Genomic DNA, 57,671 nt, shown 5'->3' with positions numbered 1-57,671 from the left:
CATCTAAAAATCTAATCTGTTTCACCTTATAGGTGTAGCCTTTACACTCGGAAAACTGCCTGCTTATTGTACTTATTATTTTCTGGCTGCCCTCATTATCATTATAAGTGAAATTTTCACTCATAAATTTCTGAAAACTGCTTCGGTTTTTTTTCGTATCATTCGAGTCAAAATATAAAATTCCCTCATCCATTAAAATATAGAAAAGATTTGCAAGCTCAATTTTAGTATAAGAGCTTCTACATTTATTAGAACAAGAGAAAGCTTCGCTCTGAACATTACCAAATCTATTAGTTTGTACTAGGCTTTCAATATTTTTCAATCTCGTATCGAGTTTAAAAAAATTATCTATAATATCATATGTTTTAACTTTTTTCATTTTACTCGCCTATTTGAAATGAAAATATATCGTACTACGCTTTTGCTTATTTTTAGTTGGCACATAAGTTAAGTAACCGTATTCATGCAATTCTCTAATACATTTATAATAAGTCTTTGGAGAAGCTATTTTAGCTATTTTTTGAATCTCAAAACTGTACGGCTTTATAGGGTTTATGACACCACAATTTTTTCGAAATTGAACAAGTGCTACAAATATTGCAATATGAGTAGTATTGATTCGAAAATCTTTTTCAATAGCTAGAAAAAAATCTGATAAAGGTTTTGACTCATCCATCCTATTTCTCTTTGATTTCAACAAAAATCAAAGTAACAATTAAACAAATTTATCCACAAGTACAACTTTGTTGTACCCCAAGTTGTACCCTTAATTTAAATCTAAACCTAAAACTGGATTAGTACTGAAAAATATTATACAAAAAGCTTTATAATTAAGATAAGGCTTGACTTTAAGTATATATAAAATAAAAGTTTTAGAAAAAGCATGAAGCAGGTTGAGTTTCATGTGTATTTTAACGGAATTGAAAAGTTTAACTAAGCGCTAAAAATACGCATCTTTTCCAAGTCTTTTCAATCTGAAAAGTCTTTTTTAGAACTAATAATCGGATAGTTTTATTTTATTTTACTTTACGAGCTAAGATTTAATTATTCTAACTGATAAGTCACACAAACCTTTGTTTACTGCCTTATTTAATAACAAAAAATAGAATTATTTACCGATCTCATCTTTCTTTAATTCAAAGTCAAAATCAAAAAAATCTTTTGGATGAACATCTAACGCTCTAGCCAAATCAAAAATCGTCTTTAATTGAATGCTTTTTTGGCCCTTTTCAGTTTTACTTATCTGACTATGATCAACATTACACATTTGAGCAAGCTTTCTATAGCTCAGTTTTTTAGCTGTTCTAAACTTATGCAAATTGTTACCGAATGATATTAAAAATTTGCTGTTTTGCTCCTTCTCCATTTGAAATATTTAGAACATGTAATTTCAGCTATTAGAAAAAAAATATTGTAGTATTTAAACACTACTTAATATATTTTTTGTTATATTTGTTCCATTATTAATTACATTTGCGAAACTTCTTTTAAAAATATAGAAGCATTCGCTTTGAATCTCGTACTAGAAAATTGGCCTTTTCATTTACCACGAGAGAATAAGCAAGATGCTCACGTCCATTGGCGTGGGCTCACTTATTCGTGGTAAGGTATGGCCAATACCTCTAGTGCAATAAGCTGAGTTCCATGCCTTTTTTATTCTTACAACTCTCTTATTTTATTCTTAGCAATGAGTCCGTTTCGCATTTTATCAATGCTTTAACTATTGCTAATTAAAACTTATGAATAAAAACGTATCCATTTTTTTATCTTAAAAGATAAAAAGACTCTCTACCTCGTCGCCAAACTAGTATAGAGAGCCTTTAAGCTAATCAAATATCATTTAACTAACCAATCCCAATATTATGAATTATTTTTCATTTTACAAGGATGGAAGAGCTCTCTATTGCCTAATTTTCACTGGCATTTTGCTATCTTTTTCATCGTCATTCGCTAAAATTTTAGAGCATTCGCACACATCATTTTTACAGCAACATACTGTTGAAGGTATTGTAACTGACGGCACTTCTCCACTTCCCGGAGTTACAGTAGCTATAAAAAACAAAATAAACAATGTCTCCATTACGGACTTTAATGGCGAGTACTCATTTGTTGTTTCATCTAATGATACACTTGTTGTTTCTTTTATTGGTTTTAGGAAAGCACTTATTCCTGTACAGGGACGTACCAAAATCGATATCAAACTCCAATACGACACCACTACGTTACAGGAAGTCAAAATCAATGCCGGCTATTATTCTGTGAAAGAAAGCGAACGTACTGGCAGTATAGCAAAAATCACCGCAAAGGACATCGACAAACAGCCTGTTACCAATATACTTTCTGCGATGCAAGGTCGTATGGCAGGAGTTACAATTACTCAAAATACTGGAACACCGGGAGGTGGATTTGATGTACAGATAAGAGGAACTAATAGTTTACGTACTGATGGAAACCAGCCTCTTTACATAATCGACGGAGTTCCTTATGCGTCGAATTCTATATCAAATAATAATATTTCGTCAATTATAATTCCAAGTTCTAATGTCAGTCCACTAAGCACAATTAATCCTTCTGATATTGAAAGCATTGAAGTTTTAAAAGATGCAGATGCCACTGCAATTTACGGATCCCGTGGTGCTAATGGAGTTATATTAATCAACACAAAAAAAGGCAAAGAAGGAAAAACTAGATTCACAATCAATACAAACACAGCCGTAGGAAATGTAACTCGCTACATGAATTTAATGCATACGGATCAATACTTGGAAATGCGAAAAGAAGCATTTACAAATGATGGAATTGTAAAATATCCAGCAGCAGCCTATGATATAAACGGTATCTGGGATCAAAATCGCTATACTGACTGGCAGAAAGAACTTATTGGAGGAACGGCTCAAATAAATGATGGTCAGATATCAATAAATAGCGGATCTGCTCAGACGCAATTTCTTCTTAGTGGGAATTATTATAATGAAACAACCGTTTTTCCGGGTGATTATAAATATAAAAGAGGTGGAGCAAACTTTAATCTAAATCATCAATCAGCAGATAATAAGTTTAAGATAAATTTGTCTGCCTCATATTCTTCACAAAATAACAATTTACCCGCAACCGACTTTACAAGAGAGGCAAGATCGTTGTCTCCAAATGCCCCCGCCCTCTACGATAATTTTGGAAATCTCAATTGGGAAAACGGAACGTTTAATAATCCCCTACGTAATCTCGAAGCAGTATACAAAGCCAATACAGCTAATCTTATTGCAAATACAATTTTATCATACCAGATAATCCCAGAGCTAGAAATAAAAACAAACATTGGATTTAGTAATCTGCATTATGATGAAACCAGGACTTCACCATCCACAATATATAATCCTTCACTGGGCTTGGGAAGCGAATCTTCATCATTATTTGTCAATAACAGCACAAGAGAATCGTGGATTATTGAACCTCAATTGAACTGGAGTAAAAAAATTAGTAATGGCAAAATAGAACTTTTGGCTGGCGCTACTTTTCAACAGCAAAAAACTTCGCAGCTTGTACAAGAAGCAGATGGTTTTGCAAGTAACAGCTTAATTTATGATCTTGCTTCAGCCACATATCTATATGTGTTTACAAATCAGCAGACACAATATAAATATCAAGCTTTTTTTGGCAGAGTAAATTTTAATTGGAAAGATCGTTACATTGTAAATTTCACAGGACGAAGAGACGGCTCAAGTCGATTTGGTCCGGGCAATCAATTTGCCAATTTTGGTGCCGTTGGAGCAGCCTGGTTATTTTCAAGAGAACCATCGTTAGAAAATAAAATTCTAAGCTTTGGAAAATTGAGAGCCAGTTACGGAACTACTGGCAATGACCAAATCGGAGATTATAATTTCTTAGATACCTACAGCTCTGCAGGTAACAATTATCAAGGAACAGTTGGTCTGCAACCCAATCGTTTATATAATGCGAATTTTGGATGGGAAACCAACAAAAAAATGGAAATAGCTTTAGAACTAGGTTTTATTCAAGATCGCATTTTTTTAACTACTGCCTATTACCGCAATCGTTCATCCAACCAATTAGTTGGAGTTCCGCTGCCTGGAACTACAGGATTCAATTCAATATTAGCAAACCTAAATGCGACGGTTGAAAATACAGGACTTGAACTGACTATTCGAACAGTTAATATTGAGAAACAAAATTTCAAATGGACAACAAATCTTAATTTAACCGTTCCCAAAAATAATTTAATAGCGTTCCCTCAATTAGAAAACTCTACCTATGTTAATCAGTATGTAATTGGAAAATCCATCAACATTCAAAAGGTTTACAATTACATAGGCCTCAATACTCAAACGGGAATTTATCAATTTGAAGATGTCAATAAAGACGGGAAAATTTCATCCCCTGATGATAGACAAACGGTTAAAGATTTCAGTCCAAAGTTTTACGGCGGTCTGCAAAATCAGTTCAACTTAAAAAGGTGGCAGCTTGATTTTCTATTTCAATACGTCAAACAAGAAAACTGGAATTCAATAAGCATGTTAGGCTTGCCTGGTGGTATGTCTAATAAAACTACAGAAGTATTAAATCGCTGGCAGAATTCTGGAGACACTGGTCCTTATCAAATGTATAGTTCAGGAACGAATTCACTGGTAACAGCTGCAAATAACCTGTACACCAACAGTAATGCCGCTATAACCGATGCCTCATATCTTAGACTTAAAAACATTTCAATATCCTATAATTTACCTGAAAACAGTCTAAAAAATTTAAGATGCCGTATTTCTCTTCAGGGTCAGAATATACTAACCTTCACCTCATATAACGGAGCAGATCCTGAGTTTATAGTATCTGGCTTTTTACCTCCTCTTAAAATATATGCATTAGGATTACAGCTTATTTTCTAACACGAAACGATTATGAAAAATTATATACAACAAAGACAGCTAATTTTCTTTACTGGTAATAAAATAAAATTATCAATTTATTTCGCTTGGATACCGATATTTTGCTCTTTACTCTATTCCTGTGACAGTTTTGTAGATGTAGATCTTCCCACTTCTCAATTAACAGGAAATACAGTATTCGAAAATAAAAATACTGCCAATGCTGCTTTGGTAAATGTTTACGCCCAGATAAGAGACAACGGATTAATTACGGGGAAACCGACAGGAATCTCTAATCTTTTAGGAAACTACTCGGATGAATTAACGTTTTACGGAACAGACAGCAATGCTGCTAAAGATTTCTATAATAATACTATCATAGCATCAAATACTACTATCGCAGGATGGTGGAATAATACATACAAACAGATATATGCTGCAAATGCCGTAATTGAAGGAGTATCTAATAATACAAAACTTGCAGAATCGGACAAAAATCAACTACTAGGAGAAGCTCTTTTTATTAGAGCACTGCTTCATTTCTATCTGACCAATATTTATGGCAATATACCATACATTACAACCACTTCTTACCAAACAAATGCTGTCGTTTCTAAGAAACCTGTCTCTGAGATATATTCTGAGGTTATAAATGATTTACAAAAAGCAATATTGTTATTACCCTCCAATTATATTACTTCGGGTCGCGTTCGCCCAAATAAATCAGCAGCACAAGCGTTGTTGGCAAGAGTTTATTTGTATGATAGCAAATGGGAATTGGCCGAACAAACCGCTTCTCAGCTAATTAATAACACGAATCTGTACTCATGGGAAAGCAATATTGATAAAGTATTTTTAAAAGAAAGCACCTCAACTATTTGGCAGCTGATGCCCTCAACAGCTGGTAAAAATACAGATGAAGGAAATCTTTTTGTATTTACAAGTGGACCGCCACCACTTGTTGCCTTGAATAATGAACTATTTACAGCTTTTAGTTCGGATGATTTAAGAAAAACCCATTGGATAAAAGTAGTCACCAACGGTACCTCAACTTGGTATCATGCTAACAAATACAAACAAAAAAGTCCAACTGGAACCTCCGTCGAATATTCAATTGTAATGCGATTGGAAGAACAGTACCTTATTCGTGCGGAAGCAAGAGTATATCTTAACAAATTGGAAGAAGCCAAAGAAGATTTAAATAAGATCCGAAATCGTGCAGGTCTTCAAAATACAACTGCAACGACAACTGAAAATCTCCTGCAGGCTATTCTCAACGAAAGAAAGCTTGAGTTATTTACTGAGCTCGGACATCGATTTTTCGATCTTAAAAGAACAGCAAATCTGGATAATGTTCTTTCTGGAACAAAACCTGGATGGAATACTACTGACAGACTCTTTCCAATCCCTGATTCTGAGTTGAGGGTAAATCCAAATCTGCTTCCTCAAAATGACGGATATTAAAAACATTTACACATCCAATGAAAATCAATAACAAAAGACTAGTACAGGTTGAGTCATTTTTATCCCGTATTACATTTTTATTTTTTGTTTTAGTAGCCTGCCCTTTATTGGGGCAGGTAAAACAAAAAAAGATGCTTCAGGAATCCGACTATCATCTGTGGCACACACTGCAATCTGAAAATATTTCTGAAAATGGAAACTGGATAAGTTACAAGCTTGTTTATCCAAATGGCAAAGACACTCTTTTTGTTAGAAATACAAAACTGGACACACAGTATGTTTTTCCAAATGCATTTAATGGAAGTTTCAATATGGAAGAAAGCTTCGCTTGCATTACTCCAATAGCAGGACTGCAAATACTTAATCTAAAAACTGGCAAATCGCATACTTATGCCGGAATAACCCAATACAAATACACAAAAAATAAAAAATACATTATTACATACAGCAAAGCGGGAGATCCTTCTCTGGAAATAAAAAAATCCTCCGGATTAACAATAATGAAAATTGATAATGTTCGCGAATATAAAATAGCTCCACAAGAAAATGCTGTTGTGTTTTCTGATGGCCATCGCATCGGATTTATAACTTTAACTGACAAACTGGAAAAGACTATCATTGTTGAAAAATCCGAAAATTCATTTTTTAATTTAACGTGGCAAAACAACGGAAATGCTGTTGCCTTTTTACAAAAAAAAGATGATCTCGGTGAAAACAATTTATTTTTCTTTAGCCTTAAAAATAATAAGCTTTTTGAATTCGATTCTGAAAAGTTTTTAAACCCTAAAGATGATTTCATAATTAGTCCTACTGTGACGACTAAATTGACCATATCTGATGATGGACAGCGTGTTTTCTTAGGAATAAAAAAACGGGAATATAATTATTCCGTAATAGATTCAATACAAGTACAAATATGGAATGCCTCTGATAAGTTATTGTATTCGCAGCTAGAGGAAATTGGGCAATGGGATAAAATAGCCAAGCTTGCTGTTTGGTTCCCTTATGAAAATAAATTTAAACAAATAACGAGCAATCAACTTCCTAAAGTAATCCTGGCTGGGAACCAAAAGTTTGCCATCACATTTAATCCGTGGCAATATGAACCCCAATACAAACAGCAGGGAGATATCGACCTCAGCTTGACCAATCTTACATCAGGGGATTCAAGCCTAATATTAACCAAACATTCTGGAAATAAAAATCACACTATTATATCCCCAGAAGGTAATTTCATAACATATTTTAAAGGTCAGAATTGGTGGGTATATGATATATCGAAAAAGATTCACATTAACTGTTCAGCAAATATTAGCCAGCCTCTATTTGATCAAAACTATAACTCAGCAGGTGAAATTCCGGCATATGGGATTTTAGGCTGGACAAAAAATGACTCTTCATTATTAATTTATGATCAATTTGATATTTGGGAAGTTTCTCCTGAAGGAAATTCAGCAAAAAGATTAACACACGGAAGAGAAAAAAACATACAATTCAGGATAGCAAAACAACAGTATGAAAACTTTAGAACGGAAAACTACAATGGTTTCTATGCTTTAGAAATTGATCTCGATTATGCATTAATTCTTCAGGCAAAAAACAATGAAAAAAGCGGTTATTATATTTGGAATAAAACCGACGCAGAAAAGCCTCTGGTTTTTAATGAAATGAAAAATAGCTATCTGATGAAATCTTCAAAAGGAGAAAGATATGTTTTTCAGCAGCAGAGTTATGAAAAAGCTCCTTCACTCTGGTTTAAAAAAGATAAAAAAAGTAAAGCCGAGTTAATTGTTCAAAGCAACAGACAGCAGAAAGATTATTATTGGGGTAAAACTGAAAAAATTCATTATTCTAACAAAAATGGAACATCTTTAAATGGAGCGCTTTTTTATCCTGCTAATTATAATCCCTCTAACAAATACCCTTTAATCGTCAGCATCTATGAACTAAAATCTCATGAATTGTATCAATATGTTAATCCCACTCTGTATTCTGACACGGGATTTAATGTAACGAATTATACCGCTCAAGACTATTTTGTTTTATGTCCTGATATTATATACGAAATTGGGAATCCCGGCATTTCTGCACTAGATTGTGTAGTTTCGGCAACTCAGTCTGTAATCGACAAAGGTTTTATTCAAAAAGATAAGATAGGTTTGATAGGCCACTCTTTTGGAGGTTATGAAACTAATTTTATAATTACCCAAACCAATTTATTTGCAGTTGCGGTATCTGGTGCAGGTGTAGCAGATTTAACAAGCTGGTATTTAACAATGGGATGGAATACTGGTACTCCAGAGATATGGCGTTTTGAAAATCAGCAATGGCGTATGGGTAAATCACTTTTTGAAGATAAGCAGGCATACAACCGTAACTCTCCATTGGAATTCGTACAAAACATTCAAACTCCATTACTCTCGTGGACAGGCAAGCAGGATCGGCAAGTGCATTGGTATCAAAGCATAGAATTTTACTTAGCATTGCGAAGACTGCAAAAAGAGCATATTTTATTAGTGTATCCTCAGGAAAAGCATGTTGTAATGAATCCAAAAGATCAGGAAGATCTCAGCAATCATATTAAACAATGGTTTGATTATTATCTTCAAAATAAAAGCCTTCCATCTTGGGTTAGCTATAAATAAAAACAATGCAGTTCTTAATAAAAATAGAACTGCATTGTAAATGAACCTAACATTCTAGTCAGGCCCTTTAAAGATTAGTTTAATTTGTATAAAACTTTGTTACAAGTAGTACCACTGGCATTTAAACCAAAAACTTGTTGATTTGTGTTCTCAATGGTACAAATTTCACTCCCTTGATTGTTACAATCAATCGATTCAGAACATGGATTCGGATTATTGATGTATCCTTGTTCAGGCGCACTTACATTAGTTGCTTTGCCATTTGGACTTGAGGCAAAAGCACCTGCAATTGCAAGGGCAAACGCTGCCACAGGCAAAAGCTTTTTCACATTTAATGTTTTCATGATAATAAAAATTAAATTAAAAAAAAATATCTACTTTTTTTACAGGTGTTCGATTACATTCCTGATACTGAGCGCTAAGTATATGATAATCATAATTCACTTTTGTAATGCTGTAAGAGTGAATTACTAAATTGATAACAAACTATATAATTACCAATAAGGGCATAGAGGTAATTCTCATGAACAATAATGTTTCTTATTTTTTGGTCTCCGATATTATAAACATAAAAGCTCGAAACATAAGAAGCATCATTCAAATCATAAACATCAACAGTACTTGCCTGGTTCCATAAATCTTTCGACTCATATAATCCATGAACTGGCGAGTAAATAAAAAGAAGATTTTTATAGACTGCACTGGCTTTGTTAACGATAACCGGCGGTGCCGACATTTTCTTTTGATTCCTGCTTGTAATGTTGGAAATTTTAATTTGTGCCTGGCTTGTAGTATCTATAGTTTTTCCTATATATTTTAAGTCAAGAGAATCATTAGCTACGACAAATTCATTCCGATATAAATAAACATAAACAAGACGTTTTATCTTCGAACTGTAATGCAGCATGCCGTCTGTATCAAAAACTCCATCAATTTGTTTTTGCAGTAGCTTTGGATTTAATTTTACTTTTTGATTCTTTCCCAGAAAGATGGATCCAATTACATTTTCATTACTTTTTATGGCTTGTCCTCTAAAGGCCATAGTAAGAGAATCAATTGGGGTTATTAATGAGAAGAAAGCTTTTTGATTCATAAATAACGATGCTTTCCAATCTGAGATTTTTCCCCTAAATAGGCAAGGGACATTTCCATCGGCAACAAAAAAGTAGGGTGCTGAAATATTAATTTTGACGGCTTTAAATTTAAAATCACTCTTATCCAACTCTATTTTAAATGATGTTTTCTTTTGCAAAACGCTATCGAATGACACGAGATGTAACGGCGCAGTATTATTTCCTAAGTATAAATTTTCATTTACTGCTCCAGCAAAATAATACGAATTATAAAGCAGATCAACTTCACTCCTTTTCACCACCTGATGATGAGGAAATCGGCGTACAAAATTGTTCCTATGATGTATTATATTTTCAGATGAAATAAATAAAACAGTCACTAGGCCAACACTAAAAAAAATCGAAAGGGCAAAAGAACTGGCAAGAACAGCAGGTTTTGAAATAAAAGATGTCTTAGACACCCTACTGGCCGATATCAGGATACCCGCTGCTGCCAGCATTATGAAAACCAAATTAAAAAAGAAATGTTCCTTCCATCCCATTTTTTCCAAAATCCCACCACAGGAGCATGGAATAAAAGAACTGTAATTTAAAATAATATAGATGTATGATGTAAACATGACCATCAGATTAAAAGCTGCAAAAAGACTGATTAATCTCCATCTTTTTAAAACAATAAATAATGCTATAAGTAATTCAATTATCGGTATCATCCAAGCAATTGATCCGGCAAAAGCACTTAATAAAGGGGATTGTCCCAATTGAACCTGAAAATTTTCAAAATCAAGCAATTTACTTACTGCTGCGTAAACAAATAGAATCATATATGATAAACAAATCATGTCAAGAATTATACTTTTTATTGCTGCACTAAGTTTCATGATTTCTCATTTTTAGTTAATGATTTAATAATTTTTCACTTATTTGGATTTTCGCAACATTTACAATTTCCTACCTTGGCAGACATATTGGAATCCATTATCAAGAAATTTGATTATTTTTAAGTTGCATTGATTTCCAGATAAAAGCATAGGCCAAAATTACAACAGCCTAATTGAGAAAGAAACATCAAAAACACGCCAAAAAACATCAAAACCATGCCATTTTCACTTTAAAAAATTTCTTTATATACTAATAATATAAATAATGTATCATTAATACATTGGCTACAGTTAGTTTCGTTTGCATTTCTACAGATACAAATTTACCGTTGTAATTTTGAACGCTTGCTGTCAAAATCAAGCCAAAATCTTTAAAAAACAGGCTTTTTTCATAAATTAAGAAATAATTTTCTTACAATTTGTTTGTTTCTCATAAAAAAATGGTATTAAACATCTGATTTTTAATTTCTAAAGTTGTTTATTTTAAACAAAATTACACTACCCTTTTTAGTTACTTGTTATCCAAAACAGGCCAAAATTTTTCCAAAACAGGCTTTTTTAGTTAAAGTTTTAAAATGATAACCGGTCTTTTAATAAAATGAATCTTTAATCATTTTATTAACAATAAAAATTTAAATCAGAAAAAAATCAAAGCAAAATATTGGACACAGTCAGAGAAGTGCGCATAATGACTTTTTCTCGTTCCTCCAAAAAGCCACCCTTCGGGACTTATAGCACTTCAACTGTCTGATTGTCCAATTACAGACTGCTTTCTTTTTTTCCTTTTTCTTTTTTAAGTATTTATTCATTCTAACTGCCTAAAGTTATCATAGGTAAATTTTACTTATCAAAATTTCGAAGATTCTCATTAAATTAGTTCCTGGCTTTTAAAAAATCTCCAAAGATTGCCACGTTCCTGCAATCAGCAAGATGAACGGTTGTTTAACAACCGCCTATCTTGCCACATATTGCCTCGGAACTCGGCGGTGGAGAAACTTAAAAGAAAAGAGTTTGATAACAATGAAAATGAAAGATGATGAAAAGAGAAAATTCAAACAGAACACGAATCGTGGGACTGCGATTCACTCCTTTGGAGTATGCCGAACTGGAAAAAAGATTCAGAGCAAGCACCTGCCGAAAATTAAGCGACCACATCAGGAGCCACTTATTCAACAAACCCATTGTCGCCACCTACAGAAACCAGTCTTTAGACGATTTGATGGAAGAGATATCTTTGCTTACTTCCGAATTACGTGCAATCGGCAATAATATCAATCAGATTGCCAGAAAGATAAACACGCTCAAAACAGTTCCCGATTTCAAAGGACACCTTTATTTGTTCGAGATTCAAAGAAAAAGACTTTTTGATAAAATGGAAGAAGTCTCAGGTCACACCCAGAAAATAGCAGAAAAATGGTTGCAGTGATAAAAACAAGCTCGTCCATACGAGGCATTCTGAATTACAACGAAAATAAAGTTGAGATCGGAAAAGCGGCATGCATAAGTGCTGTGAATTATCCACTGGAACTAGAAAAACTGAATTTCACTTCAAAATTAAACCGCTTTCTAAAGCTGGCAGAACTCAATACCAATACGAAGCGAAATACGGTACATATCTCGCTCAACTTTGATCCTTCGGAGAATCATTCGAAAGAAAAACTGGCTGAAATCGCAGACACTTATATGGAAAAACTGGGCTTCGGCAGACAGCCTTATCTGGTGTACCAGCATCATGATGCGGGACATCCCCATTGCCATATCGTGACAAATAACATTCAGAGAGACGGAAAAAGAATCGATCTGCATTTATTGGGAATCAGAAAATCAGAACCTGCCCGAAAAGAAATTGAAGAAATGTTCGGGCTCGTAAAAGCCGAAGGAAGAAATACAAAAGAACAATTTTCTATACAACCTGTTGTTGCTGGAAGAGTTCAATATGGAAAAGCAGAGTCAAAAAAGGCTATCAATGGAGTTTTAAACAAAGTTTTATTTGATTATAAATATTCAAGCCTTCCAGAACTCAATGCGATTTTAAACCTGTATAATGTTCACGCAGATAGGGGAACTGAAGAATCCAGAGTTTTTAAAAACAATGGACTACTTTATAAAATACTCGATGGAAATTCGAAATCTGTGGGAGTACCAATTAAGGCGAGTGATTTTTACAATAAACCGACTTTAAAATTTCTTGAAGAAAGATTTAAAATTAATGCTACTAAAAAAGAGTCACATGAAAGGCATGTGAGATCCTCTATCAGAGAGACTTTCATCAATGAAACATTTAAATCTCCGGAAGAGTTAGCAGAAAAATTAAAAAAGCAAGGCATTAATACGGTTTTAAGAAAAAGCAAGGACAAACAGCTTTATGGGATTACTTTTGTGGATCATAAAACTAAATGTGTTTTTAACGGAAGTAGTCTGGGAAAGCAATACAGTGCAAAAGCAATTATTGAAAAATGTAAACAAAATTTTCCTCAGTATGAAAAACATCTTCAAAAAACAAATACAATATCTTCAAAAAACAATGAAGATCCAGAACCCGAAAATAATTTTAAAGGCAATTTAATCGCCCCATTAATGCATGTTGAGAATACAATTGAATATCTACCAAAAAACAAAAAAAGAAGAAAAAAAAGAATTCGAAGAAGTATTTAAAATAATCGATAATCATACGTAAACAATAGCATATATTTTAAACCTTAAATTTTCTTTGTCTCCAATAATTAAAATTATTATTCTTTAGCATTTTTCCCATTACTTTATGGTTTTCCCCTTTCCTCTTCCGTTTATATTCGATATTTTAGCACTCCACAAAAAAATCAGATTAACAAAACAATTATTGCTTAATGGCAGCAGAACAAAAACAAAAATTAGAACAACAACTTTGGAACATCGCAAACACTCTTCGAGGAAAAATGGATGCCGATGATTTTAGAGATTACATATTAGGTTTTATCTTCTACAAATACCTTAGTACAAAAATGGATTTGTATGCAAATACCATTTTAAAACCAGACGGTTTGACTTTTCAGGAAATTGAAAACCATCCCGAAAAAGAAGTCTTGTTAGAAGAAATAAAACAATTGTCGATTGATAAACTTGGTTTTTTTCTGGAACCATCGGAACTTTTTTCTGAATTGACAAAAAGAGGAAATGCAGGCGGAAAAAACAATTTTATTTTAGGAGATTTATCAAAAGTACTGACACATATTGAGCAAAGTACAATGGGAACCGAAAGTGAAGAAGATTTCGGAAACTTATTTTCTGACCTGGATTTAACTTCTCATAAACTAGGAAAATCAGAAAATGATAAAAACGAGCTCATTGTAAAGGTATTGGCACATTTAGATGAAATTGATTTTGATTTAGAAAACACCGATAGCGATGTTTTGGGTGATGCTTACGAGTATTTGATTGGGAAGTTTGCCAGTGGCGCGGGAAAAAAAGCAGGTGAATTTTATACGCCGCAACAAGTAAGCAGTATTTTGGCACAATTGGTTACAGTAGGAAAAGACCAACTGAAAAGTGTGTACGACCCAACTTGCGGGTCTGGTTCATTATTGCTTCGTGTATCCAAAGAAGTAAAAACGGTAAGTGAATTTTACGGACAGGAAATGAATCCTACAACGTACAATTTATGTCGCATGAACATGATTATGCACGATGTGCATTATAAACGTTTTGACATAAAAAATGAAGATACTTTAGAGCGGCCGCAACATTACGATCTTCGTTTTGAAGCTATTGTTGCCAATCCTCCTTTTTCTGCAAACTGGAGCGCGAGTCCTTTGTTTATGAATGACGATCGTTTTTCTGCTTATGGAAAACTAGCCCCAACCAGTAAAGCCGATTTTGCCTTTGTACAACACATGGTGCATCAATTGGATGATAACGGAACTATGGCAATTGTTTTACCTCATGGCGTTTTGTTTCGTGGCGCTGCCGAAGGTCATATTCGTGAATATTTGATAAAAGAGAAAAATTATCTGGATGCTGTAATTGGTTTACCAGCCAATATCTTTTATGGTACCTCAATACCAACGTGTATTTTGGTTTTGAAGAAAAAAAGACAAAATCCAAACGATATTTTGTTTATTGATGCGAGCCAGGATTTTGAGAAAGTAAAAACTCAAAATATCTTGCGTACAGAAGATATTGATAAAATTATTGATGCTTATAAAAATCGTAAAACGGAAGCGAAATATTGTCATGTTGCACTTTTAAGCGAAGTAGAAACGAATGACTACAACCTAAATATTCCTCGTTATGTAGATACTTTTGAAGAAGAAGATGCTGTAAATTTAAAAGCGATCACGATGGAATTACGGGAATTGGAATTACTAGGTAAAAATACGGACGCTACGATTGCTGATTTTTGTAGAGAATTAGGAATTGAAACACCATTTTAATGAGTACAGTTTTACATAAAGAAAAGAAAAAAAATCTTGTTCCGAGATTACGATTTCAGGAATTTGAGGGAGAATGGAAAAGTGATATATTGAGTAAATTTGCTTTTATAAATCCTAAAAATTCAATACTACCAGAGTCATTTGTATATATTGATTTGGAAAGTGTTACTGACGGCTTACTAAAGAAAGAGAGTAAAATATCAAAAAATGGAGCACCTAGTAGAGCTCAAAGAATTTTAAAAGATAAAGATATACTTTACCAAACTGTTCGACCGTACCAAAAAAATAATTTATATTTTAATAAAACAGGAGATTATGTTGCTTCAACAGGATATGCTCAAATTAGAACAAAAAATGATTCACAATTTTTGTTTCAGTTTTTGCACACAGAAAACTTTGTTAATAATGTAATGTTAAGGTGTACTGGAACAAGTTATCCGGCAATAAATTCAACTGATTTATCAAAAATTAAAATTTCATTTCCAGACATTCCAGAACAACAAAAAATAGCTTCTTTTTTAAGTACAATCGATGAAAAAACACAGCAACTTACTCGCAAAAAAGAATTACTAGAAGAATACAAAAAGGGTGTAATGCAACAATTGTTTTCTGGTAAATTGCGGTTTAAAGATGAGAACGGAGCGGATTATCCAAAATTGGAGAAGAAAAAACTTAATCATTATCTGCAAGTTTCAAAGCTTAAAAATACAGCTTTAAATTTTACTAAAAATGATGTTTTAAGTGTATCTGGTGAATTTGGTATTGTAAATCAGATTGAGTTTCAAGGAAGGTCTTTTGCGGGAGAATCGGTTCATAATTATGGCGTAGTTGAAAAGGGAGATATCGTATATACAAAGAGCCCTTTAAAAGCTAATCCTTATGGAATTATTAAGGTTAATAAAGGAAAAGATGGAATTGTCTCTACCTTATATGCTGTTTATAAATGTAAATCTAATTTAATTGGAGAATATTTAGATTATTATTTTCAATTAGATGAAAATACAAACTCATATTTGAGACCTCTTGTGCAAAAAGGTTCAAAAAATGATATGAAGATAAACAATGACAAAGTTCTTATTGACAATATTTTAATTCCGTCGATAAAAGAACAAAAAAAAATTGTCGAATTTATAAATGAATTAGATTTAAAAATAAAATTATCAAGATTAGAATTAGAACAAACGAAAAACTTTAAAAAAGGATTGTTGCAACAAATGTTTGTGTAAAGAAAAATAAAAGTATGATTTCATATTTCCATAGGAGAAAAGGTAATTTAGGTATTTGTGAAGACAGTTTAACTGCAGTAGTCTTTGATACGTTAAAATATTTGCCTACTGAAATGTTTTGGGCTATACTGAAACGTTCATTAGTCTATGATAAGTTACCAACTGCATCTGGAGATTTATTATCTATTTCATTTTGGGATAAATGGAAAGCGGACGATACTACCAATTCAAATTTTGTTGAGCCGGATGTATTTTTAAGATTTAACGATTTTGATGTGATTATTGAAGCTAAAAGATTTGACGACAAACAACAAAGTCCTGCTCAAATGAAGAATGAAATTCAAGCATATTATAATGAATACAGAGAAGACGATAAAATTTTATACTTTATTCAATTAGGAGGTTTGCATCATAGCAATGATGAATTAGATTTTGAATTTGAGGATAAAGCGATAGTTATTTGTAAAACGAACTGGACTAGATTATTAGAACAAATAGTTTCTGAAAATAATAAAATTAAAACTAGCGAATTAACAATTTTATCCAGCTATAGCCGAATTCTAGAAGATTCAATTAACGGTTTTGCTCTTCATCAATATTATAAAAAAAAATGGTTAAAAAATTTAACTATCAAATCATCTATACAATTACAATCTTTAGATAATCTATTTCCTTATGTTAGACAATCAAAATAATACATTACAAGAAGTACGAAAAGCATATCGCCTGTTATATGATTATCAAGCAAGAATATTAGATTTGATTAGTTTTATTGGCGGTTCGTTTAATTATAAGTATAACGGTGGTTATTCAAAATTCAGTAATTCTGGCCCTAAAAATGGTCAGGGAAGATTAGACCAATGGGCTTGGGATTGGCTCAATATGTATTTTTATGAATTTAACTTTGTTCCTAAAAATGGAGTTTGTTTTTCTGTATTTTTAGTTAATGATACTGGTTTTTTTCAAAACAGAAAAGAGAATAAGATATTCAAAACCAAAGTAAGTGGCTTTGATACAGTCGAAAATTCTAAAACTAAATTAATTTTTGTAGTAGGAAAAAATGTATGGGAAGGATGGGGTTTAAACTGGGATGATGATAATTTTATCTTACAAACAGAAGGCCAAAAAATTTCCGAAGACGGAGAGAAAGTAATGCTTTTCAAAAGTTATACTCTTGAAGTTTTTTTTGATCAGGAAAGCGCTATCGAAAATTTAAAAAATTTTAATAATTATTGTAATAGTTACGGAGTAGATTTTAAATATAAAGAAAGAAAAGTTTAATTAAAATAATAAAGATGAAGTATCAATCTGAAGCTGTTTTAGAGAATAATTTAATTAAACAATTAATAGATTTAGGATATACATCTGTAAAAATTCAGGATGGAGATTCTTTGGTTTCTAATCTTAAAGGACAGCTTGAATTTTTTAACGAAACCAATTTTACAGCAAAAGAATTTGATGCGATTTTAAATCATTTAGCCAAAGGAAATGTTTTTGAAAAAGCCAAAACACTTCGTGATCGTTTTCAGTTAGACAAAGAAGATGGCACTTCTTTTTATGTTCGTTTTTTTAATTCAGAAGACAGCAGCCAGAATTTATTTCAGGTTACGAACCAAATTAGTTTAGAAGGAAGTTACAAAAACCGTTTTGATGTAACAATTTTAATTAATGGTTTGCCTTTGGTTCAAATAGAATTAAAACGTTCTGGAATTGAGATAAAAGAGGCTTTTAATCAGATCAATCGGTATCAACTACATTCTTTTTGGAGCAATCATGGCTTATTTCAATACGTACAATTATTTGTAATAAGTAATGGCGGAAATACCAAATATCTGGCAAATAATAAATTACAATCTGTAAAACAAACTTTCTTTTGGGCAGATTTTAATAATAAAAACATAACCGAATTAGATGAATTTGCAGATGCGTTCTTAAATCCTAAACATTTAGGAAACATAATTTCGCATTATATTGTACTAAATGAAACCCATAAAATAATGATGGTGTTACGTCCGTATCAATATTTTGCAACAGAAGCCATAATTCATCAGGTTAAAAACTCCAGTGATAACGCTTATATCTGGCATACTACCGGTTCAGGAAAAACTTTGACTTCGTTTAAAGCAAGCCAAATCTTAATGGAATTGCCAGAAGTTTACAAAGTTGTTTTTGTTGTTGATAGAAAAGACTTAGATTATCAGACAATGAACGAATTCAACGCTTTTAAAAAAGACAGTGTTGATGTTACCGATAATACACAATCTCTAATTAGACAATTAACAGATAATACAAAATTGGTATTAACAACTATTCAAAAATTAAATAATGCTGTTTCAGAAAAAGCAAAAGGTGCTATAGAATCTTTAAGGCAGAAAAAAATAGTTTTCATTTTTGATGAATGCCATCGTTCTCAGTTTGGAGATACGCACGATAGAATTGCTAAATTCTTTGAGAAAAGTCAATTAATTGGTTTTACCGGAACGCCAATATTTGCAGAGAATGCTTCAAAAAATGATTTCGGAAAAAGAACTACCAAAGATTTGTTTGGTAATTGTCTGCATAAATATGTAATTACAGATGCTATCCGAGATCAGAATGTATTGCGTTTTGGAATTGAATATGTCGGAAAATATAAAAATAAAAGCAACACTTTCATAGATATTGAAGTAGAAGATATTGATAAACAAGAAGTTTTTGATTCTCATAAACGAATCAATAAAATTGTAGATTATATCATTGCTTATCACAATCAAAAAACTTTTAATAAAGATTATTCCGCACTTTTAGCAGTAAGCAGTATCGATAATGTAATTCAGTATTATGATTTATTTCAGCAGAAGAAAGAAGCAGGAGAACATGATTTAAGAATAGCGACGATTTTTACATACGGCACTAATGAAGATTCAGACGAAGCCCAGGATTTTCTTCCCGGTGATGAAGTAGATTTTGATGTTTTGGCAGAACCACAAACACAGTATCAATCTAATCATAGCAGAGATAAACTTGAAAAATATATTGGACATTATAATGCAATGTACGGCACAAGTTTTACCAATAAAGACAGCAAATCATTCGAAAAATATTTTCAAAATATAAGCAAACGATTAAAAAATCGTGAAAAAGAAAACTTTAACGATGAGGAAGATCGTTTGGATATTGTTATCGTTGTAAATATGATGCTGACCGGTTTTGATGCCAAAAAAGTAAATACCCTTTACGTAGATAAAAATCTAAAACAACACGGCTTAATTCAAGCTTTCTCCAGAACCAACAGAATTCTTGGAGAACAAAAATCTCAAGGAAGCATTTTAGCATTCAGAAACCTCAAAAAAGCGACTGACGATGCTATTACTTTGTTTTCTAATAAAGAAGCAATAGAAGTAGTAACAATGCCTTCCTACGAAGATATTGCAAAGAAGTTTGACGAAGCACTAAAAAAGTTAAGAAAAATTACTCCAACTTACCAAAGTGTAAATGATTTAGAAAGTGAAGAAGATGAAGCAGAATTTGTGCAAGCCTTCAGAAAATTGATGCGTGCAATGAATGTTTTACAATCTTACACTGATTTTAATTGGGATGATTTACTAATTGACGAGCAGGAATATAACAACTATAAAGGCAAATATTTAGACTTATATCAAAAAGTGAAACAAGAAAATTCAAAACATAAAACTTCTATTCTTGATGATATAGATTTTGAATTAGAATTAATTCATAGAGATAGAGTCAACGTTGCTTACATTTTGAAATTATTAGCACAATTAAAACAAGCTAAAACGGCTAGTTCGGCAGAAGTTAAAAGAAAAGCAATTATAGATTTACTAGGAGGCGATATCACTTTAAGAAGTAAGAGAGAATTGATTCAGAAATTCATTGATGAAAATATGCCTCATATAAAAGATGGCGATTCTATTGAAGATGAATTTGAAAAATTCTGGCAAGATCAAAAAGTTTTGGCTTTAGGAAAAATATGCGATGAAGAACATTTAGATAAAGCACAATTTAAAGCCTTAATTGATGCTTACGTTTACAGTGGTAGAGAGCCAATAAAAGATGAAGTTTTTCAATGTCTGGATAATAGACCAAGTATCCTTCAAGCTCGAGTTATTGGAGATAGGATCATTAATAAAATGAAGGAATATGTTGAAGTTTTTGTTAATGGAATGACTGCTTAAATTGAATTAAGTTCAGTAAGATATAGTTGCAGTAGTTTTTAAAGTTAAAAAATATAAATGAAAAAAATAATTTATAGTACAGAATTTAGACAAGCAATTGAAGTAGCCAAAAAGAAGAAGTTATTTTTAGGAACCGGAAATCCGAATGCAAAAATTCTTTTGATAGGTAAAGAAGCTTCCATCGATGAAAAAATATATCCAGAACAGCACAAAATAGAGTTTATAAATAATATATCAGATTGGGAAAATAATGATTCAAATGAAATCCAGTTTTCAGATATTGAGAATTGGTTTGTATTGCCCAAATATAATCCTTTGTATCCTTACAAAGGACAAAAAAACACTGTAGAAAGTCGAGATATTCAAGGCAATATCGTTAGAGGAAAAGAAGGAACGAGCAAAACATGGCATAATTATCAAAAAATAATTGATCTAGTATATTCTAAAGAGAATCCAAGTAATTTTATAAACTATCACGAGTATACTTTTTCTACAGAATTAAATCAAATTACTGGCCCCTACAGCAATACTATTCCTTTTGAAATTAGAAAAAAAAGTATTGACATAAGAAAGGAGTTGTTTCAAGAATCTTTCTTCAAAGGCTTTCCTATAATTATCGTTGCTGTCGGGCATTATGTGAGAGATTTTAATATTGATCTACAAGAAGTTTTTAGAATGAAGTTTAATCAAGAACATTCAAAAAAACATTCAGAAGGGTTGAAAAAAGAATATATAAATGTTCATTATGATGATTTTGAAAAACCAACAAAATTATTAATTCACACTAATCAATTAAGTATGGTTAGTAATAAGTTGATATTCAAATTAAGTGAAATCTGTGATAATTTTTTAAAAAATAATGCAACTAAATAAATGTAAAATGGCAGTATATAAATTAAAAGCAAAAAACAATTATGGCGATATGCCAAAAGCTTATGAGTTTCAGGTAGTATCAGCTACTATTCCAACACCGAATGCAAGCGACATAGAAAAGGAAATTATCCGTTTAGGCTTTAACAAAAAAGCACAATCTTATAAGAGCGCTGGGAATTTTGAGGTTATTAAAGGTTAATCTTAAGGATTTAACTAGAACGAATGGAATAAACATTAACCAAATTATTTTATGAATATTAAAACTACTTATCTAATTGCATTAACATCGTTGCTATTGTTTTCTTGTGGTGGAAAAGATGACAAAACCGAAGTAAAAAAAATAGCCAAAGAAAAGAAGACGGATGGTAATTATGTTTCAAAAAAATGGAAAAAAACTAAAGAATACTTTGTTGATAGCGACTCGATAATAGCTATTAGAAAAAAAAACTATTTCAGCAATCAAAGAAAAAAATATCCTGAATATACAAGCGTCCAAAAATGGTTTGAATCCAATCCTAAAGAGCTGTTAGGTTTAAAAGGAGATTATTATAAGATGTTGAAAGGTGCTGTATTAGACGAAGGTACAATTACTCATAAAGATTTGATTTGTAAAAGTGAATTTGGTACTTACAAATATTTATATGTTACTGAAGATGCTTACTTTATTTATGATTTGGCATATGACAATAATAACGTAAAGTATAAAAGTGTTCGCAGAATTCAAAAAGGATTTGGTAAAAAACCAATGCATGATTTGGTTTTTGACAAAAATTTAGAATTAGAAAAAGAAGTATTTCAAGGTGATGTTAAACAAGATTTATTTACCAAGAATAACCATCTTTTCTTTGAATATGAGAAGAAAGTAAATGGGAATTACGTGACAAATACAATTGATTTAGGAACTGAAAGAAAATTTTAATTATGAGATCATTCATGTTTTGCTTGTCATTGTGCATTTTCATAGGTTGTTCTAATAAAAAAGAAGAAAAAAAAGAAAATACAATTGGGAGTTCTTTATTGGTAAATGAAACTGTAAACGATACTATTCTTAATGCAGAAACATATTCATCTGAAGCTTTACGAATTCTGGAAGAACACAAGAAAAGTTTAAAAACACTTTTACCTCAAATGATTTTAGCTGAAGTTGAAATTTATAAAAAGACATTAGATCAAATTGAAAAAAAACCTGCCAAAAGTTACACCTTAGAAGAGACTAATTTATTAATTAGTCTAGAAAGTCACGGTGCAGGTATCAGTCTATTAAATAAAGAAATAGAATTGAATCAAACTTATTTTCAACTATTTAATGAATTGACGCTATTGAATATAAAATATAAAAATGTTCTAACCAAGGATGAATTTAAAGATTACTATGATGCAGGTCCTATCATTCTTGCTGAAGAAGTAATGATAAAAGTAGATGAACTAGTAAAAGATGAAAAAACTAGAGTTATTGCCGAAAATAGAAAAGAAAATATCGATATGGCATTAACTTTTGTTGCAATTATTCCTGGTGCTGCAAGTTGCAAAGGAATATTGGGAGGTATAACTCAAGGTGCTAAAGCTTTTAAAAATGGGATTGAATTGCCTAAAAGCGCAGGATTTCTTGCCAAAACAACTAAAAAAGTAATGAATGATAAAGTCGCTAATTTTATATCTAAGACTTTCAAAAATGATGAAATTAGAACTAAAGTTTCTTATTTAGGGTATGTCCCATTGGGCGAAAAAGTAATAGTTGGAGGTATACAAAAAACCTCATCCTACCTGCCACCAGATCAAGCAGGAGAAATGTTTAAGGTTTTAGAGAATAAAATTAATGGGCGAATCGGTGATTTCTCAGACGGTATTTTAGCTGTTCATATGCAAAGAGTACGTGATATCATAAAAGGAAACAAAGCAATGATATCGAAAAATCTTGCAATGGAAAATGTAGCTGTTCGTAATTTAGATAAAAATTAACTCCAAAATTTAAGTAGTGAGAATAATTAAAGCCAATACAAAATTTATAATAGTATTTATAACAGTAATAGCAATTTCGCTTTTTTTCCTAAAGACAATCAGTAAACTACTTATTAAAATTGGCGAAGTTGTTGATAGTAATTCACTACCATTTCAACTGGGGTATTTCTTGAGTATAGGATTGTTAATGACAGGTTATACTTATTCTCTAAATAATAGGTTTATTCAAAATAAACAAATAACTTTTTTTTTATTCTATATAACTTCATTGTACCTCCTATTTCGCTTCTTATTCTGTAATTTGATTTTTTTTTCTAAAATTTATGAATCACTTAGATATGCAGATATAATCATAATTATTTGTCTATTCCATATTTTAAATCTAATTATAGTTGAGTTAAAATATAATTTCATATTGCAAAAAACTAAAGATAAATCATACTTTATAGAAGATGGAATTTATATAGATGGAGAAATTGATAATGAAAAGATACTGCAGAAACTAATCGATGTTGTCACTAATTTCAAACCAGATTCAGCCTTTAGCATTGGAATAAACGCAGTTTGGGGTTACGGAAAGAGTAGCTTTTTGCACAGATTTAAAAATGAATATCAGAGAAAAAACATTAAGTCCATTATTTTTTGGAACAGGATATGGAAAAACAAGGGATCTGTTGCGATAATTGAAAATTTCTTTGAGGAGCTTAAAAATAATCTTAAGCCTTTCTCTTCTGAAATATCTGGAGATATTAATAATTATGTTGATTCTATATTAAAGCTATCAGACACAGATTTACACAAAATTATTAGTTCCGGAAGAACAGTTCTTAATGAGAATTCCACATTGGAAAAGTTCTACAATGGAATAAATGACAATATAAAAAAAATAGATAGACAGGTAATTATTCTTTTAGATGACTTAGATCGATTAGAAAAACCTGAAATAATGGATACATTAAAATTAATTAGAACATTATCAGATTTTAACAATGTGATATTTATTGCTGGTTATGATAGAAAATATATTGTAGAAACTATTGAAAGTTCAAAAAATAATTATTTGGATAAGATTTTCAATGTCGAAATAAATTTATTACCTTTTGATGAACAATTGATAATAGATGAATTAATTCGTCTAGTTGAAATTTCATTTCCTCACAGCCAAAAAGAATCTGATGAAGTAGGCTTCAACAAATCTTTTAAAGAGCTTTTTCGTTTTGAAAGTATCTCTAGCGATATAAATCTCGGTAATTTATTACAGACAGAATCTATCTGTACAGTTCGGGATTTAAGATATCAAGATTTTTTAAAGACATATCGTGATGTTAAAAGATTTTTTAATGAATTTAAATTCAATTCGGATTTTTTAGATAGTGAATTTGATGTAGTTGGAAAAGAATATATATTACTAAAACTTCTAAATTATCGCTTTCGAGATTTAAATAACATTCTCTTTCCCAACATAAATAGATTATTAACCAAGAGTACTTTAGATGAAGTTAATAATAATTTGCATGTTGAAAATTCATTTACTAATAACATCTATGTGTATGATACTGCAGCCCAAGAGCGAATAAAAAAAATTTTAACGCAATATAGTTCCGACGATATTGAAATAATAAACTCTGTTCTGTGCAAATTATTTGGAAAAAAGCCAACATCTTTCTATCTGAATAATCAAAATGCAATTTCTAAAATATATTACACAGAAGTATACATAAGAAATAATATTGCTGGAGGAAAAATTTCATTATCTGATTTACAACATAAATTTTCAACTTCATCATTAATAAAAATAGCGAAAGACATCAATAGATCAACAGATTCAAAATTTCAAATTTCAAATGAATTGAAACAATTTATTTTTAATAATGAGCCACAATCTAAAGATCAGTATTTAGACTCATTAAGGACTTTGAATATCTTAGTTCAATATGGAACCTCGATTGATGATCAAAAAATAATTGAAATTTTGCGTTTAGGATTTCATAGGTTCTATTTAAAAGATAAAAACACATTTTTATTTGAGCTTTTAAAAATATTAAAAAATGAGCCAATTGGGTATTTAGATAAGCTTTTGAGTGAAATTAATATGAATTTCAAACGTAGGGATAGTAATTCCGATTATGGCGAAAAAATTAAGCAATTTGAAAACAATGAATTTTTAGCATCTGATATAAAAAATATATTTTATGAAAAGATAAAAGACCTGATTGAAAAAAAACAAAGTCCTGATATTATAATAACAATTTATAATTTATTTGTAGAAAAAATTGTCGCAGATAAAAAAATAATTAGAGATAAGGATCTTAATAAATTATTAAAGCTAGATATTACCCATCGTTTCAAAGATTACTTTACTTCGGTACTTTTTGAATCTGTTAGAGAAAAAATGGATGAAACGATTGGTGAATTTATTGGTTATGAACCTAATTTTACACTTGCACAAATTTTTTCTAATCCAAAAACTCAAGAATTAGTTATTCAAAATCCAAATGATGTATCTATACTTGATAAATTTTATCATGAAGGATGGGATAATTTCAATTCGTTTATTACTAACTTAAATCTCACAGAGCAGAATTTCGGTGCAGACATTCAACAAAAAATAGAGTTTATGAAAAAATTTGTACATGCGTACATTAAAAACAATTATAAACCACTGAATAACAAACAATATGAGGGAATTTTCAATGAATTGCCATTTTAAATAAAACGTCCGAAAATATTTTACGAGAATAATTTAAAAAAATGAGTTTTAGATAATTGCTCATGTTAGAACTATAAAAAAGAAGATAAATATTTATATGTTTTTTGTAACGCTCTTAAATAATTTAAATTTGACTATGAACCAAATCACAAAAGAACATATACTATCTGCAATTAAGGAAATCGATCAAAATGGCATCCCGGCGAGCAGGCAATCAAGCACATATGATTTAATTTTCGATAGTAAGTTTTATCCTCCAAAATTAGTAATTAGTATAGCCAATCGTTTCGCAACCGGAAAAGAACTTGATCCAAATACTTTTGCAGGAGGTCTTGATACTCCAGCTTTCCAATTACTAGAAAATGAAGGCTTTAATATAATAACTAAATCCAAAAGTAAGTCAAATAATATTACGAATTTTATTAGTCTTATAATTCCATTAAAGGATCACTTAAAAAATAGTCCTTCAATAATTCGTGATTTTACAATCGATCAACATAAACCCAAAGCTAAATGGGTATGGGTTTCTGATGCAGTAAATATAATTGGTGACTATAATTGTCATTATGAAATAATAGAAAGAGCTGATAATGTTAAAAATGAAATAAAAAGAATATCGGTCGAAATTCACTTTGAAGATAAATTCAAAAAAAACTATTTTGAAAAGCTAAAAGATATTTTACCAAATAATACTTATCGAAATGACAAACATCTACCAGGTTTAAGCATTAGTTATAAAAACAGTTTCTCTTATGATGATCCAGATCTTTTAAATAAAATTGGAGCTGCACTTCTTTATCTTGAAGAAAACTTGGGAGATAAAATTCGTAAAATAAAAACTGAATTGGACAAAATAAATGTAAAGGAAGAATTTGTTAAATGGTTTGTAAAAAATGATGGAAAGACCACTAATTACTTCTCTCAACAATTTAGTTCGAATTTAGATCGCTTAAAATCAGAAATAAATCAATATGAAGAAGTTTATAAAAATGATTTCAATACTGAATTATTTGTTATAGAAAATAAGGATCATAAAAGACAAATAGAAATCATTAAATCTAATATATACAATAAGTCTGTAAGTTTCGCAAAATATAGTAAAGATAAAAGTAATGATCGTCCAAGGGCAATTTTAGGCAACAAAAACTATATTAAGTTCTTGAATCAATACTTTGAAAACAATCAAAATTCAGTAGATAATACAATCAAAAATAACAATGTAAAAATGGATTTAAATCAAATTTTATATGGTCCACCTGGTACAGGAAAAACTTATAGTACAATAAATGAGGCATTATTTATTCTTGATAATGAAAACCGTAAAGATTTAGATTCTAAGAGCAGACAGGAATTAAAAGAAATATTTGAAAGTTATATTAAAAATGAGCAAATCGTTTTTACTACTTTTCACCAGAGTATGTCCTATGAAGATTTTATAGAAGGAATAAAACCACATACAAAAAATGAAAAAGTTACTTACTCTGTAGAAGATGGTGTATTCAAGTCTTTGGTAAAAAAAGCATTGACTGAATATATTAGAAAAGATGATGTAACTGTCGAAACAAACAGTTTTGATACGCTTTATAACGATTTTGTAGAAAGTATAAAGCCTCTGGAAGGAAAAAAAGAGGGAACGTTTACAACAAAAACAGGTGTTGAAATTATGCTTGTAGAGGCAAGTAAAACTTCAATTCAAGTTAAATATGTTTGGAGTAACAACAACAAAAAAGAATCTGAAGGAGTTAATGTTTTTACAGTTAGTAAAGACAAACTAAAAAAGGTATTATTAGAAGAAATTGACCCTTCCAAAATTAAAAATCTAAAAACAGAACTGCATCCGCTGATAGGTCATATTCATTGCGAACTTTTTGCTGTTTATAAAAAATTCTACGAATTTGTTACGACAAACAAAGGAGTAATTGAAACACTTCATTATGATTATGACGAGTTATCTTACGAAGAGATAAAAGAACAATTTGATTTACTGAGTAAAGAAGAGATTAGACAAAAAAATGTAAAACCCCATATAATTATCATCGATGAAATTAATCGTGGTAATGTTTCTCAAATCTTTGGAGAACTAATTACCTTGATTGAAGACGACAAACGTCTAGGAAAGGAGGAAGCTATAGAGGTAACTTTACCATACAGTAAAGAAAAATTTGGAGTCCCTTCAAATGTTTATATAATTGGAACGATGAATACTGCAGACAGAAGTATAGAAGCTTTAGATACTGCATTACGACGTCGTTTTTCATTTACAGAGGTAATGCCTGAACCTGAACTATTGGAGGAAATTTCATTTAATGATTTTACTTTAGATGAAGTTTTAGAAACTATTAATCAGAGGATTGAAATATTACTTGATCGAGATCATACTATTGGTCATTCTTATTTTTTGAAAGTCAATAGTAATGATACAGAAGAATTAACAGCAGTTTTTCAAAATTGTATTATTCCATTGCTACAAGAGTATTTTTATCATGATTACGAAAAAATAGCATTGATTTTAGGAGAAGGATTTGTTCAGATAAAAGAAAATAAAAATATTCAATTTGCTTTTGTTGATGGTTTAGGTCAACCAGAAATAACTAAACAATTTGAATTAATTAATCATATTGAAGATATTGAAAAAGCTATCGTATTACTTCTGAATAAAAATGATTAATAGAAATTCCAGAATACAAGTTTTTGAACACAATACCCTCCATTATGGAAGGGTGTATAAAAATGTGTCTTTTAAGGAAAAACATTTTAATGCATTAGTTAAATTAAATGAATTACACGATAGTAAATACTTTACTGTAATTCACAAAGGACTAAAATTCAAGCAATTTGTTGGAGTTATTCAAGTTGATGGCCTTACAATTGAAATCTTACCAAAAATTGATAATAACAGCGAAGATGAAAATGTCTGGCAAAATGTTTTAATTGAAATGCTTCGAGTGACTAAGAAACTTAAGGTACAGAAAGTTGGCGAAGCAAACGTAAATAAGCAAAATATTCATTTACTCGATATTTATTTTGAGTGGTTTTTAAATGAGGTACAATTACTGATTCATCAAGGTTTAATTAAACAATATTATAAAGAAACAAATAATGTAAAAGCCTTAAAAGGGAAACTGGAATTTTCGGGACATATAAGTAAAAATCTTGTTCATAAAGAACGATTTTACACCACGCATCAAGTATATGACAAGAATCATTTGGTTCATCAAATACTTTCAAAAGCATTGCGCATTGTGGAAGAATGTTCTAAAGGAAATTATTTATACAGTAAATGTAAAACAGTGCAATTGGATTTTCCAGAAGTAAAAACCATTAAAGCCAATGAATCTACTTTTACTAAGATTTCTAAATCAAGAAAAACAGCTCCGTATGAAACTGCTTTAGCAATAGCAAGGTTAATTATTTTGAATTATGCTCCAAGTGTTTCCAGTGGATCTGAACGTATGCTCGCTTTATTATTTGATATGAATTCTCTTTGGGAGGAATATGTTCTAATTAAGTTGAAACAAGCTTCTAAGGATCTAACCATTCTTGGTCAGGATTCAAAAGTACTTTGGAATGGAATTACAATTCGTCCAGACATTGTAATTGAAAAAGACAATGAAAAATTTATAATTGATACCAAGTGGAAAAACATAGATTCTAGTAAACCATCTACCAATGATTTACGTCAAATGTATGTCTACAATGATTATTGGCAATCTACAAAGGCAATGTTACTTTATCCTTCAAATAAAACAGAATTTAAAGAATTTAAAAAATTTGAAGGAGACGATTCAAAACATAAATGTGGTTTAGGAAAAATTTCTATTTTCAAAACAGGTGAAAACAATTTAAATGATAAAATTGGTGACGAAATTATCAATTGGTTTTAAATAACACTAGTATTAAAACTGGTCGATATTGCCTTGATTAATTACCCCAAAAGCTAGTCAAATTCGGTAACTCCTAATTAATAAGCAATGGTAAAAATAATCAAGAAGCACAAGAAGATGTAATACTAAAATAATCTTCCTTAAATTGGTTAGATATATGAAATATATTGTTTACTGGTTCTCTCAATATATGTTTTGAAGCCTTTTCTCAAGATATCTTTAAAATATTTGGCAGGTATAAATCATCGTAGTTTACATCTTTACTTTATTAAATCTACAGAGACCGTTATTCCATGCCATATTTTGTTCTGATAGACCCAATATTTACTACCTTTACCAATGACATTATCAAATCCAAAAGCATAACCAATTCCAATAGAATTAAGTCCGAACAGTATCATTCCTCCATAAGTTAACGTACTTGACTTACGATCAGATAACAGGCCGGGGGCATTTGATTTAACTTTTAAATCTGTACTTCCTACACCTATCAATCCTCCAAAAGTAATAGAATAATTTGTTAATGTATTTCCTAAGAATTTTTTGGATGGATTATAGTTGCTCCAATTTAATCGATATGCTGGCGCAAAATTAACATTGAATCCTGTTTCAATTGTTGGAGGATTTATTGTATCATTTCCAACACCTCCGCGAAATTTCAAAGGTATAGTCATTCCTGTTAATGCAAATTTCCCGTAACTGAATCTGAAATCATTCGAATCGAATTTTTTACCACCTCTAAATATTTTGCTCTCAGAGGTATAATAAATATTTTCCATATTTGAAAAACTTCCTGTATTATTTCCATCAATATCTGCACTATCTGTAACTATAATATTTTGCTTATCAACATCTGATATTTTATAATTTTCGGTTTTATCATTAATTTTTCCTGTAAAATCATTCAACACAGTGTATTCTAAAACTTGGTCTCTTTTAGTTGTGCCCTGATTGTTTTTGTATTGATATATTTTATTGCCTTTGAAAATATTTTTTTCTTCAGCACAAGAAACTATCGCAAGCAATGGCAAAAGAACTATTATAATTTTTAAATTTTTCATAAAATAGCTTATTATTGATTTTTTTTACGGACAACTAACTCTTTCCTAACAGTATCAAATACAGCGTTTGATTGGATTAAAAGTAAATTTATCGAAGAAAAGCTTCCGCCATCTACTGATTTTGCTTCATACACTGACAAATCAGTGAGGATTAGCTTTATATATCCATTTGATTTTGCATTATAAGTTAGATAATAGTCTTGTATATTAATCTCATTTGGCTTTGTTCTAGATTTCGGAATAATTGCAGATTTGTCATCAATTAAAGGTTTCCCTGTTCTAACAAACATTTGACCCTTACTATTCTTCTGTTCACAAGAAAATGCAGTTATGCCAATAAAAATTAAAATAATTGGCTTAAAAAGTCTTAGGCTCATCATTAAATATTTTTAGTAGTTAGTAATTTTTTCGTATCCTGCAAAATCAATAACACAATAAGATAGATTGTTTTTAAAAATGTGAATTTACTATAATTACGCTGATATAGAAACAGTAAAAATACCTGTTTTACAACATCATACACACATACCACATAAGGTGTGATATCCCGTCCGTGCTATTTTATATTACTACTATTGATAAAAATAATTAGCAAAAAATTCTAAATACAACCAGTTTAAATTTTAATACTCAAATATGATGAAATTATATCTCCAGCCAAATATATAGTTTCAATTTACCCAGCGATACAGAATGTCTGTTGATTTGGAAGAATTTTGATAAACCAAAAAAGCTGTCAGTGACAGCTTTAGTAATTTGTTCATTGCTCTTCATTTTTAGGTTTTCAATCAGAACTTCTGTAGAAAATTAATTATTTTACTGTATTTGATTCAGCAATAACTCCTTAATCCTCTAATTGAAATATCTTTATTAATTTTTGAAACACCTCTTTCATATCTGACTTAGGCAAATTATTATCTTTAAATATTTCCGGACTTGGTAGATCATCTTTTATAGCCGTTACAAATCTTTTCATATCTGTTTTTATTGTTTCAGGTAATTCAAAACGGCTTTCATCCGGAATCATCATGAGCAATCTAAAAATATCGTACTTATGTTTTTTTATGTTTATGCTTCTCACTTCCTGCCCTTTTTCCTTTCTTTCCGTATTATTTAAAAAAGCGAATGCCTTTAAACAGATTAATGCGTGCGGACTAGCGTAGTAAACGCCAATCTGTTCATCAGCTTCTTCATCATAGGAGATATCGCAGTTATCTATTGTGTAGTGGTAATAATTTTCATCCAATAGAATTGCAGACATGCTAGAAAGCTCATCGTCAACCGGCAGAGGAGTCAGATGCGCATCTTCCTTTAGAGTTATCCCATCTGGATCCCTGCTGAACAGCTCAATCTGTTTTGGAAATTCAGCATCAGCCGGCTCTGCAAAACGATAGCAATTTCTCTTTTCTTCATTAATTTGCTTTACCTTATATCCTCCCTTTTTTATAAATTCCCAAAATGCTGTTACAAATGCTGCATTAAGAGCTTCTACAATTAGTACAATATCGATATCTTCTGTCGCTCGGGGTTCGAAACCCTGCTCTTCTAATACAATATCGCATGCCGACCCACCTATAATCACGTAACTTTTCTCAAAATCTTTAAAATGCTCACCAAATTTTCGAAGTCCTATTACCATATTCTATTTTCAATTAAATTTTCTAATGCCATTTCCGTTCTTTCATCGCTAGTATCTTTTAAACTTAAATACAGAGATAATGGATCTACGACTTTATCCCCTCCGTAATACATCATGTCTGGCTTATACTTCCAAACTTCAATTGCATATTCTCCTTCTCTGTCATTTTCATTTATTAACTTATTACCACTCTTAATCTTACTAAACTCTTTCTTGCTTACTGCAAAATAATCCCTTCGGCCTGGATTTAGATTAGTGTATTCAGACAAGGCACTTAAGTTAGATTTCATTATAGGCTTATGTTTTGGAAGCTCATCGACAAAAACTGTTTTTAAAACAGGTGTTTCCAATATATCTTTAATTAATGCGATATCCCATAATTCTTTTTTATCGAATCTGAATTTTATATATTTCTCCTTTTCGCCGATGACTTCAACTAAATCATGTTTCTTTAAATCGCTAACCGCATTAGTTATTGCCATTGGCGTATATTCTAACAATCCTGCAATCTCTTTAAATGATAATTCTTCCAAATGACAACTATATGTGCTAATAAGATGAAAAATCAGCAGATATTGGGACGAGGGCATTAACTTATCCCTAGTTTTAGTCTCGATTTGCGAAAACCGCTCTTCTAAATAAATGAATAATTCGGGCAGATACAACTGTTTATTGGGAACAATAAAATTTATTCTTTTCTCAATTAGGCGTTTCCTTGTATAGGACTGCATTTTTTCTAAAACTAAAACTACGATGCTTCCGGCAGTTTTTTTTATCAACTGCATGTGTTTGTAAGTCTGCAAAACTGTATAGTCATGCACTTGTTCAGCCAACACAATATTCCGATCCATTAAAGTTAGAGATGATAGTTTATAAGACTGTGTAATATAGTTCGGCAAACTGCCTAATGAAAAATCTAAATGATCTCTCCTTGTAACATCTAATCCTATAGTATCTTTAATATATTTTATAACTTCTTCCATAAACTCAATAAAGTCAAAATTAAACAATAAAGCAAATTACTTTATCATGCAAATATAACTATATTACATTAATAAAGTCAAAAATTAGTAATATATCACACAACTTTATTGTTCAAAACAAACTTTATCGATATAAATTTCAAACAATTAAAACTTTACCAACCTCAAACCGAGTATGTTCTTCTCTATGAATATATCCAAGCTGATTGGAAATCATTTTCGTACTTCCAATATTAAAATCTTTGGTATTATGATGACTGTGGCCATATATCCAGTACTGGGCATTTGAATATTCAATTAGCTCGGAAAGTTCCACTGCAAAAGCCTCATTTAGAAGGCTATTTTTATAAATCTTAGGATACTTCTTAAATGTGGGCACATGATGTGTCGTTACAACAATTTTTTTAGAATCTTCAACCGCCAAGGATTTTGTAATAAATTCTAAACTCTCAAAATAAAGCTTATTGTAGTCATCTGCGTTAAATTTCCTTCCATTATATTTAATAACATGAAAATCACTAAGTCCTCTTTCAATATTCCATTGGGAACCGAGACTGATATGCGACCATAAAGTTGAGAATACCAGTTTTACATTTTCATGTTCCACAACAGAATTGTTCAGCAGAATCACATTACTTCTGATTTCTTCATAAAAAGTTCCTGTTTTAGCAAATGCATCAAAATAATAATATTCATGGTTTCCAGGAATCCAATAAGTCATCTGAAAATTATCAGATAAAAAATTAAAAAAGTCCTGATGTTTATCCATTACAGCAAAGGGCACAATATCTCCAGCCAGTATTAGGATGTCACCCTTTGGCGCTAAAGGGTGCTCCCTGATAAATTCTTTATTTTTAGCAAACTCCAGATGCAGATCTGAAGCATATTGAATCTTGTTTATTTGCATATTGCAATATTTTTAAAACCGTACTTAATTATTTGAATTAACTCAGAAAGAGCATATTAAAATTTTAAGAATTTTCAGGCATGAAAAATTAAAAATAGTCATAACAATACAATTTCCTATGCTTTTTTAGTTTGCTTTTCTGCAATAAAACTACATATTTTTCACCAATTGCAATTATTTTTTTGCTACATTTACAGAGGTTTTTAAACCCCAAAATTTTAAGAGTGCCCTATTAGTGCCCTGCAATTTTTGACATAACATAATACTCAGTGTTTACTGGTGCTTACGATACAGGTGGCGGAGCCTCTTTCTCCGCCAGATAAAGTTTCATAAAGAAACTAAAAGTAAAAGCCTTTAAATACTAATTTAAAGGCTTTTTTATTGTTTTTAATTTAAAAAAATATTTATCAGACATAACTTGTTTAAAACTTCTGCAAGAGAAGTTTTAAAACAATAGTAAAACAAAAAACGGATGAGTCCAATACTCATCCGTTTTTTGCTTTTTAATCACAAAGAAAACTGACCGCTCCTAATAATGCTGCCACTTCGTTGTCATTCGAAATGGAAACTTGAATTTCAGAACCAGATTTCTGAATTGTTTTGTTAAATGAAGACAAAAACAAATCGCTTGCATTGGCAATTTTTCCGCCAATAATAATATGATCCGCTGTAAAGTTGGTAATCCACGGAATTGCAACTGTTGCTAAATCCTCTCCCATTCTTTCAAATACCTGAATAGCCTTCTGATCTCCATTTTTCGCTAAATTATAAAGTTCTAAACCATTATTAAGATCGCTACCGCTTAAAGATTTGTAATGTGATAAAAGACCTCTAACTGAAACATAATCTTCTGCAATTCCATCTTTATAAGACAGATTGTATATTTCGCCATCAGTGGGAACAGAACTTCCTGAACTGATTGATATTCCCTTATCAATGAAACAAGCTCCCAATCCTGTTCCTAATGTTACGGCCATTACTTTTTTAGAAAGATTTTCCTGCTGTTTAAAAACTTCTCCTTTTCCAAAACAAACAGCGTCATTTTCAAAAAGAACTGGAAAATCTGCAGGAAAATCTAGAGTTTCCAAAAGCAATTCTCGAATGTTTAATCCGTAAAAATGTTCGTATTTCGACTGATCTTTAATCCAGCAAATGCCGTTTTTATAATCAAATGGTCCAGGCATGCAAATTGCAATTCCTGTAATATCTTTAATCTTAGAATTTTCTATTGCGGTGCTGATTACTTTTTTCCAGATATTCATAACCTGATCTGCTGGCATATTTGAATCGAAAGATTCTTTACAAAGTGAAAAGTCAAGCACTTTCATTTCTGTTTTGTTGATTACCGCAGCTGTAATATGCGTTCCTCCTATATCTAGCCCAATGGCATGTGATGTATTCATTTTTAATTATTTAGCTTTAGTACTAGATATTTTTGTCTTTTAAAATTTGAGGATAATGAATACTGGTATGTACAATCATTTCGCCAAATAATGTATTCGCCCAAGCAAACCATTTACGGGTAAATTTGGTTACATCGTCTTTATGAAATGATTCGTGCATAAATCCTGTATCAGCGTTTGTTTTAATCAAATTACTTATACAGGCTTTTATTTCTTTTTCGTCTACACTTGTAATGGCTCTCAAAACAATACTCATAGGCCAGATCGTATCTACTCCTGTATGCGGACCACCGATACCTTCTCCTGCTTTTCCTTTATAGAAAAATGGATTATTCTCTGACAGCACCACTTTTCTTGTATTCAGATACAAAGGATCATTTGGAGCGATAGCGCCTAAATACGGCAATGATAATAAAGACGGCACATTAGCATCATCCATCATGTGGAAACTGCCGTATCCGTTTACTTCAAAAGCTATAATTTTTCCGAATTTCGGGTGATTGATAATTCCGTGTTCATTAAGTCCTTTTTGAACCTCATCTCTCAGTTTTGTGGCTTTCGCAACCAAATCATTGTCTTTTAAAGCTGGAAGAGAGAAAATTTCAATCAGATAGCCCAATATTTCAATAGCAAACATATTACTCGGAATCAGATAACCGAATAAAGTAGAATCGTCGCTTGGTCTGAAAGTCGAAACAATCAATCCGCAAGGTTTTACAGGATAGCCATAACCGCCTAACGGAACTCCATCTGTAGCCCAAGCCGTCTGACGCTGAAAACTATACGGTCCGCCTTTGCCATCCATTCGCTGCTGTTCTTTAAAAGTCTGAAGAATTAAAAGCATGGCTTCTTTCCATTTGGCATCAAATAAACTGATGTCTCCTGTTTCCTTCCAATATCCGTGTGCTAATCGAACCGGATAACACAAACTGTCAATTTCCCATTTTCTTTCGTGAATTCCGGGCTGCATTTTAGTAAGGTCATTTTTCCATTCGCTTTCCTTCGTAAAATCTTTATAAAAAGCATTCGCATACGGATCCAGCAGAATACATTTCGCTTGACGATTAATTACACCTTTTACCAGTTCTGCCAGTTTCGGATCTTCTTTTACAAACGGAATATAAGGCCAAATCTGCGCCGTACTGTCTCTAAGCCACATGGCATCAATATCTCCTGTAATTACATACGTATCTGGTTTGCCGTCAATAATTTCAAAATCGACTGTAGTATCTAATGTGTTAGGGAAACAGTTTTCGAATATCCATGCCAATTCAGGATTGCCGATTTGTTTTTTAATACGTACGATAGCGGCTTCAATTGCTTTACTCGTAAATTTTCTTTCCGCAACAGGAGGTCTTTTAGAAACAAAATCTTTTAGCGGAAAGGGAAAAGTATCTGAATTAAATCCGAAAGCTTCTGTTTGAAGTGCCAGTAATCCTGCTGAAAAAATGCCTGCATTTCTTATAAATTTTCTACGTGACTGCATATATTTTTATTTTGAAGTTGAATAAGAATATGGGAATGATTCCTTTGTTGTGCCTCTTTTAAAATTAGGAGAACTTGTCATATCAAAATTTAATTCGCCTCCTTTCAATACATCAAAATGATTGATGTAATTTTTAGTATGAAGAGCATTATTCCATTTTAATTCGTTTACATATTTGTTGGTTTCTGAATTATTAGGCGCATTGATAATAAGCTGTTTTCCGTTTTCTAACTGCAAAGTGGCTTTCTTAAACAGAGGCGCTCCCAAAACATATTCTTCTGTTCCTGGGCAAACCGGATAGAATCCCATGGCTGAGAAAATATACCAAGCAGAAGTTTGTCCGTTGTCTTCATCTCCACAATAACCGTCTGGAGTTGGTTTGTACAAACGATCCATGACTTCTCTTGACCAATATTGCGTTTTCCAAGGTTCGCCTGCATAATTGTACAGATAAATCATGTGCTGAATTGGCTGGTTTCCGTGCGCGTATTGCCCCATATTCATAATCTGCATTTCGCGGATTTCATGAATAACAGCACCATAATAACTGTCGTCAAAAATTGGAGGTGTGGTAAATACAGCGTCTAATTTTGCTGTGAAATTTTTCTCTCCGCCCATCAAATCAATCAAACCCTGAATGTCGTGAAAAACACTCCAGCTATAATGCCAGCTGTTTCCTTCGGTAAAAGCATCTCCCCATTTAAACGGATTAAAATTGGCTGGAAAACTGCCGTCTTTATTTCGTCCGCTCATTAATCCTATTTCTGGATTGTAGAGTTTTTTGTAATTCAGCATTCGTTTTTCGTATAGACTAATTTCTTTTTTCGGGCGATTTAATGCTTTTGCCAGTTTCCAGATCGTAAAATCATCATAAGCATATTCAAGCGTTCTGGCTGCATTTTCATTGATTTTCACATCATACGGAACATATCCTAAAGTATTGTAGTACTGAACTCCTTTTCTACCAACAGCTTCCAGAGGCCCTTCATTATTGGCTCCATGCAATAAAGCTTCGTACAAAGTATTGATGTCATAACCGCGTAATCCTTTCATATAAGCATCAGAAACTACAGAAGCAGAATTATTTCCGACCATTACGTTTCTAAATCCTGGGCTTGACCATTCTGGCAGAAATCCGCCTTCTTTATAATCATTGATCAATCCTTCCTGCATTTCTTTATTTATAGAAGGATAAACCAGATTTAACAAAGGGTATAAAGCACGGAAAGTATCCCAAAATCCAGTTCCTGCGTACATGTAACCTGAAAGGACTTTTCCGTTGTACGGACTATAGTGCACAATTTTTCCGTCTTTATCAATTTCATATTGTTTTTGAGGAAAACAGACTGTACGGTACAAACAAGAATAAAAAGTCCTTAACTGATCTATATTGTTGTCTTCCACAGCAATTTTTCCTAGAACTTTATTCCATTCTGCTTTAGATTGCGTAACTGTTTCTTCAAAAGTTGCTGTGCCTAATTCGTTTTTCAGATTCAGCTCTGCTTGTTCTGGACTTATAAAAGAGGATGCCACTCTAACATTTACTTTTTCTCCTTTTTTGGTTTGAAACCCGATAACCACACCTACATGATTTCCTTCTGCTTCTAATTTATCAGCAGTCAAAACTTTATCAATCCAAGTTGAATTGGTTAAGAACTTTTTATCAAAAACCAGCACAAAATAGTTCTTGAAATTCTGAGGAACTCCCCCGCTGTTTCGCGTTGTATAGCCGATTATTTTATTTTCTGAAGGAATTATTTTGATATAAGAACCTTTATCAAAAGCGTCGATTACAATAGAAGATTTTTCATTTTCAGGAAATGTAATCTGAAAATGCGCCGCTCTTTCTGTTGTGGTAATTTCGGTCGTAACATCATGATCAGCCAGATAAACGCTGTAATAATACGGTTTTGAAACCTCCGCTTTATGGCTGAACCAGCTCGCGCGCTCGTCTTCGACGAAAGCCAATTTACCAGTAACTGGCATAATCGAAAACTGACCGTAATCGTTCATCCAAGGTGAAGGCTGATGCGTCTGCTTAAACCCTCTGATTTTTTCTGCGGTATAAGTGTATGCCCATCCATCACCCATTTTGCCAGTTTGAGGCGTCCAGAAATTCATTCCCCACGGTCTGCAGATGGCAGGATATGTATTTCCGTTGGAAAGATTATGCAAAGACTGCGTTCCCATTAACGGATTTACATATTCTACTGGCTCTTTAACTTGCGCATTTATAGAAATGCAGCAGTGTATTAATCCAAAAAAAATTAAACTTTTTATTTTCATATTCTTGTGATTTGTCAAATGTGAAGTGTGAAATGTGAAATGTGATATGTCCAATTACTTTTTGCATTTTACATCTCACATTTTACCTTTTAACTACAACGGTCTATCTTCTTTCTTAACTCCAAATGTCATTGACGGTTTGCTTCCCATATATAATTTCAGCTCTCCTCCTTTTACAATCATTTCTTGCGTGATATATGATTTTGTATAAGGTTTTCCATTATATTCTGCTTTTTGAATATAGATATTTGAAGCGCTGTTATTAACCGCATTTATCGTAAATGAAATGTCTTTTTTATGATGAATAACAGCTGTATTCACCAACGGACTTCCCAGAACATAAATTCCATTTGCAGGATTTACTGAATAGAATCCCATAGAAGACAAAATGTACCAAGCCGACATTTGCCCTAAATCTTCATTACCGCATAACCCGTCTGGTTTTGTTGAGTAGAATTTATCATCGATTTCTCGAATTAATTTTGCTGTTTTCCAAGGTTGCCCTACATAAGCATACAAATACGGAATATGATGATTTGGCTCATTTCCATGAGCGTACTGTCCTATTAAACCGCTAATATCTGGTGAAACATCCTCACCTTCTACTTTATCAGTTAGCAGGAAAAGTGAATCTAATTTTGTAATAAATTTATCTTCGCTTCCAAATAAATCAATTAAACCGTACGGATCTTGCGGAACAAGCCAAGTATACTGCCACGCATTTCCCTCAACATAATCGTCTTTACGATGTGCTGACGAAAGCGGATTAAATGGTGTTCTCCAATTTCCATTTGTTAGTTTACCACGCATAAAAGTGGTTTCTTTATCAAAATACAATTTGTATAAATTGGCTCTTTTAGTGAAATAATTATAATCGTCTGTTTTGTTTAACGATTTCGCCATCAAAGCAATACAGTAATCATCAATTGCATATTCTAAAGCATTTCCAACAGATTCTAATAGTTTATCAGCAGGAATATATTCTAGTTTCTGAACATAATCCATTCCGTCTCGCGTTTGCATGGCCGTTTTTTTAATGGCTTCGTATGCTAAATTGACATCATAATCGCGGTATCCTTTTAAATAAGCATCAACGATAACGGCAATAGAATGGTTTCCATTCATGGTATTGGTTTCGTTACCCATTAAATGCCAAACCGGTAATCTGCCCTGCTGTTGATAAATCGCTAAAAACGATTTTACAATATCATTGATTTTTTCTGGCTGCGTAATGGTGTATAATGGATGCAGTCCGCGGTAAGTATCCCAAAGCGAAAAAGTAGTGTAATTGGTAAAATTGGCTTTTTCGTAGACTTTTTTGTCTGTTCCCAGATAATCTCCGTTGGCATCATTAAAAATAGAAGGCGCAAACATGGTGTGATACAATGAAGTATAGAAAACTTTCATTGTTTTTTCGTCTGCTTTTATCTGAACTTTATTTAGCTCCTTGTTCCATTTTGAATCTGCTGATTTTACAACAGCTTCAAAATCCCAATTCGGGATCTCTGCTTTTATATTGGCAGATGCATTTTCGGTACTAACGGGAGAAATTCCAACTTTTACCAGAATCTGTCTGTTTTTTAAGGTTTTGAAATCTAAAACCGCTTTTATTTTTAAGCCCTCACCTTCTGTTCCTTTTACCACCGCTGTACTATCGTAAACCTTTATATTGGCAATTGGTTCAGAGAATTCCATTGCAAAATAAATGCGCTGATCTGCTGCCCAACCTGTCGAATAACGATAACCTTCAATTTTGGTTTCGCTTATTTTTTTAATGAACGTTTTTACCGGTCTGTCCCAACCAATTCCGTCAGCTAGATCAATTAAAATGTGTGAATCGTCTGTGTTCTCAAAAGTATATTTATGAAAACCGACTCTTTCGCTGGCCGTTAATTCGGCTTTGATTTTATATTTATCCAATAAAACGCTGTAATATCCTGGTTTTACCACTTCGTTCTTATGAGAGAAATACGAACCGTAACCGTTTACCATATCTTCTTTTGTTCCTTTGGTCAAACCGACTTTTCCACTGACAGGAAGCACCAGAATATCATTTAAATCTCCAATTCCGGTTCCGCTTAAATGCGTGTGAGTGAAACCTAAAATGGTATTGCTGGCATAGTTATAACCGCTGCACCAATCCCATCCTTCAAAAATATTTACAGGTCCTAACTGCACCGCTCCAAAAGGAACATTTGCACCTACAAATACGTGGCCATGCCCTGCCGAACCAATAAGAGGATCGACATATTGCGTATAATTTGTATCGGTTTGTTTTGTCTTTTTTTGCTGTGAAATTGTTGGATTGGCAAAAAGTAAACCTAAAGCCAAGAAACCGCTAAATAGTATTCTCATATATTTTTATTTTTTTAATCTGTGTGTTAGACGCACTGCAGTGCGTCTCTACGCAAAACCTTTGTCCCTTTGTCTCTTTGTTACTTTGAACCTCTACTCGTATCTCTTTAAAACCTCAAACAAAGAATAAATCTTAATCTCAGGTTTTGTTATTTTCCCTTCAAACGAAATTGTTTTTTCTTCTCCTTGTTTTAAATCAAAATAATTATCGCTCCATTTTCCATTATACCCTTTCATGGAAATGCAAACGTATTTTGCCATTTTCTGAGCTTTTACAATTACGTTATTCCCTTTTATTTCCCAGCTTATTTTTGGGTCTTCTAATGCCAGATCTTTAGGATGTGTAAAATCGGTTTCTGGTTTAATGTCGTCTCTGTATGCTTCTTTTATGGCGTACCAAGCTGCTTTTGGCTGTCGGTTATTGTAATCGGTAATACTCCAGCTTGCTACAGGCCAGCAGTCGTTTAATTGCCAAACTAGAGTTCCCATGTTATAAGGCGCTTTCGAACGATGAATTCCGACAATATTTTTGATTGAATAATAATGCATGCACTGACTCAAATAGGCATAATCTTCTAGATTCATCTTTTTAATCTTAGAGGCATCGATGAAATATTTACCTAAATAGGAATCTAATTTCTCAAAACCTTTGCCGGCCTTTAAATGTACTTTTAGTATATTTGAATATAAGTGGCGGTCTTCTGGAGAAGTAAAACTTTCAACTGAAGAATAATTCGGTAAAGACAGCATTCCGTATTCGCTCACAAAACGTCCTGTTTTTTTCTGAACGGCTTCGATATCTTCCAATCCCCACCAAATTCCCCAATAGTGGCTGTCTCCTTCAGTTACACTTTTTGCTTTTGACCAATGGTGTAAAGGCGAAGAACTTAAATACGGACGTTTATCATCGACTTCTTTTACCCATTTCGGAATACTGTCATGAAATAAACGCCTATAATCTTTCCACAAACGGATTGAATCTTGTTTTGAAATTTTGAAACTTTTCATCCAGCCCCAATTTTTAAAAGCCTCATCAGATTCGTTGTTTCCGCACCATAAAACGATGCTTGGATGATGACGCAGCCTCTTAACCTGATACTGAACTTCTTTTTTTACATTATCAAAAAAAGCATCGTCTCCAGGAACCATTGTGCCCGCGAACATAAAATCCTGCCAGACATTTATTCCGTATTTATCGCATAAATCGTAGAAATAATCATCTTCGTAAATACCACCGCCCCAAACGCGAAGCATATTCATATTGGCTTCTTTGGCAGATAAAACTATTTTTTCATATTCTTTTTTATCTACTCTAGAAAGAAAAGCATCTGATGGAATGTAATTGGCTCCTTTCATATAAACAGGTTTTCCATCAATTTTAAAATAGAAAGATCTACCCAAGCTATCTGGCTCTTGTATTAATTCAATCTTTCGATTTAAAACATAAGGTTTCTCGGGATTTTTTTTGTCATAAGATTCTAATCTTGGTGTTTTCCATATTCCACAGGTTGTAAATTTTGGCCCCCAATCCCAACCAAAATGGTATTGTGCTTTACGTACATAGGCACGCGGATTGTCTGGAATTACAAATGGATAATCTTTTTTTGCCAGCGAGTCAACCACATTTTGTGCCGATTGAAATACGATTCTCAAATCATTATTTCCTGATTTCAAGACTTTTTTAACCTCAACACGCCATTGACGAAACATATTATCGGCTTTTAAAACCAGCTGATTGTTTACATAAACAGATGCATAAGTATCTAACCCGTCAAAAACTAAATCTGTATTTTTCTTTTTCAGCATATTTGCTGTAACCTGAAAAGTGGTTTTGTATTCCCAGTTCTTGCGTTCTATCCATTGCAGTTTTTCTTCATTATCTCTGTAAAACGGGTCTGGTATTAATTTGCTGTTTAGCAAATCTGTGTGAATTTCTCCAGGAACAGTCGCTGGGTACCATTTTTGCGTTTTCTCTTCACGGTAGGTCCAATTGTTTTTTAAATCAATCTGCTGTGCAAAGGCAATTGATGTAAAACCTACCCAAAATAGGCAAACGAAACAGTGAAGTTTTTTTTGATAATTCATTTTATGGAATACTATATTAATACCTTCTAAAATTAGTAAAAAGGTAACTAATTTGGCAGTTTAGAGAAGGAAAGAAATGACCAAGTTTATTCCTTCTCTTTAGAATCTATTCTTTGTTAGTAACTCTAAAATACAACTAGAAATATCTTCTTTACCACTGCCTTATGCTTTATTTTGATTTTGATAGGAATCGTTTTAAATTCAAATAATGAAACAAATTCTTAAATATCGCTTTTTGAAATCTTTAAAATACAGAAAGTAAATCCATCTTTTTCAGCAGAATCTCTCTTAGTTTGCTGCGAAAAAAAAGGTATTTGAATCTGTAAAGCAACTTCTCAAATTGCTTGATTTTTAGATCAATTTATTATATGATTTTAAAAATAAGCCGGGTATGCTCATTACCCGACTTATCTTAACTAACCAACCACTTTAAAAATTATTTATCCCACCAGATTCTTGTGGTCATTAAATCTAAACCTTGACGTTGAATTGCTTCTTTATAATTAGCCTCGTTTGTAATAAGTTCGGACTGATCATAAATTAATCTTCTCGGGATTGTTCCTTTTGTGTCTCCCGTTGGATCATTCACAGGAACTAAAACTGGATAACCTGTTCTTCTGTATTCTGAGAATGCTTCAAAACCGTTGAATAATAAAACAATCCATTTTTGAGTAATAATCTGCTCGATTTTTTCTGCTTCTGTTCCTCCAGCTTTAAATGGATATGTAGTAATATAAGTGTTGTATTCTGCTGGTGAAACCAAAGGCACTTTATCTCCAAAAATTGCTAAAATATTCATAGCACCTCTTACTCCATTTTCATAATACGTTTGAGCAGATCCGCCAACGTTCCATCCTTTTACTGCCGCTTCTGCCAATAAAAACTGAACCTCAGCATAAGACATAATTAATGTTGGAGCATCTAAACGCAATACTGTTGAAGTATTTGGATCTGAGAAAAGCTTTTTATCTCCTCCTGGAAATTCTTTTGCATCATTTGCCAAACCTTGCTGACTTGCTGGGCTATTATCTCCTGTAGCTTCTAGTTTTGCATAAATTCTTAAACGAGGATCGTTTGTGTTTTTCAATAAATCGATGAAAGTTTTACTGAATTTAATATTAGATTCTCCTCCATTTAAATCATTTCTAACCCAAGAAGAGGTAATTGGATTTGTCTTAACCCCTGCAGGACCAGCATCATGCTTTAAAACCAAACTATCATCATTTGAAGTAAATACACCTTTAGCATAGGCTTTTTCTACAAATTCTTTTGCTTTTGCAGGATTTACTTTAGACAAACGCATTGCTACTCTTAACATTAAAGAATTTGCCAATTTCTTCCATCTTGCAACATCACTTTGGTAATACAAATCGGCATTTCCAACAAAAGGTTTTCCAGCATCTAGTGCCGTTCCAGCCTCGTCTAATTCTTTTAAAAGATCGTTGTAAATAGCTTCTTGCGTATCATATTTAGGAGAAAAAACGTTTCCGTTATATCCTTTTCCTGCTTCAAAATAAGGAACTTCACCGTAAGTGTCTGTTAGTTTTTGAAACAAGAAAACTTTCATGATTCTACAAGCCTGAATCATATTTGTATTCTCTGGCGCATCCTCGACTACAGATAATAATTGGAAAATCTGATTTAAACCTTTTCCGTAAGTTTCACCAAAAAGGGCAGCCGAATACTCCGAAGAGTAGGTGTATTTGGAACCTGGTCCTCCAAGTGAAGAAAATTGCTGTACAATTTGTGCTGCGTACAAGTTATTTCCTCTTGTATTAGAAAAATCCTGTCCGTCTACATAAATCTCTGCAAGTGTAAACATTGATTTTACAGCTGGATCTGTTAAGGCGTTCGGATTCTTATTCATTTCTTCGAATCCTTTATCGCATGAAGCCAATGTCAAAACACCAACAATTGCGACACAAAATATTTTGATATATCTATTTTTCATCTTTTTTAGAATTAGAATTTGACATTAAGTGCAAAACCATAGTTTCTTGTCAAAGGCATAGAAGCTCTTTCCATACCTTGCGCATTACTGTTTGAGTAATTTGACTCCGGATCGATGTTTGGAACTTTGTCATAAATAGTCCACAAATTATGAGCAGAAAATGCTAAACTAACAGACTGGAATGGTGTTTTTTGCAAATATGCTTTTGGAAAATTATAAGCAAATGAAATCGCTCTAAGCTTAACAAAATCAGCATCGTAAACAAAGTTTGATGTCACATCACTGTAGCTTCTCCAGTAATCGTATGCCGAAACTGTCGTGTTTACAGGATTTCCGTTAACATCTGTTCCGCTTACTGCAACTCCAGTTTCACGACCAGGAAGTGTAATTTCAGATAATCCATAACGTGTTCCTAACTGATTTGTAGCCGAATAGATTTCTCCTCCAAATTTAGCATCAACAAAAACAGAAAGAGTGAAATTTTTATAAGAGAAATCATTTGAAAGTCCCATAGATGTTGGCGCAACACCTTGTCCTGCAATGATTAAATTTCCTCTTAAGAATTTTCCGTTTGTATCTAATACAATGTTGCCATTTGCATCTCTTAAATAATCGTATGCTTTAATAACTCCAAAAGGCTGTCCTTTTTCTAAAACTACATTAGCTCTTCCGTCTCTGTTTCCTTCTAATGTTTTTGTTGTGATTTTATCTGAAAGATTTAAAACTTCACTATCATTGTAAGCAAAATTATAACCTACGTTCCAAGAGAAATTTTCTGTCTTAACTGCTTTTACATTAATAGCAAACTCCACCCCTTTGTTTAGGATTTCTCCAACATTGATTTTTGTTGTTCTATATCCTGAAGCTTGAGAAACATCGGCATCGGTAATATCATTTGTTGTTTTCTTGCTGTAGAAAGTCAAATCTGTACTTACCCTGTTGTTGAAAAATGTGTTCTCAAAACCAAACTCAATTGTACTTACATTGTATGGTTTTAAAGTTCTGTTAGGAATTGTTTCTCCATTTACCCCCAAAATTGGCTGTCCTAAAGAATCTGTCTGTCCGTCTGGTGCTGTATAAGTCAATGCTAAAGCGTAAGCTTCTGGCAATGCACCTCCAACGTTACCCCAACCTGCTCTAATTTTACCATAAGAAATCCATTCAGGAAGACCGATAACTTCTGAGTAAATAAAACTTGAACTTACAGAAGGGTAAAAAGTACTGTTATTTGACGGATCTAAAGTAGAGAACCAATCTTCACGACCTGTTAAACTAAGAAACAAGTAGTCTTTGTATCCAAGATCTGCTGAATAGAAAAGAGAGTTTACTTCACTTTCAGAGAATAATTTTTCAGTTTTATCTGGCTGCGTATTTGCATAGAAATATTTGAACGGAACAATAAAGTTATTTCCTTTCATTTTAATACCGCTATATCTGTTATGCTGACGGTTTGCCCCAATAAAAGCATCCAAAGAAAGGTCTTTAGCAATATCTCCTTTGTAGCCTAAAAAACCAGAAGCATTTACTTCAGAACGGGTTTCAATTCTGTTTTCGATAGATCCACCTGGGCTATAATTTATTCCAGTAGGCTCAACTTCAGTATATTCATAATTAATATCATCAATACCAATAACAGCTTTAGCATAAATTTTATCTGTAATGTTATAATTTACTTTTGCAGACCCAATAAAACGCTTTCTAAGATCGTCATTTAAAGGAGATTTGGTAGCAAAATAAGGATTTGTATGGTATACGTTTGCTCCTAAAAAATCTTCTTCTCCGCCATTCGCATCATAAGGATTGCTTAACCATCTAATATCTGTTCCCGGAGTCATAAAAGTCGTTGGGAAAGATGGATTTCTCGGCGAATCATTTAAATAAGGACGGTTATGGCTTTTCTCAGAAATATACTGAGCGTTACTTTCTATACTGATTCTTTTATTTGGAGCCGAATTTAAACTCAAAGCTACGTTGTTTCTACCAAAAGTAGTTTCTGGCAAAATAGATTCGTCTTTAGTATTTCCAAAAGATAATCTAAAGTTTGTTGATTCATTTCCGCCAGAGATCGCTAAAGTATTACTGAAAGAATATCCAGTTCTGTAGAAATTCTCCACATTATCTTTTCCATAAGCTTGATAAGGTCTTGTTTTACCATCAAGTGATAATGAAGGTGTTCCGTCATATTTATCTCCCCATGCAAAATAGTACGAATCTCTAAGTTCTTGTAAATTGTTAAATCTAGTGGGTACACCACTCGCATTTGGAGCACCAGCACCATATTGATCTTGCCATTTTAAAAGACTTGCAGGTGTATTAAAAGAAGAATTGGTACTAAAATCTACTCCTATTCCTGTTCCGTTTTTACCTTTTTTAGTTGTAATTAAGATAACACCATTTGATCCTCTATACCCGTAAAGAGCAGAAGCGGCACTACCTTTAAGCACAGAAAGCGAAGCAATATCATCTGGATTGAAAGAAGACATACCATCTCCTTTATCAGCTCCACCCCACATTCCTGCATTTCCTTGCTGCGTATTGTCAATCGGGATTCCGTCTACGACATACAACGGCTGGTTCAATCCTGATGCAGAAGTTGCACCACGAATAACCACTCGGCTTGAACCTGATGGCCCTGTAACTGGAGCAGAAACGTTTACACCGGCAATTTTACCTTGCAAAGCATTTCCTAAATTGATTTCTTTATTTTTTGTCAGATCATCGCCTTTTAGTTCTCCTACAGCGTAACCTAAACTTTTCTTCTGTTTTTTAACTCCAAATGAAGTTACCACAACATCCTTTAATTCCTGAGTATTTTCGGCAAGTGTAACAGCAACTCTCGTTTCTTTTTCTTGTAATACAACTTGTTTTGACTGAAACCCTATAGAAGAAATATTAAGGGTAATTTTACCTTCTGGAACATTCATTTTAAATCGTCCTTCAGCATCTGTAACAGCGCTAAATGGTTTTCCTTGAACTTCGATTGATGCAGCAACAACTCCCTTGTTTTCTGCATCTGTAACTATGCCGGTTATTAATCGATTTTGCGCGACAGCACTTAAACTGCTAAGCAATATCACTCCTAACACTGCTAATATTCGTCTCATAAGCTTTTTTGTTTGGTTATTGGTTTTGATTTCGTTTGTGTTTTGTTGTTACGTGTTTGTTTTAAATAATTAATAAAAATTGGTACTCTACTTTCAATTATAGCAACAAGAAGCCTTTGCAAGTCTTGCTGTTTTTGGTTTTTACTAAATCGTTTTAGTGAAATGGTCAAAAAAATTTTAAACTGATTCTCTTATTATTAAAGAGCCTTTTTTGAGAATTTTTTCAATTTTATAGTCTTCAAAGTTGGTCATCTGACTCATTAGCAATTGTATGGACTTGACCGCTATATCTTCTATGGGCTGAGCAATTACAGATATGGTGGGCGTATGCAGTTTGAAACTGTAGTGATCATCAAAACTGATCACCGAAATATCTTCTGGAATTTTATATTTTAAATATCTAAAAGCTTGTAATCCTGCAAGTCCGAGGTAATTTGCTAAAAAAAGAACGGCATCTATATCCTTATTTTTTTCAAAGAAATTTATAATGGCTTCTACTCTGCTTTGTTCACTTGCATGATAATCTAAATGAAGCGTATAATTTTCGTTATAAATTCCTTCTTCTTTTAACGCTTCCACATATCCTTTTTCTCGCAATTTCATCTGAATCATTCCAGACTCGTTGTTTACAACAGCAATATTTTTTCTTCCTTTATCAATCAAAAATTTAGTAGCCGAGTAAGCTCCCTCATGATTGTCCATTACCACATGACTTACTTTTTGATTGGCAAAATATCTGTCGATTAGCACCACCGGCTTTTGCAATTTTAAAAGTTGGCTGATTGTTTTTTCCAGATTTCGAGTCGGTGTAATAATAAAACCTTCAACATTTGCCTGTAAAAGACTCTGCACCAATTCTTCCGAACGATTGTTATCGTCTCCTGTGCTGCAATAAAAAACCCTATAATTAATATTTTTTGCTTCGTCTTCGATCACTCTTGCCAAATCAGCAAAAAACTGATTGGATATATCTTCTACAATGAGTCCTATTGATCTTGTTTTTCCTGTTCGCAGACTGCTAGCAATCATACTTGGTTTATAGTGCAGTTTTTGTGCTACATCCTGAACTTTTTTAATCACCGACGGACTAATAGCCATTTTTTCGCCTTTTCCATTGATAACAAAAGACACAGTAGAAATAGAAACTTCTGCCTGTTTAGCAATATCTCTAATTGTAATCTTTTTCATCTAGTAAAAAATTTATTGTTGAATATTTTAGTACATCACAAATATATGTAAGCAAAACTTACAAAAACGTTTTAGTAAAATTTTTTTTCAATAACTCTCTTTTTTATCAACAAAATAAAACGAAATATTCAGCAAATAAAGGATTTTGATCAGTTATTGTCATTTTGACTTTTAATGTAGATTTTGTAATTTTTATAAAGATTTTATTCAGTTTTGAGGTATTTATTAATCATTTTTCATTGCCGTTCTTCAAAAAAAAAGTTCAAAAACAATAAAATTTGGTCCATTTTTTTTCAGAATAAAAAAATTATTGTGAGAGAAAAAGTAGCAGCCTAAATTCAAAATTTCATATAAAATAAAAAGTCTTTAAACACAAATATTTAAAGACTTTATCTTTTTTTAAACAAAACAATTGTCTCAAACTTTCATATCGATAAACATTTTTTTTCTTTTATATTTAAGTCCATTAGGATTATAAAAAGATGGCACCCATTTGGCAGACTCTGTTTTTAAATGAATTGGATTTTCAGCACTAGGGTTTTCCAACATTTTAACAGCGGTGTGTCTAGCATAATAATGATTAAATATTCTATAAAACTCTGTAAAATATAAATCAGCAACATCCTTATTTCCTCTTATAATCAGTGTATTTTCATCATTGTTAGCAATAGAATTGTCACTAAAATTGGCAGATCCCGTTACCACAATAGGATCCTCACTCAACGGATCGATTAAAAGTACTTTATTGTGGATAAAGTTAGTTCCGATATTTGTAGGTTTCGAATTTAAAAGAAAACCTGCATGGGTTTCTTCTAGCCAATCATAAAGTCCATCTTTAAGATATGTTCCGTATACAATTACATTATCATAGTCCGTTGTTACTAGACTGGTATTTTTATCTTTTTTATCGATAATAATGTATTTCAAATTATCTGTTTTTTCAACAATCACTCCCTTCATTTTCAAGCTAAAAGAAAAAGGAAACATGCCACAAACCAACTGCTTGGATCCTGCCATATAATCAGCATAGGTTTGTAGGATTGTTTTCTTTTCTCGTGGGCTGAAGAAGACTTTTGTTGACTTTTTAGGAATTTTATCATACGTTAGATCAGGCTGGATAGCGATTGTTTTTTTATCAAGCACATCTTTCAATGGATCCTGTGCAAGCTCTGTCCAATATTTAAAATATTGTTTGGCTATGTCTTCGTTACGTATTACATGCCCTACATTGCATTGTCCAAAAATTCCCTTAGGAGTTATATTTGTAGAGCCAGTCCAAACTTCTACTGGCTGTTCATCTTTGAGCAAGATTATAAATTTATTATGTGCAATAAAACGTTTTGAAGCTTCTGCGCTACGCGCAATCACAACATTACGAGGTAAACCAGCTTCATTTATGGCTTTATTGTTTGCTTCTTCTTCGCCTCTAGAATCATAAATTATCTTTACATCGACCCCCTTTTCTTCACATGCTATTTTAAATTTTTCAAGCACTGGAAGGTACTCAAATTCATAAAAGGCAGCACGAAGCTGATAAGAACTATCTTGCGCTTTATCAATAAATTTTAATAAAGCTTCTTCTAGCCCTCTCGACAGCCATTTTAACGCTTCAGCAGTTTCTTCTTCAGTCATGTCTTCAGATCCAGGTCTTTTATTCTTGAACTTTCTAGCATAAGCCAGACTACCTGCCACACCTCTATTAAAATAAACTGAATGTTCTCCTGCATCTTCTGTAGGTGTTTTGAACCTTATAGTGCAAGTATTACCGTACTTCAAATATTTTGGCTTGCCATATACAGGGCTTACATTATAGGAATAATCATGGTCACATTTAACGCTGAAATCTTCCCATAAAAATGACTGCACCGGATGCTCAAAAGTACTGTGCAGTTGCCCTTCAAATGTGTTTCCAGCGGTTTCTTCAAAATACTTAAAACCCTTAAGATAATACTTTTCATTTTCGGTATGATCTTCTCTTTCAATTGCAAATCCTAGAAGTCCATCGGTAAGGCTTTTTTCCATTTCAAAAGAAAGAAGAACTGCCGAAGTTCCTATCACCGCCGTTATTTCCAGCCCATTTTTTTGTTTTACTCTTTTACGCATTTTTTATTTTTTATTGGTTATCATTAATTTTAAAAATCAATCCTTTAACATAAAATAAATAGATCCACAAATGAGGCATGTAGAATAAAGAAAGATGTAAAAACAGCTTTTTTTGGGCGTGAAGTAAAAATATACTGTAACAAAACAGCACAACGAAATTACAAAACATTAATTCCTTGATAATAAGTAGTTTTACGCATTTTATTTTGGTAACATAAATTTAATATATGGTATTTTATTCTTTTCAAAAAACAAAAAACAAACCTGAAATTCAATAAAAACAAGATATCCTACGTAAGAAAAAAATCACTATTTTTAACTAACCTTCATTTATGCATTATGACCGATAAATCACAACTCTTAAGTTCCATCTTCAGGCATCTTGACGGCTTGGTTACTGCTCCTGTAGCGGTCGCACTTAAAAATAAGTCTGTATTAGAATTTATATTAGATAAAAAACAGACCTCGATAGCTGAACTTACTACTACCTTTAATGCCAACGAAGGATATCTGAATGTTGCTTTGAGAGTTTTGGCTTCTCAAGGATTTTTAGAATATGAAATTGATAATAAAACGCAGGTAATCACAATTGCTGTAAATGAGAAAACCGAAACTGCTTTTTCGCTTTTTCATCTCTACGAAGATGTTGTCGAATTACTTCAGTTATCTATACATTTTCATCCTCGTTTGTTTGAAGATACACCGTTTGAAAAGCTCAATACTATTTTTGAAAAATATAAAAAAAGATACGGAATTGAGTCTTCCAATGACCCTTTGACCAAGAACATTCAAGAGCAAATTTTAAAACATATTGAAGGTTACCTCATCGGGCCAACTATTGTTCGATTGGCGATGAACGGAATGTTTCACAAGTATTTTATGGAAACTTCTTTTAGACCTGAAGAGTTTCATAAATCACCCGAAAATTTTAAAAAGATATTAGACTTTTTTGTGCATTTGGGCTGGTTTCTGGAGAAAAAAGGAAATTATCAATTTACCGAAGCCGGTTTATTTTTTGCTAAAAGAGCAAGCGCCTATGGCGTTACGGTTTCTTATCTTCCGACATTTGCCAAAATTGAAGAATTAATTCTTGGCAATCCAGACGCTTTAAGAACTGAAGAAGGCAAGAACGAAATTCATGTCGATCGCGAAATGAATGTTTGGGGAAGCGGAGGAGCGCACGATACTTATTTTAAGGTGGTTGATGAAATTCTTATTAAACTTTTTAATCTTCCGATCGAAGAACAGCCTAAAGGAATTCTAGATATGGGATGCGGAAATGGCGCTTTTCTACAGCATATTTTTGAAGTAATCGACAGGCAAACTTTACGTGGAAAAATGCTCGATGAATATCCGTTATTTTTAGTCGGTGCCGATTACAATCAGACGGCACTGAAAGTCACCAGAGCCAATCTTATCAATGCAGACATTTGGGCCAAAGTAATTTGGGGCGATATCGGACGTCCTGATTTACTGGCAAATGATCTGAAAGAAAACTATAATATTGATTTGAAAGATCTTTTAAATGTGAGGACTTTTCTCGATCATAATAGAATTTGGCAAGATCCGAAGCATAGTAACAAAAATAGAGTCAGTACCTCAACAGGCGCATTTGCTTACAGAGGAAAAAGAATTAGCAATAATCTGGTTGAAGATAATCTCTTGGAACATTTACAAAAATGGTCTCCTTATGTACGTAAATTTGGTCTGCTGCTAATTGAACTTCATACTATAAACCCGAAACTTACCGCCAGTAATTTAGGTCGAACTCCAGCAACAGCTTATGATGCAACTCATGGTTTTTCGGATCAATATATTGTTGAAATTGATGTTTTTAATGCCATTGCCGCAGAAGCCGGATTGTTTCCAGATCAATCTATTTTTAAGAGATTTCCTGATGCCGATACGGCAACGGTTAGCATTAATTTGTTGAAAGGAAAATAAATAAAATGTGAAATGCAGAATGTGAAATGTGAAAAGTAGGTAAACGATATTTTTTACCCCGCTGGGATTTTTACAGAAACATTTTCAAGCTCTGGAAAAGCGAAATATTTATAGTTTTAGATAAAACCAAAAAGGAGCTCCCTTTTAGAAGCTCCTTTAATTTGAATTTATTTAAAAAATTATTTCTTTCCAATCAATTCCATAATCTTGTCGTAAATTGCTGTATTCTGATAAACTCCCATGAATTTTTCAGAACCTGGACCGTAAGCAAAAACAGGAACTGGAATTGCAGTATGATCGTTCGTGCTGAAACTTCCGTGAACGTAACCTTTTTCAATGCTTCCATCAATTAATGATAATCCTCCAGTTTCGTGATCTGCGGTTACGATTAAAAGTGTTTCTGGATTTTTATCTACAAATTCCATTGCTTGACCAACCAATTTGTCAAAATCAAGCATTTCTCTCACAACATATTCCACATTATTCTGGTGTCCGCCATAATCAATTTGAGCGCCTTCGGCCATAATAAAAAACGGATTCTTTGTTTTTGAAAAAGTGTTGGTCGCTTTCGCTAAAGATTTCGTTAGAAAATCTCCTCTCCCATTTTTAATAGAAACCACCGCTGCGTCTTCTAAAACAACAAATTTGCTGTTTTTAATCGTATCTAAACTCGAGAATTTATCTGAGAAAGTGTATCCTTTTTCGATTAAAGTTTTAGACAAATCTTTGCCATCTTTTCTAGAAATAAATTCTTTCTGTCCTCCTCCAATTAAAATATCTGACGGATTCGAAAGAAAATCGTTTGCAATTGGCTCGCTTAAACTTCTTTCTGGCTGATGCGCATAAAACGCAGCCGGAGTTGCATCTGTAATATTTCCAGCAGAAATAATTCCTATTTTATAGTTTTTCTTTGCCAACTGTTCTGCAATGGTCTGAAGCGGTTTCGCCTGTTCATCTACACTTATAAAACGGTTATTGGTTTTATGTCCCGTTGCCATTGCCGTTGCTCCTGCCGCAGAATCTGTGATATAACTATCTGAAGCTTTTGTGATCGAAAATCCTTGAGTTGGAATATTAAACAAACTCAATTGCCCTTTGTTTGCTGTATAACCAGAATAGATTTGCGCTAATCCCATTCCGTCACCAATTAAAAGAATCACATTTTTTGGACGTTTATTCTTGAAAACATTTTTAGGAACATAAGCTTGATGAAATTCTGTATTCTGATAAAATGTCGTTTTGATACTATTAATAAATTGCGTCAGTTCGGCTACTTTATCCGTTCCGATGAAATCAACTTTTAAATTCATCAAAGTCATGTACGTGTTTACGTTGTCTTGCGTAGCCCAGAATCTTACTTTTTTCTTTTGATCGTGAACTTTTTTAATAATTCCCTGAATTTTTTCAGCATCTGGCTGTGTCAAAACACCTTTTCCGTTCCAAACAGTGATTTCATGCAAATCTTCGCTAATCATTTCAACTCTCGCCAATTGATCTGAAGTATAATTTTCATTCAATCTTCCATCAAAATAAATAAAATCTGGATACGCTGCCCAAAGCGATGGCAAAGGTCTGTTTCCAGAAATAACCACTTTTATATTTTTATTTGAAATGATATCTGGAAAAGTCTTTAGCTGCTGTGTAATTGCTTTTAGAGTCGAATCGGCATCTGACTTAATATCAATCATTAAAATCAATGATTTATTGCTTGGATAAGCTTTTCCTTCCAATGTTTTTAATTTGTTAGAAAGCGGTTCCAAATACATGCTTTTAAGTGTATTGTGAGAAGCGATTTCTTTAGAAGTATGCGCCACAAATAATTCGTTATTCACTAAAAAAACATCAGCTTCTATAACGCCAGTTTCATTAGAATAAGCCCCATAAAATGGTAACTTACTTTCGTAATCGTTATGCGAATGAATGTTGGAAGAACTGTATTCTTGCGCTTGCGCGAATAAGCAAAATTGAAGGCAAAAAAGGGTGATTATTTTTTTCATCGAAAATGATTTATATTCTTTTAAAGCTGTAGGTAACTTTATTAGAAATGAGTTTATGCTGTTTATTTTTTAACACATAGAAACATAGCTTTTCTTTATGTGTAAAGGCGTTTCACTTGTTTAAATGCACATAGTAAAAAGTAATCTTGTCATTTCGACGAAGGAGACTCGAGCGATAGCGAACAGGCGAAGCAAATCTTCGTAAGTAACTCGGCAAAGATTGGGGGTTTTAGATTGCGGAGCTTCTTGTGAGGATTTCTCCTTCGTCGAAATGACAAGATTGTGTGAATGCGTACGACTTGTCATTCCTCGGAATGACAGACTTTACTCTGTATTTTTTTACAACTGCAGTCTCCTGACTAAGACTGCAGTATAAAAAACTAAAAAAACACAATGAAATTAACGTATTACCAGCCTTGGTTTTGAGTCAAAGCTCCTTTACTTACTGCGATTTCATCTGGCGGAATTGGCCAAACGTGATGAATCGCTGGGTTGAAATTACGAGCAGGATAAATTACGCTTCCATCATAATGGTGCAATGGTTTTGCGTACGTTTCTTTTGCATCTCCCCAACGCACTAAATCGAAATGGCGATCTGTCCATTCTCCTGCCAACTCGCATCTTCTTTCTCTTTTTAAATCTACCATTGTTGCACCAGCAATATCTGTAAGACCTGCACGGTGGCGAATCATATTGATTTCTGTGTCTGCATTTTGTCCTTTCATTAGTTTCGCTTCCGCTAACATCAAAATCACATCAGCATAACGTAAAAGAGGCACATTTAAAGCAGTTGAAGGTTTGTCTCCGTTTGCATTGACATAACGAATATCTACTCCGCTCGATGATGTTTTTGGATAACTGAACGGCTCCATATATTTTTTAAACTGATAACCCGTTCTATTACTTGAACTTACTACGTGATTTCCTTCGTTAAAAGTTACTGTTTCTCCGAAATAAACAAATTTGTCTCCTTTTTGTAAAATCGTAGCGCTTCGTCTTTTAT

At 32.5% G+C, this 57,671-nt stretch carries 39 protein-coding genes (2 of these 39 running past the window's edge); 18 read left to right on the top strand and 21 right to left on the bottom strand.

What is annotated here, in order from left to right; translation table 11 throughout:
- The 3 genes from QLQ95_RS14250 to QLQ95_RS14240 form a co-directional block, all read right to left on the bottom strand.
- A protein-coding gene (locus tag QLQ95_RS14250; protein WP_482500343.1) for a hypothetical protein crosses the window boundary here: on the bottom strand, nucleotides 1-379 show its 5' portion. 50 nt of this gene lie to the left of the window's left edge; only the first 379 of its 429 coding nucleotides appear in the window; it begins with the start codon at nucleotides 377-379; the stop codon falls past the left edge of the window.
- Nucleotides 380-388: 9 nt separating this feature from the next.
- On the bottom strand, nucleotides 389-676 hold the full coding sequence (locus tag QLQ95_RS14245; protein ID WP_482500342.1) for a hypothetical protein: 288 nt from the start codon (nucleotides 674-676) through the stop codon (nucleotides 389-391).
- A gap of 432 nt (nucleotides 677-1,108) precedes the next feature.
- On the bottom strand, nucleotides 1,109-1,366 hold the full coding sequence (locus tag QLQ95_RS14240) for a helix-turn-helix domain-containing protein (protein WP_482500341.1): 258 nt from the start codon (nucleotides 1,364-1,366) through the stop codon (nucleotides 1,109-1,111).
- Nucleotides 1,367-1,925: 559 nt separating this feature from the next.
- Between QLQ95_RS14240 and QLQ95_RS14235 the strand changes: the two genes are divergently transcribed.
- Genes QLQ95_RS14235 through QLQ95_RS14225 form a run of 3 tightly spaced genes read left to right on the top strand, consistent with a single transcriptional unit; the run spans nucleotide 1,926 to nucleotide 8,986 of the window.
- The gene (locus tag QLQ95_RS14235; protein WP_482500340.1) at nucleotides 1,926-4,898 is read left to right on the top strand and encodes a SusC/RagA family TonB-linked outer membrane protein; all 2,973 of its coding nucleotides are present in this window, start codon (nucleotides 1,926-1,928) and stop codon (nucleotides 4,896-4,898) included.
- Nucleotides 4,899-4,910: 12 nt separating this feature from the next.
- A complete protein-coding gene (locus QLQ95_RS14230; protein WP_482500339.1) occupies nucleotides 4,911-6,341 on the top strand; it encodes a RagB/SusD family nutrient uptake outer membrane protein in 1,431 nt (476 codons plus the stop codon).
- Nucleotides 6,342-6,358: 17 nt separating this feature from the next.
- Entirely contained in the window at nucleotides 6,359-8,986 is a 2,628-nt protein-coding gene (locus QLQ95_RS14225; RefSeq protein ID WP_482500338.1) for an alpha/beta hydrolase family protein, read from the top strand.
- Between the two features lie 74 nt (nucleotides 8,987-9,060).
- Here QLQ95_RS14225 and QLQ95_RS14220 read toward each other — a convergent pair whose 3' ends face one another.
- A complete protein-coding gene (locus QLQ95_RS14220) occupies nucleotides 9,061-9,330 on the bottom strand; it encodes a DUF6520 family protein (protein ID WP_482500337.1) in 270 nt (89 codons plus the stop codon).
- Nucleotides 9,331-9,419: 89 nt separating this feature from the next.
- Nucleotides 9,420-10,940 (bottom strand): MauE/DoxX family redox-associated membrane protein, encoded by a 1,521-nt coding sequence (locus QLQ95_RS14215; RefSeq protein ID WP_482500336.1) that lies wholly within the window; start codon nucleotides 10,938-10,940, stop codon nucleotides 9,420-9,422.
- A gap of 1,033 nt (nucleotides 10,941-11,973) precedes the next feature.
- Between QLQ95_RS14215 and QLQ95_RS14210 the strand changes: the two genes are divergently transcribed.
- From QLQ95_RS14210 to QLQ95_RS14145, 14 genes are all read left to right on the top strand, one after another.
- Nucleotides 11,974-12,366: a plasmid mobilization protein gene (locus QLQ95_RS14210; RefSeq protein ID WP_482500335.1), complete on the top strand. Its 393-nt coding sequence runs from the start codon at nucleotides 11,974-11,976 to the stop codon at nucleotides 12,364-12,366.
- On the top strand, nucleotides 12,354-13,595 hold the full coding sequence (locus tag QLQ95_RS14205; protein ID WP_482500334.1) for a relaxase/mobilization nuclease domain-containing protein: 1,242 nt from the start codon (nucleotides 12,354-12,356) through the stop codon (nucleotides 13,593-13,595). The genes QLQ95_RS14210 and QLQ95_RS14205 overlap by 13 nt, the downstream gene beginning before the upstream one ends.
- A 191-nt stretch (nucleotides 13,596-13,786) precedes the next feature.
- Entirely contained in the window at nucleotides 13,787-15,349 is a 1,563-nt protein-coding gene (locus QLQ95_RS14200; protein ID WP_482500333.1) for a type I restriction-modification system subunit M, read from the top strand.
- A complete protein-coding gene (locus QLQ95_RS14195; RefSeq protein ID WP_482500332.1) occupies nucleotides 15,349-16,575 on the top strand; it encodes a restriction endonuclease subunit S in 1,227 nt (408 codons plus the stop codon). The genes QLQ95_RS14200 and QLQ95_RS14195 overlap by 1 nt, the downstream gene beginning before the upstream one ends.
- Before the next feature lie 14 nt (nucleotides 16,576-16,589).
- Nucleotides 16,590-17,270, top strand: a complete 681-nt coding sequence (locus tag QLQ95_RS14190) for a hypothetical protein (protein WP_482500331.1) — start codon at nucleotides 16,590-16,592, stop codon at nucleotides 17,268-17,270.
- Nucleotides 17,251-17,856: a hypothetical protein gene (locus tag QLQ95_RS14185; RefSeq protein WP_482500330.1), complete on the top strand. Its 606-nt coding sequence runs from the start codon at nucleotides 17,251-17,253 to the stop codon at nucleotides 17,854-17,856. Before QLQ95_RS14190 ends, QLQ95_RS14185 begins: the two co-directional genes overlap by 20 nt.
- A 14-nt stretch (nucleotides 17,857-17,870) precedes the next feature.
- The gene (locus QLQ95_RS14180; protein ID WP_482500329.1) at nucleotides 17,871-20,750 is read left to right on the top strand and encodes a type I restriction endonuclease subunit R; all 2,880 of its coding nucleotides are present in this window, start codon (nucleotides 17,871-17,873) and stop codon (nucleotides 20,748-20,750) included.
- Nucleotides 20,751-20,807: 57 nt separating this feature from the next.
- The gene (locus QLQ95_RS14175) at nucleotides 20,808-21,623 is read left to right on the top strand and encodes a hypothetical protein (protein WP_482500328.1); all 816 of its coding nucleotides are present in this window, start codon (nucleotides 20,808-20,810) and stop codon (nucleotides 21,621-21,623) included.
- Nucleotides 21,624-21,630: 7 nt separating this feature from the next.
- Entirely contained in the window at nucleotides 21,631-21,822 is a 192-nt protein-coding gene (locus QLQ95_RS14170; protein WP_482500327.1) for a hypothetical protein, read from the top strand.
- A gap of 51 nt (nucleotides 21,823-21,873) precedes the next feature.
- Entirely contained in the window at nucleotides 21,874-22,542 is a 669-nt protein-coding gene (locus tag QLQ95_RS14165; RefSeq protein ID WP_482500326.1) for a hypothetical protein, read from the top strand.
- Between the two features lie 2 nt (nucleotides 22,543-22,544).
- Nucleotides 22,545-23,582, top strand: coding sequence for a hypothetical protein (locus QLQ95_RS14160; protein WP_482500325.1), 1,038 nt, complete (start codon nucleotides 22,545-22,547; stop codon nucleotides 23,580-23,582).
- A 415-nt stretch (nucleotides 23,583-23,997) separates the two neighbouring features.
- Nucleotides 23,998-26,292 carry a KAP family P-loop NTPase fold protein gene (locus tag QLQ95_RS14155; RefSeq protein WP_482500324.1) on the top strand — a complete coding sequence of 765 codons (2,295 nt, stop codon included), beginning with the start codon at nucleotides 23,998-24,000 and terminating at the stop codon, nucleotides 26,290-26,292.
- A 136-nt stretch (nucleotides 26,293-26,428) separates the two neighbouring features.
- Nucleotides 26,429-28,960 carry an McrB family protein gene (locus QLQ95_RS14150; protein WP_482500323.1) on the top strand — a complete coding sequence of 844 codons (2,532 nt, stop codon included), beginning with the start codon at nucleotides 26,429-26,431 and terminating at the stop codon, nucleotides 28,958-28,960.
- Nucleotides 28,953-30,176: an McrC family protein gene (locus tag QLQ95_RS14145; RefSeq protein ID WP_482500322.1), complete on the top strand. Its 1,224-nt coding sequence runs from the start codon at nucleotides 28,953-28,955 to the stop codon at nucleotides 30,174-30,176. Before QLQ95_RS14150 ends, QLQ95_RS14145 begins: the two co-directional genes overlap by 8 nt.
- A gap of 260 nt (nucleotides 30,177-30,436) precedes the next feature.
- Here the strand turns inward: QLQ95_RS14145 and QLQ95_RS14140 are convergent, their stop codons facing one another.
- From QLQ95_RS14140 to QLQ95_RS14075, 14 genes are all read right to left on the bottom strand, one after another.
- Nucleotides 30,437-31,237: a hypothetical protein gene (locus tag QLQ95_RS14140; RefSeq protein WP_482500321.1), complete on the bottom strand. Its 801-nt coding sequence runs from the start codon at nucleotides 31,235-31,237 to the stop codon at nucleotides 30,437-30,439.
- An 11-nt stretch (nucleotides 31,238-31,248) separates the two neighbouring features.
- On the bottom strand, nucleotides 31,249-31,617 hold the full coding sequence (locus tag QLQ95_RS14135; protein WP_482500320.1) for a hypothetical protein: 369 nt from the start codon (nucleotides 31,615-31,617) through the stop codon (nucleotides 31,249-31,251).
- Nucleotides 31,618-32,081: 464 nt separating this feature from the next.
- Nucleotides 32,082-32,876: a nucleotidyl transferase AbiEii/AbiGii toxin family protein gene (locus QLQ95_RS14130; RefSeq protein WP_482500319.1), complete on the bottom strand. Its 795-nt coding sequence runs from the start codon at nucleotides 32,874-32,876 to the stop codon at nucleotides 32,082-32,084.
- Nucleotides 32,870-33,859, bottom strand: coding sequence for a MarR family transcriptional regulator (locus QLQ95_RS14125; protein WP_482500318.1), 990 nt, complete (start codon nucleotides 33,857-33,859; stop codon nucleotides 32,870-32,872). The genes QLQ95_RS14130 and QLQ95_RS14125 overlap by 7 nt, the downstream gene beginning before the upstream one ends.
- A 139-nt stretch (nucleotides 33,860-33,998) precedes the next feature.
- Entirely contained in the window at nucleotides 33,999-34,766 is a 768-nt protein-coding gene (locus QLQ95_RS14120) for a metallophosphoesterase (protein ID WP_482500317.1), read from the bottom strand.
- 503 nt (nucleotides 34,767-35,269) lie between these two features.
- Nucleotides 35,270-36,169: an ROK family protein gene (locus QLQ95_RS14115; protein WP_482500316.1), complete on the bottom strand. Its 900-nt coding sequence runs from the start codon at nucleotides 36,167-36,169 to the stop codon at nucleotides 35,270-35,272.
- Between the two features lie 22 nt (nucleotides 36,170-36,191).
- Entirely contained in the window at nucleotides 36,192-37,655 is a 1,464-nt protein-coding gene (locus QLQ95_RS14110; RefSeq protein ID WP_095931251.1) for a glycoside hydrolase family 125 protein, read from the bottom strand.
- A 6-nt stretch (nucleotides 37,656-37,661) separates the two neighbouring features.
- Nucleotides 37,662-39,941, bottom strand: coding sequence for a GH92 family glycosyl hydrolase (locus QLQ95_RS14105; protein ID WP_482500315.1), 2,280 nt, complete (start codon nucleotides 39,939-39,941; stop codon nucleotides 37,662-37,664).
- 93 nt (nucleotides 39,942-40,034) lie between these two features.
- Nucleotides 40,035-42,296 (bottom strand): GH92 family glycosyl hydrolase, encoded by a 2,262-nt coding sequence (locus QLQ95_RS14100; protein ID WP_482500314.1) that lies wholly within the window; start codon nucleotides 42,294-42,296, stop codon nucleotides 40,035-40,037.
- A 93-nt stretch (nucleotides 42,297-42,389) separates the two neighbouring features.
- A complete protein-coding gene (locus QLQ95_RS14095; RefSeq protein WP_482500313.1) occupies nucleotides 42,390-44,381 on the bottom strand; it encodes a beta-mannosidase in 1,992 nt (663 codons plus the stop codon).
- Between the two features lie 436 nt (nucleotides 44,382-44,817).
- Nucleotides 44,818-46,332 carry a SusD/RagB family nutrient-binding outer membrane lipoprotein gene (locus tag QLQ95_RS14090; RefSeq protein WP_095931255.1) on the bottom strand — a complete coding sequence of 505 codons (1,515 nt, stop codon included), beginning with the start codon at nucleotides 46,330-46,332 and terminating at the stop codon, nucleotides 44,818-44,820.
- An 11-nt stretch (nucleotides 46,333-46,343) separates the two neighbouring features.
- Entirely contained in the window at nucleotides 46,344-49,436 is a 3,093-nt protein-coding gene (locus QLQ95_RS14085; RefSeq protein ID WP_482500312.1) for a SusC/RagA family TonB-linked outer membrane protein, read from the bottom strand.
- Nucleotides 49,437-49,613: 177 nt separating this feature from the next.
- Complete coding sequence (locus QLQ95_RS14080) at nucleotides 49,614-50,624, bottom strand: LacI family DNA-binding transcriptional regulator (protein WP_428238641.1); 1,011 nt, start codon at nucleotides 50,622-50,624, stop codon at nucleotides 49,614-49,616.
- A 417-nt stretch (nucleotides 50,625-51,041) separates the two neighbouring features.
- A complete protein-coding gene (locus tag QLQ95_RS14075) occupies nucleotides 51,042-52,727 on the bottom strand; it encodes a phospholipase D-like domain-containing protein (protein WP_482500311.1) in 1,686 nt (561 codons plus the stop codon).
- A gap of 339 nt (nucleotides 52,728-53,066) precedes the next feature.
- On the opposite strand from QLQ95_RS14075, the gene QLQ95_RS14070 reads away from it, so the two are divergent.
- Nucleotides 53,067-54,671 carry a class I SAM-dependent methyltransferase gene (locus QLQ95_RS14070; protein WP_482500310.1) on the top strand — a complete coding sequence of 535 codons (1,605 nt, stop codon included), beginning with the start codon at nucleotides 53,067-53,069 and terminating at the stop codon, nucleotides 54,669-54,671.
- A gap of 179 nt (nucleotides 54,672-54,850) precedes the next feature.
- Here the strand turns inward: QLQ95_RS14070 and QLQ95_RS14065 are convergent, their stop codons facing one another.
- Nucleotides 54,851-56,668, bottom strand: coding sequence for an alkaline phosphatase (locus QLQ95_RS14065; RefSeq protein ID WP_482500309.1), 1,818 nt, complete (start codon nucleotides 56,666-56,668; stop codon nucleotides 54,851-54,853).
- 407 nt (nucleotides 56,669-57,075) lie between these two features.
- A protein-coding gene (locus QLQ95_RS14060) for a RagB/SusD family nutrient uptake outer membrane protein (RefSeq protein ID WP_482500308.1) crosses the window boundary here: on the bottom strand, nucleotides 57,076-57,671 show its end. It continues 940 nt past the right edge of the window; only the last 596 of its 1,536 coding nucleotides appear in the window; the start codon falls outside the window, past its right edge; it ends in the stop codon at nucleotides 57,076-57,078.

The organism is Flavobacterium sp. B330r (assembly GCF_056824325.1).
This window is presented reverse-complemented; position numbering and strand designations above follow the sequence as displayed.

Coding starts and splice junctions, on each gene's coding strand:
- QLQ95_RS14245 (WP_482500342.1), bottom strand. CDS start 676: ATGGATGAGTCAAAACCTTTATCAGATTTTTTTCTAGCTATTGAAAAA.
- QLQ95_RS14240 (WP_482500341.1), bottom strand. CDS start 1,366: ATGGAGAAGGAGCAAAACAGCAAATTTTTAATATCATTCGGTAACAAT.
- QLQ95_RS14230 (WP_482500339.1), top strand. CDS start 4,911: ATGAAAAATTATATACAACAAAGACAGCTAATTTTCTTTACTGGTAAT.
- QLQ95_RS14225 (WP_482500338.1), top strand. CDS start 6,359: ATGAAAATCAATAACAAAAGACTAGTACAGGTTGAGTCATTTTTATCC.
- QLQ95_RS14220 (WP_482500337.1), bottom strand. CDS start 9,330: ATGAAAACATTAAATGTGAAAAAGCTTTTGCCTGTGGCAGCGTTTGCC.
- QLQ95_RS14215 (WP_482500336.1), bottom strand. CDS start 10,940: ATGAAACTTAGTGCAGCAATAAAAAGTATAATTCTTGACATGATTTGT.
- QLQ95_RS14210 (WP_482500335.1), top strand. CDS start 11,974: ATGATGAAAAGAGAAAATTCAAACAGAACACGAATCGTGGGACTGCGA.
- QLQ95_RS14205 (WP_482500334.1), top strand. CDS start 12,354: ATGGTTGCAGTGATAAAAACAAGCTCGTCCATACGAGGCATTCTGAAT.
- QLQ95_RS14200 (WP_482500333.1), top strand. CDS start 13,787: ATGGCAGCAGAACAAAAACAAAAATTAGAACAACAACTTTGGAACATC.
- QLQ95_RS14195 (WP_482500332.1), top strand. CDS start 15,349: ATGAGTACAGTTTTACATAAAGAAAAGAAAAAAAATCTTGTTCCGAGA.
- QLQ95_RS14190 (WP_482500331.1), top strand. CDS start 16,590: ATGATTTCATATTTCCATAGGAGAAAAGGTAATTTAGGTATTTGTGAA.
- QLQ95_RS14185 (WP_482500330.1), top strand. CDS start 17,251: ATGTTAGACAATCAAAATAATACATTACAAGAAGTACGAAAAGCATAT.
- QLQ95_RS14180 (WP_482500329.1), top strand. CDS start 17,871: ATGAAGTATCAATCTGAAGCTGTTTTAGAGAATAATTTAATTAAACAA.
- QLQ95_RS14175 (WP_482500328.1), top strand. CDS start 20,808: ATGAAAAAAATAATTTATAGTACAGAATTTAGACAAGCAATTGAAGTA.
- QLQ95_RS14170 (WP_482500327.1), top strand. CDS start 21,631: ATGGCAGTATATAAATTAAAAGCAAAAAACAATTATGGCGATATGCCA.
- QLQ95_RS14165 (WP_482500326.1), top strand. CDS start 21,874: ATGAATATTAAAACTACTTATCTAATTGCATTAACATCGTTGCTATTG.
- QLQ95_RS14160 (WP_482500325.1), top strand. CDS start 22,545: ATGAGATCATTCATGTTTTGCTTGTCATTGTGCATTTTCATAGGTTGT.
- QLQ95_RS14150 (WP_482500323.1), top strand. CDS start 26,429: ATGAACCAAATCACAAAAGAACATATACTATCTGCAATTAAGGAAATC.
- QLQ95_RS14145 (WP_482500322.1), top strand. CDS start 28,953: ATGATTAATAGAAATTCCAGAATACAAGTTTTTGAACACAATACCCTC.
- QLQ95_RS14140 (WP_482500321.1), bottom strand. CDS start 31,237: ATGAAAAATTTAAAAATTATAATAGTTCTTTTGCCATTGCTTGCGATA.
- QLQ95_RS14135 (WP_482500320.1), bottom strand. CDS start 31,617: ATGATGAGCCTAAGACTTTTTAAGCCAATTATTTTAATTTTTATTGGC.
- QLQ95_RS14130 (WP_482500319.1), bottom strand. CDS start 32,876: ATGGTAATAGGACTTCGAAAATTTGGTGAGCATTTTAAAGATTTTGAG.
- QLQ95_RS14125 (WP_482500318.1), bottom strand. CDS start 33,859: ATGGAAGAAGTTATAAAATATATTAAAGATACTATAGGATTAGATGTT.
- QLQ95_RS14120 (WP_482500317.1), bottom strand. CDS start 34,766: ATGCAAATAAACAAGATTCAATATGCTTCAGATCTGCATCTGGAGTTT.
- QLQ95_RS14115 (WP_482500316.1), bottom strand. CDS start 36,169: ATGAATACATCACATGCCATTGGGCTAGATATAGGAGGAACGCATATT.
- QLQ95_RS14110 (WP_095931251.1), bottom strand. CDS start 37,655: ATGCAGTCACGTAGAAAATTTATAAGAAATGCAGGCATTTTTTCAGCA.
- QLQ95_RS14105 (WP_482500315.1), bottom strand. CDS start 39,941: ATGAAAATAAAAAGTTTAATTTTTTTTGGATTAATACACTGCTGCATT.
- QLQ95_RS14100 (WP_482500314.1), bottom strand. CDS start 42,296: ATGAGAATACTATTTAGCGGTTTCTTGGCTTTAGGTTTACTTTTTGCC.
- QLQ95_RS14095 (WP_482500313.1), bottom strand. CDS start 44,381: ATGAATTATCAAAAAAAACTTCACTGTTTCGTTTGCCTATTTTGGGTA.
- QLQ95_RS14090 (WP_095931255.1), bottom strand. CDS start 46,332: ATGAAAAATAGATATATCAAAATATTTTGTGTCGCAATTGTTGGTGTT.
- QLQ95_RS14085 (WP_482500312.1), bottom strand. CDS start 49,436: ATGAGACGAATATTAGCAGTGTTAGGAGTGATATTGCTTAGCAGTTTA.
- QLQ95_RS14080 (WP_428238641.1), bottom strand. CDS start 50,624: ATGAAAAAGATTACAATTAGAGATATTGCTAAACAGGCAGAAGTTTCT.
- QLQ95_RS14075 (WP_482500311.1), bottom strand. CDS start 52,727: ATGCGTAAAAGAGTAAAACAAAAAAATGGGCTGGAAATAACGGCGGTG.
- QLQ95_RS14070 (WP_482500310.1), top strand. CDS start 53,067: ATGACCGATAAATCACAACTCTTAAGTTCCATCTTCAGGCATCTTGAC.
- QLQ95_RS14065 (WP_482500309.1), bottom strand. CDS start 56,668: ATGAAAAAAATAATCACCCTTTTTTGCCTTCAATTTTGCTTATTCGCG.